40 protein-coding genes, 1 pseudogene and 1 other annotated feature are annotated in these 48,521 nt (G+C 36.1%); of the genes and pseudogenes, 30 read left to right on the top strand and 11 right to left on the bottom strand.

The genetic code is table 11. The features are described from left to right. Positions 1–85: 85 nt before the first annotated feature. A complete protein-coding gene (locus tag TS1_RS06565; RefSeq protein WP_068709038.1) occupies positions 86–538 on the bottom strand; it encodes a MarR family winged helix-turn-helix transcriptional regulator in 453 nt (150 codons plus the stop codon). Then, positions 523–1,014 carry a YbaK/EbsC family protein gene (locus TS1_RS06560; protein ID WP_068709036.1) on the bottom strand — a complete coding sequence of 164 codons (492 nt, stop codon included), beginning with the start codon at positions 1,012–1,014 and terminating at the stop codon, positions 523–525. Before TS1_RS06560 ends, TS1_RS06565 begins: the two co-directional genes overlap by 16 nt. A 102-nt stretch (positions 1,015–1,116) precedes the next feature. Here TS1_RS06560 and TS1_RS06555 point away from each other — a divergent pair, with 102 nt between their 5' ends. From TS1_RS06555 to TS1_RS06540, 4 genes are all read left to right on the top strand, one after another. Then, positions 1,117–1,821 carry a B3/B4 domain-containing protein gene (locus TS1_RS06555; RefSeq protein ID WP_068709034.1) on the top strand — a complete coding sequence of 235 codons (705 nt, stop codon included), beginning with the start codon at positions 1,117–1,119 and terminating at the stop codon, positions 1,819–1,821. Positions 1,822–1,846: 25 nt separating this feature from the next. Beyond that, positions 1,847–2,278, top strand: coding sequence for a GNAT family N-acetyltransferase (locus TS1_RS06550; protein ID WP_068709032.1), 432 nt, complete (start codon positions 1,847–1,849; stop codon positions 2,276–2,278). A gap of 97 nt (positions 2,279–2,375) precedes the next feature. Further along, positions 2,376–2,573 (top strand) — a binding site (T-box leader). 57 nt (positions 2,574–2,630) lie between these two features. Next, the gene (argS, locus tag TS1_RS06545; protein WP_068709030.1) at positions 2,631–4,322 is read left to right on the top strand and encodes an arginine--tRNA ligase; all 1,692 of its coding nucleotides are present in this window, start codon (positions 2,631–2,633) and stop codon (positions 4,320–4,322) included. Positions 4,323–4,568: 246 nt separating this feature from the next. Then, on the top strand, positions 4,569–5,432 hold the full coding sequence (locus TS1_RS06540) for a GRP family sugar transporter (RefSeq protein WP_068709028.1): 864 nt from the start codon (positions 4,569–4,571) through the stop codon (positions 5,430–5,432). A 62-nt stretch (positions 5,433–5,494) separates the two neighbouring features. Here TS1_RS06540 and TS1_RS06535 read toward each other — a convergent pair whose 3' ends face one another. Further along, the gene (locus TS1_RS06535) at positions 5,495–6,505 is read right to left on the bottom strand and encodes a helix-turn-helix domain-containing protein (RefSeq protein ID WP_068709026.1); all 1,011 of its coding nucleotides are present in this window, start codon (positions 6,503–6,505) and stop codon (positions 5,495–5,497) included. 444 nt (positions 6,506–6,949) lie between these two features. On the opposite strand from TS1_RS06535, the gene TS1_RS06530 reads away from it, so the two are divergent. The 8 genes and pseudogenes from TS1_RS06530 to TS1_RS06495 all read left to right on the top strand — a co-directional run bounded on the left by TS1_RS06530 (position 6,950) and on the right by TS1_RS06495 (position 15,827). Continuing rightward, a complete protein-coding gene (locus TS1_RS06530; RefSeq protein WP_068709024.1) occupies positions 6,950–7,732 on the top strand; it encodes a sulfite exporter TauE/SafE family protein in 783 nt (260 codons plus the stop codon). Positions 7,733–7,904: 172 nt separating this feature from the next. Next, positions 7,905–9,326 carry a cytochrome ubiquinol oxidase subunit I gene (locus TS1_RS06525; protein WP_068709022.1) on the top strand — a complete coding sequence of 474 codons (1,422 nt, stop codon included), beginning with the start codon at positions 7,905–7,907 and terminating at the stop codon, positions 9,324–9,326. Next, positions 9,319–10,338, top strand: a complete 1,020-nt coding sequence (cydB, locus tag TS1_RS06520) for a cytochrome d ubiquinol oxidase subunit II (RefSeq protein WP_068709020.1) — start codon at positions 9,319–9,321, stop codon at positions 10,336–10,338. The genes TS1_RS06525 and cydB overlap by 8 nt, the downstream gene beginning before the upstream one ends. Beyond that, positions 10,335–12,053 carry a thiol reductant ABC exporter subunit CydD gene (cydD, locus tag TS1_RS06515; protein WP_068709018.1) on the top strand — a complete coding sequence of 573 codons (1,719 nt, stop codon included), beginning with the start codon at positions 10,335–10,337 and terminating at the stop codon, positions 12,051–12,053. The genes cydB and cydD overlap by 4 nt, the downstream gene beginning before the upstream one ends. Beyond that, positions 12,046–13,791, top strand: coding sequence for a thiol reductant ABC exporter subunit CydC (gene cydC, locus TS1_RS06510; RefSeq protein WP_068709016.1), 1,746 nt, complete (start codon positions 12,046–12,048; stop codon positions 13,789–13,791). Before cydD ends, cydC begins: the two co-directional genes overlap by 8 nt. Positions 13,792–14,066: 275 nt before the next feature. Next, positions 14,067–14,180: a putative metal homeostasis protein gene (locus tag TS1_RS12590; RefSeq protein ID WP_169792362.1), complete on the top strand. Its 114-nt coding sequence runs from the start codon at positions 14,067–14,069 to the stop codon at positions 14,178–14,180. Between the two features lie 18 nt (positions 14,181–14,198). Then, positions 14,199–15,176: pseudogene (locus TS1_RS06500) on the top strand (metal ABC transporter substrate-binding protein); the annotation flags it as partial. Between the two features lie 264 nt (positions 15,177–15,440). Continuing rightward, positions 15,441–15,827 (top strand): NusG domain II-containing protein, encoded by a 387-nt coding sequence (locus tag TS1_RS06495; protein ID WP_068709042.1) that lies wholly within the window; start codon positions 15,441–15,443, stop codon positions 15,825–15,827. 234 nt (positions 15,828–16,061) lie between these two features. On the opposite strand, the gene TS1_RS06490 is transcribed toward TS1_RS06495, so the two are convergent. From TS1_RS06490 to TS1_RS06480, 3 genes are all read right to left on the bottom strand, one after another. After that, positions 16,062–17,705: a peptide ABC transporter substrate-binding protein gene (locus TS1_RS06490; RefSeq protein ID WP_068709010.1), complete on the bottom strand. Its 1,644-nt coding sequence runs from the start codon at positions 17,703–17,705 to the stop codon at positions 16,062–16,064. 34 nt (positions 17,706–17,739) lie between these two features. Further along, a complete protein-coding gene (locus TS1_RS06485) occupies positions 17,740–19,158 on the bottom strand; it encodes a transglutaminase-like domain-containing protein (RefSeq protein WP_068709008.1) in 1,419 nt (472 codons plus the stop codon). 366 nt (positions 19,159–19,524) lie between these two features. Next, positions 19,525–20,505, bottom strand: a complete 981-nt coding sequence (locus tag TS1_RS06480; protein ID WP_068709006.1) for a polyprenyl synthetase family protein — start codon at positions 20,503–20,505, stop codon at positions 19,525–19,527. A 102-nt stretch (positions 20,506–20,607) separates the two neighbouring features. Between TS1_RS06480 and TS1_RS06475 the strand changes: the two genes are divergently transcribed. Both TS1_RS06475 and TS1_RS06470 read left to right on the top strand, forming a co-directional pair. Then, on the top strand, positions 20,608–21,513 hold the full coding sequence (locus tag TS1_RS06475; RefSeq protein WP_068709004.1) for a prenyltransferase: 906 nt from the start codon (positions 20,608–20,610) through the stop codon (positions 21,511–21,513). Between the two features lie 24 nt (positions 21,514–21,537). Further along, positions 21,538–22,734, top strand: a complete 1,197-nt coding sequence (locus TS1_RS06470; RefSeq protein WP_068709002.1) for an NAD(P)/FAD-dependent oxidoreductase — start codon at positions 21,538–21,540, stop codon at positions 22,732–22,734. Between the two features lie 46 nt (positions 22,735–22,780). Here the strand turns inward: TS1_RS06470 and TS1_RS06465 are convergent, their stop codons facing one another. Next, entirely contained in the window at positions 22,781–23,002 is a 222-nt protein-coding gene (locus tag TS1_RS06465) for a hypothetical protein (protein WP_068709001.1), read from the bottom strand. Between the two features lie 116 nt (positions 23,003–23,118). Continuing rightward, complete coding sequence (locus TS1_RS06460; protein WP_068708999.1) at positions 23,119–23,607, bottom strand: MerR family transcriptional regulator; 489 nt, start codon at positions 23,605–23,607, stop codon at positions 23,119–23,121. 127 nt (positions 23,608–23,734) lie between these two features. On the opposite strand from TS1_RS06460, the gene TS1_RS06455 reads away from it, so the two are divergent. From TS1_RS06455 to TS1_RS06445, 3 genes are all read left to right on the top strand, one after another. After that, on the top strand, positions 23,735–25,198 hold the full coding sequence (locus TS1_RS06455; RefSeq protein ID WP_068708997.1) for an MDR family MFS transporter: 1,464 nt from the start codon (positions 23,735–23,737) through the stop codon (positions 25,196–25,198). Beyond that, a complete protein-coding gene (locus tag TS1_RS06450) occupies positions 25,195–25,698 on the top strand; it encodes a DUF4811 domain-containing protein (protein WP_068708995.1) in 504 nt (167 codons plus the stop codon). The genes TS1_RS06455 and TS1_RS06450 overlap by 4 nt, the downstream gene beginning before the upstream one ends. A gap of 494 nt (positions 25,699–26,192) precedes the next feature. Next, positions 26,193–27,614, top strand: coding sequence for an NAD-dependent succinate-semialdehyde dehydrogenase (locus tag TS1_RS06445; RefSeq protein ID WP_068708993.1), 1,422 nt, complete (start codon positions 26,193–26,195; stop codon positions 27,612–27,614). Between the two features lie 320 nt (positions 27,615–27,934). Here the strand turns inward: TS1_RS06445 and TS1_RS06440 are convergent, their stop codons facing one another. Further along, the gene (locus TS1_RS06440; protein ID WP_068708990.1) at positions 27,935–29,737 is read right to left on the bottom strand and encodes a M3 family oligoendopeptidase; all 1,803 of its coding nucleotides are present in this window, start codon (positions 29,735–29,737) and stop codon (positions 27,935–27,937) included. A 112-nt stretch (positions 29,738–29,849) separates the two neighbouring features. Between TS1_RS06440 and TS1_RS06435 the strand changes: the two genes are divergently transcribed. Further along, positions 29,850–30,356 carry a VanZ family protein gene (locus TS1_RS06435; protein WP_068708988.1) on the top strand — a complete coding sequence of 169 codons (507 nt, stop codon included), beginning with the start codon at positions 29,850–29,852 and terminating at the stop codon, positions 30,354–30,356. Between the two features lie 84 nt (positions 30,357–30,440). Then, on the top strand, positions 30,441–31,163 hold the full coding sequence (locus TS1_RS06430) for a YebC/PmpR family DNA-binding transcriptional regulator (protein WP_068708986.1): 723 nt from the start codon (positions 30,441–30,443) through the stop codon (positions 31,161–31,163). A 50-nt stretch (positions 31,164–31,213) separates the two neighbouring features. Here TS1_RS06430 and TS1_RS06425 read toward each other — a convergent pair whose 3' ends face one another. Together TS1_RS06425 and TS1_RS06420 are read right to left on the bottom strand one after the other, a co-directional pair. Next, entirely contained in the window at positions 31,214–32,611 is a 1,398-nt protein-coding gene (locus TS1_RS06425; RefSeq protein WP_068708984.1) for a L,D-transpeptidase family protein, read from the bottom strand. 165 nt (positions 32,612–32,776) lie between these two features. Continuing rightward, a complete protein-coding gene (locus TS1_RS06420; RefSeq protein WP_068708982.1) occupies positions 32,777–33,748 on the bottom strand; it encodes an L-lactate dehydrogenase in 972 nt (323 codons plus the stop codon). A gap of 332 nt (positions 33,749–34,080) precedes the next feature. On the opposite strand from TS1_RS06420, the gene pth reads away from it, so the two are divergent. The 11 genes from pth to lysS all read left to right on the top strand — a co-directional run bounded on the left by pth (position 34,081) and on the right by lysS (position 48,108). Next, the gene (pth, locus tag TS1_RS06415) at positions 34,081–34,641 is read left to right on the top strand and encodes an aminoacyl-tRNA hydrolase (RefSeq protein WP_068708980.1); all 561 of its coding nucleotides are present in this window, start codon (positions 34,081–34,083) and stop codon (positions 34,639–34,641) included. A 34-nt stretch (positions 34,642–34,675) separates the two neighbouring features. Next, positions 34,676–38,206 carry a transcription-repair coupling factor gene (mfd, locus tag TS1_RS06410; RefSeq protein WP_068708979.1) on the top strand — a complete coding sequence of 1,177 codons (3,531 nt, stop codon included), beginning with the start codon at positions 34,676–34,678 and terminating at the stop codon, positions 38,204–38,206. Between the two features lie 17 nt (positions 38,207–38,223). Next, on the top strand, positions 38,224–39,825 hold the full coding sequence (locus tag TS1_RS06405) for a putative polysaccharide biosynthesis protein (protein ID WP_068708977.1): 1,602 nt from the start codon (positions 38,224–38,226) through the stop codon (positions 39,823–39,825). Beyond that, positions 39,812–40,069 carry an RNA-binding S4 domain-containing protein gene (locus TS1_RS06400; RefSeq protein ID WP_068708975.1) on the top strand — a complete coding sequence of 86 codons (258 nt, stop codon included), beginning with the start codon at positions 39,812–39,814 and terminating at the stop codon, positions 40,067–40,069. The genes TS1_RS06405 and TS1_RS06400 overlap by 14 nt, the downstream gene beginning before the upstream one ends. Before the next feature lie 73 nt (positions 40,070–40,142). Beyond that, positions 40,143–40,562 carry an FtsB family cell division protein gene (locus TS1_RS06395; RefSeq protein WP_068708973.1) on the top strand — a complete coding sequence of 140 codons (420 nt, stop codon included), beginning with the start codon at positions 40,143–40,145 and terminating at the stop codon, positions 40,560–40,562. A 235-nt stretch (positions 40,563–40,797) separates the two neighbouring features. Continuing rightward, the gene (locus TS1_RS06390) at positions 40,798–41,241 is read left to right on the top strand and encodes a S1 domain-containing RNA-binding protein (protein WP_068708970.1); all 444 of its coding nucleotides are present in this window, start codon (positions 40,798–40,800) and stop codon (positions 41,239–41,241) included. A 97-nt stretch (positions 41,242–41,338) separates the two neighbouring features. Then, positions 41,339–42,763 (top strand): tRNA lysidine(34) synthetase TilS, encoded by a 1,425-nt coding sequence (gene tilS / locus TS1_RS06385; RefSeq protein ID WP_068708968.1) that lies wholly within the window; start codon positions 41,339–41,341, stop codon positions 42,761–42,763. Further along, a complete protein-coding gene (hpt, locus tag TS1_RS06380; RefSeq protein WP_068708966.1) occupies positions 42,744–43,292 on the top strand; it encodes a hypoxanthine phosphoribosyltransferase in 549 nt (182 codons plus the stop codon). The genes tilS and hpt overlap by 20 nt, the downstream gene beginning before the upstream one ends. A 68-nt stretch (positions 43,293–43,360) precedes the next feature. Further along, positions 43,361–45,442, top strand: a complete 2,082-nt coding sequence (ftsH, locus tag TS1_RS06375) for an ATP-dependent zinc metalloprotease FtsH (protein ID WP_068708964.1) — start codon at positions 43,361–43,363, stop codon at positions 45,440–45,442. 158 nt (positions 45,443–45,600) lie between these two features. After that, positions 45,601–46,488, top strand: coding sequence for an Hsp33 family molecular chaperone HslO (gene hslO / locus TS1_RS06370; RefSeq protein WP_068708962.1), 888 nt, complete (start codon positions 45,601–45,603; stop codon positions 46,486–46,488). Between the two features lie 126 nt (positions 46,489–46,614). Next, positions 46,615–48,108: a lysine--tRNA ligase gene (gene lysS / locus TS1_RS06365; RefSeq protein ID WP_174519331.1), complete on the top strand. Its 1,494-nt coding sequence runs from the start codon at positions 46,615–46,617 to the stop codon at positions 48,106–48,108. Positions 48,109–48,521: the final 413 nt, after the last annotated feature.

The raw sequence follows: 48,521 nt of genomic DNA, 5'->3' as shown, positions 1-48,521 counted from the left end.
AATATTTGCCCAGGGGACTTTTATCATTATCACAGAGCCTAAAATAAACTTTACCTAGGTATTACCATGTAAAATTACAATGAAATTAATAGATTCTTTTGTTCCCCTGACGCACAAAATCCCAATCTTGAGCAACATTAGTACTGACTTTTTTAAGCAAATACGCTAATTCTTTTTGTTCTTTTGTATTCAAACCGGCGAGAGCTTGTTCTTGGGAACGTTTTTCTTCTTGTTGCAGGTATTGGTATAATTTTTGCCCCTTTTGTGTGACAAATAAATGACGAATCTTTTTATTTGAAATAGCTGAACTTTTATATACAAGACCGTCTTGTTCAAGTCGTTTAACTGCTTTTGCAACGGCAGTACGATCGTTTTTTACCAATTTTGCTAAATCGTCGTTAATGATGCCCGGTGTTTCATAAATTCGGTTTAAATAAATATATTGACCTTTATTTAAATTTAGTTCTTTGAACTCAATATTACTAATATAATCTAAGGCACGTGCAATATTACCGATTTCTCTTAAAATTTCTGACATTCGTTTGACTCCTTAGGGTAAATATAGCTTTTATTTTTAAATAGATTTATAATAGCCGGGAGATCTTTTCCTAAAATGACCATTGTTTGATCGGGTCTTCCGGGGGCAAAAACCAGCTTTTCTTGGTCAAGTAATTCTTCATCAATAATGATAGCGACAGACGGGTCATAGCCAAATGGGGAAACAGCTCCGGGTTTTTGTCCAGTTAATTGTTCCATTTCTACAGAATCTACTATTTTGAGACGTTGACCAGTTAGGCGTTGTAATTTTTTAAAATCGGTTTGTTTGGTCATAAAAGTTAAGAAAATGAAATAATGTTGTTTTTTATTTTTTAAAAATAAACTTTTTGTTTCAGTCCCTGAAAAACCTTGTTCAGCTTTTACAACAAGGGCGTCTTCATTTGAAAAAATTTTTCTATGTTGGTATAACTCGTAATAAATATCTGCTTCTTTTAATGATAATGCCAGATTGAACATGTTCTTTTCCCCCTTTTATTATTCTTATTTTACAAATATATTGTTGAATATTCAACAATTATGTTGTACGATTAATTAAAATTAATAAAGGGGGAAGCTGCTGTGGAGCAAAAATTTATCGCTACTTCAGCTTTTTGGGAATTGTTTCCAGAAGCAGAGATTGCTGTTTTATTTGCTGATAATGTTAGTAATCAGAGCTATGGAAAGATACCAAAAGATCTTTTAAAACAAGCGAATGATCATGCTGTGAAATGGGTAGAAGAAGATCCCATTAGTGCTAATCCGGTAATCAAAGATTGGCGCCAAGCTTATCAAAAATTTAAAACGAAAAAAGGAGCCCGTTGTGCAGTTGAAAATCTGTTAAAACGAGCGAAGCAGCAAAAAGGAGTAGGAGCAATTAATCCCATTGTCGATATCTATAATTCCGTGTCGTTAGAGTGGGCTTTTCCTGTTGCAGGAGAAGATCGCGATTTTCTCCAAGGAAATCTAGAACTAACACTTGCAAAAGGCGGGGAAAAATTCGTTCCTATCAGCGAAGATAGCACGGAAGAAGCACTGGCTGGAGAAGTTGTATACAAAGATGCTAAATCGGTGATTAGTCGGTGTTGGGCATGGCGCGATAGCGCTCGGATACAAGTGACAGAAGAAACAAAAAATTTAATTTTCTATATGGAAAATATTAATCCTAAACGCAAAGCAGATCATAATCAGGCTGTTCAACTATTACAAAAACGATTGAAAGACTATTTAGGTATAGAAGCGTCGGCTGTTTTAATTACCAAGGAACGTCCAGAGATTAGTTTTTAGTATTATTTCAGGAAGGAAAAGCATTATGCAAACAAAAATTAAAAAATTTTCAGAATTAACGCTTTTAGAGTACCATCATTTGATGAAAGAACGGGTTGCAGTCTTTGTGGTAGAGCAGTCTTGCCCTTATCAAGAAATTGATGATATTGATTTAGAGTCTTTTCATTTTTGGTTAGAAAATGATAAAAAGGAAATTATTGCTTATGCTCGTATTTATCAAGATGAACAAGCTGTTCATTTTGGGCGAGTGCTTGTAAAAAAAGAAGCACGTAAACATGGATGGGGCAGACAGTTAGTTAAACAAGTGATAGAATGGATTGAACAAGAATTTCCAGGAAAAACGCTTCACATTGAAGCTCAGACTTATTTACAAAATTTTTATGCATCATTTGGTTTACGTATTGTTTCAGAAGAATATTTGGAAGATGGTATCCCCCATATCGATATGGAAAAATAAATGGATGTTGAGCTGATGAATTCATCTATATCAGCGAAATAGACTAGCCAATAGGTAAAAATTTTGTTATAATCAACGCATCTCATATATAATTCATAAAAATTTGAAGATCAAGAAAGTATCTTTTTGGTTGCTTTGAAAAGCGAATTCGGAGTTTGGTGGAAGCCGAAAAAGCATGAAAAGAGAAACGCACTTGTGAAAATTTGCTTAGCAAACGGTATCTGCCGTTATCAGATAAAGTTGGTTTGAAAAATCAAACAACAAGAGTGGTACCGCGGGTAATCTCGTCTCTAGCGTTTAAGATGCTGGAGGCTTTTTTTATGAAAAATAATAATAAAACTTGGAGGTTATGATGAAAAATAAAGAAGTTGTAGCAAAAGCAGTTTTTGATGTAGTAAAAGATGATTTAACCCTCGAACAAGTGGAACGTCTGTTAGAAAATCCCAAGTCAGCAGCACACGGCGATGTTGCTTTTCCAGCGTTTTCTTTAGCTAAAATTTATCGCAAAGCACCTCAACAAATTGCTAGTGAACTAGCTGAAAAAATAGATGATACTTCTTTTGAAAAAATTGAAGTAGTAGGTCCTTATCTAAACTTTTTTATGAATAAGAAGCAAGTTTCGCAAGAAGTATTATCCACAGTGATCGACCAAGGCGAACATTATGGCGATTTTAATCTTGGCAACGACAACAATGTACCTATTGATATGTCTTCCCCAAACATTGCTAAACCTATCTCTATGGGACATCTACGTTCAACAGTTATAGGAAATTCAATCGCTCTTATTTTACAAAAGGTTGGGTATCAACCTGTGAAAATTAACCATTTAGGAGATTGGGGAACGCAATTTGGGAAGTTAATTGTAGCTTATAAAAAATGGGGAACAGAAGAAGAAGTTCGCAATAACCCGATTGGAGAATTATTACGTTTATATGTTGAATTTCATGAAAAAGCTGAAGAAGATCCTTCATTGGAAGAAGAAGGACGAGCTGCTTTTAGACGTCTTGAAAATGGCGAAGAAGAAGCTGTGCGTTTGTGGCAGTGGTTCCGTGCAGAATCATTAAAAGAGTTTGATAAGATTTATAATATGCTGGGAATTACCTTTGACTCTTATAAAGGGGAAGCCTTTTATGAGGACAAAATGGATGAAATTGTTGAGTTACTGGAAGAAAAACATCTATTAAAAGAAGACCAAGGGGCAGAAATTGTTGATTTATCAGCCTACGATCTTAATCCTGCTTTAATTAAAAAACGTGACGGGGGTACGCTTTATATCACGCGTGATATGGCTGCGGCTTTGTATCGTAAACGTACGTATGATTTTGCTAAGTCTTTGTATGTGGTAGGAAATGAACAAAGTTATCATTTTAAACAATTAAAAGCTGTGTTGAAAGAAATGGGATTTGATTGGTCAGACGATATGCATCATATTCCCTTTGGCTTAATCACAAAAGATGGGAAAAAATTATCCACTCGTAAAGGGAAAGTGGTTCTTTTAGAAGAAGTTTTAAACGACGCCATTCAATCAGCACAAGACCAAATTGCTGAAAAAAATCCATCTTTGGAGAACAAAGAAGAAATAGCTAAACAAGTGGGTGTAGGAGCCGTTATTTTCCACGATTTAAAAAATGATCGCTTAAATACATTTGATTTTACTTTAGACGAAGTCGTGCGTTTTGAAGGAGAAACAGGCCCTTATGTACAATATACTTATGCTCGTGCAATGAGCATCTTAAGAAAAGCAAGTTTTATTCCAGATAAAAAGAAAAACTATGCGTTAGATGACGCAGATAGTTGGGAAATTGTCAAATTTATTCAAGGTTATCCTGAAATGGTCTTAGAAGCTGCGGAAAAATATGAACCATCTGTTGTAGCTAAACACGCGATTAGATTAGCTCAAGCTTTTAACAAATATTACGGAAATACTAGAATTTTAGCGGAAGATGATCAGCAAGAAGCTCGTCTAGCTTTAGTACACGTAGTAACTGTCTTGTTAAAAGAAGATTTACATTTATTGGGGTTGCAGGCTCCTGAAAGGATGTAACAACGTGAAGGATAATAAGAATTCGTTTTATATATTCAACTAATGGATTAGGTTATTTAAAAAAGAGTAGACTAAACTTCGTATAGTTATAATAATTGAGTAAAAAACATGGGAGTCGCAAACCACTCCTATGTTTTTTTATTTGGTTTCGAAATTTTTGTGATTTTATTTTATAAGCGTTATTATAACATTGTGAGAATTTTTTATTGCTAGCAATCTAATTATTATAACAAGGAGTCTTTTATTATGGGCAATATATTACTTGGACTTTTACCAGCTTTAATGTGGGGGATTCAGCCCTTAATCTTACAAACAATCGGCGGGAAAACATCAAATCAACAAATGGGTATGTCACTAGGAGCGCTTATCTTTTCAATTGGCGTTTTATTTTTTCACCAACCTGTTTGGTCTTGGCACTTAATTCTTGCATCACTGGTTTGTGGGTTTGCATGGGCTTTTGGTCAAATTACTCAGATTGAAAGTTTCCATATTATTGGCGTTTCAGCTGCAATGCCGATTTCAACCGGCATGCAACTTATCGGAGTAACGCTATTTGGAATTTTTTACTTCCATGAATGGACAAGTACTATGGATTATGTGTACGGAATCAGTGCTTTGATTGTGATTATTGTGGGCGTATTTTTCACTGCTTATAAAGAAGGTGACGATAGTTCCGCTAAGGGGGCAATGCAAAAGGGACTTTTTGTTCTCGTTTTATCAACGATTGGACAAGTGATGTACAATGTCATTCCGCGTATGGCTGATCTGAATGGTTGGGACGTGTTGTTCCCTCAAGGAATAGGTATGGCAATAGGTGCAATGGTCTTTAGTTTCTTCTTTGACAAAAAACCAGAATTATTTAGCAAAAAGTCATTCCAAAATATATTGGCAGGTGCCGCTTTTGCGATAGGAAATATAGGTATTTTACTTTCCAATAAAGCAAACGGCGTTGCGTTAGGTTTTACGTTATCTCAAATGAACGTTATTGTATCTACTATTGGCGGTATTGTATTCCTTAAAGAATCAAGGACTTCAAAAGAATTGAAATTAACGATCGGCGGTTTACTCTTGGTAGCTGCTGGTGGGATTTTAATTGGATTAACGAAATAACAAAAATATGATGTTATAGTAATAGACCAGCACATAAGCAAACTTGCTTACGTGCTGGCTTTTTAATCTTCTGAAATTATTTGTTCACTGTTTTTATTGTGAAGATCATGTTGTAATAGACTTTCATAGAAACAGGGGAGTTCTGGATGTTTTGCTAGTAATTGCTGGTAGTGTGGTAAAAGCTTTGTAAAGCTTTGAATTAATCGTTCAGAGTTTTTCATGATAAAAAATGGGTCGTATGCGACGAAGAGACTACCTGAATAAAAACTACATAAGCTATGTAGACGATGTAGTTTTTGCGCTAAAGTAATGATAGATAATTCACTTAAATTTGTATAAGCATGTAAAGCAAAATTTATAGACTCTGTTAACGAAGAATCTAACCAGATTGTTTCTAATCCGGAGAATTGCCGCCATAAAAATAGCAAACTAGTATCATCGATTTGAAAGGGGATAGGGTAATACGGATTCGTTATTGCTGGTTTTGTTTTTTTTAGTTTAAAACCTTGGCCGATACGATATTGCTGTGTTTCTTCATAGCGATCAAATAAAACTTGGCTATTCCATAAAAGCGGCGGATCATACAATAGAGAAATCAGCAAAGAAAAATAACGGAGTTGTATTTCACTCCCTGTCAGAATAGGCGCGGTTACAAAAGAAATGGATAAACCATAATGCTGTAATAGCGGTTTCATTTTTTGGATACGTCGTTGCATAGTCGCCTTTGAAAGATAGAATTTATTTTTTAAAGATTTAAATGTACAAAAAGGTTGCTCCAAAATTTTTACCAATAATTGGAAAGAAAAACTGCGGTTGAGTAGTACGCTTAAAAACAGTTGGGCACTTTCTTGAGAGTAAATTGCTCGGATCATCTGGTCCTTTATATAAAAAGAAATGCCAGTTGAAAAATTACTGCCCTCTTGCTGCCAAAGGGTAATATAGCGCTTTAATGATTTTGGCTTTAGGTTTAGCTGGTTAGCAGCTTTTTTTAATGAACAAGGATTGTTTTTTTGCAAATATTGAAATAAACGAAAAATAATTTTATCTTGCTTTTCTAATAATATATCAAACATTCGATCACCTCTGAGCGAACGTATCATAATTTTTTCACATGAAAAAATGACAAATTTGTAAAAAAATGTCGTTATTGACATAATTAAAGAGAAACAATAGAAACTTTGGGTGGAAAAATAACGTCACTTGAGGATAAATGGAGAGTTACTTCCTTCTATTGGCAATAGAAAAACAAAGTTATCCACTATTTTTATTAAAATTTTTAGTATGTTATTGCTTTTATTGTCTTATATTTGTCAGTTTATACATAAAACAACTTTTTTTAACAAAATAAGACGTGTTTGCTTAAGTATTTACTATTTTAGATCTGTTTTAACTTTTTTGAAATTTGCTGAATGAGTCAAGCTATATTTATTTTAATTTTTTACTAGAGAAAAGTTTTGCTTTTCTTCTTATCGGCGGTATCATAGGTTTGTAAGGTGAAAATTAGAAAGGAAGAGCTGATGGAAAAGGGAATTGTTTATTTTCTAGTTATTATCTTAGCTAATACTGTAGGAGCCATATCGGGTATGGGCGGTGGAGTAATTATTAAACCAGTACTGGATTTTATTGCAGCAGATTCGGTAGCCGTAGTGTCATTTTATTCTTCAGTGGCTGTATTTGTTATGTCGATTACTTCAACTATGCGACAAGTCAGAGGGGGCATGACGGTTCAAGGCAAGTTTTTGGCTTGGGTTGCTGGTGGTTCGATTTTTGGCGGTTTTTTGGGAAATCATACGTTTGAGTTTTTCTTAAACAATTTTTCCGATGAATGGTTAGTCCAAATGATTCAAATTGGATTGACGATTATTACTTTACTTTTTGCGTTATTTTATAACCATTTTCATTTACGTAAATTTCAACTGACTGGTATTTTTTGGTATTTTATTTGTGGAGGAATTTTAGGCTTTTTATCAAGCTTACTAGGTATCGGTGGTGGACCTATTAATGTTTCGCTTTTGATTTTTATGTTTGGTGTTCCAATCAAAAAAGCAACTGTTTATTCGATTTGTACCATCTTTTTTTCTCAGTTAGCTAAGCTTATGACAATAGCTTTTACTTCTGGTTTTGGTCGTTATGACTTGAGTATGCTTGTTTACGTTGTTTTAGCGGCGGTTATTGGCGGGTTTGTAGGGGCGAAAGTCAGCCAGGTAATTTCTCCTAAGCGAGTTTCTCAAATATTTGAAGCAGTCATTTTGTTAGTATTATTGATTAATTTATACAATGGGTTTTACCTTTTCTTTTAAGTTTGCTTTATTTGAAAATACAAGCCGAATAATTGCATTTCATAAAAAAAAGCATATGATGAAAATGAACAAATTGGTTGTAAGTAAGTGTAGAAACGAGTATACTATATAAGGTTTTTTGCATTTATTTTTTAATATATTAATGATTATCGAAGTATTGGAGGAGTAAAAAATGGATATTGTGACATTAGCTCGTTTCCAATTTGCAATGACAACGATTTTCCACTATTTTTTTGTACCATTTTCAATTGGTGTGGCATTACTTGTTGCAATTATGGAAACAATGTATGTGATAAAAAAAGATGACAGTTACCAAAAAATGGCAAAATTTTGGGGAAATATTTTCTTATTAAGTTTTGCAGTTGGCGTTGTAACGGGGATTATTCAAGAGTTTCAGTTTGGTATGAACTGGTCAGATTATTCGCGTTTTGTTGGAGATATTTTTGGCGCGCCTTTAGCTGTTGAGGCCCTATTGGCCTTTTTCTTAGAGTCAACCTTTTTAGGATTATGGATGTTTACCTGGAAAAGAGTTGGACCGAAATTACATGTTTCTTTCATGTGGCTGGTTACATTTGGGTCGATTCTTTCAGCTTTTTGGATTTTAGTAGCCAATAGTTTTATGCAACATCCCACAGGCTTTACCTTCCGTAACGGTAGAGCAGAAATGAATGACTTTGGTGCCTTGGTCAAAAATCCGCAAGTTTGGTACGAATTCTCGCATGTGATTATGGCCGCTTTCTTGATGGGTGGTATTCTGATAGCTGGAATGTCTGCTTTTCGTTTATTAAAAAAACATACGTTAAGCCAGTTGAGCAATAGTATTTATAAAAAGTCATTGCGTGTGGGGTTATGGGTCGCTTTATTTGGTTCTCTTGGAGTATTAATTGCTGGCGACATGCAAATGCAAGCTTTAGTTGAAGATCAGCCAATGAAATTTGCTGCTACAGAAGGTCTGTATGAAGATTCTGATGATCCGGCTTCATGGACAGTGGTTGCTTGGATGGATGAAGCAAAGCACGAGCGTGTTTTTGGTGTTCATGTGCCTTATGTTTTGAGTATTTTATCTTATCATAGCCTTTCTGGCGGTGTAGAAGGAATGAATTCAATCAATGAAAGCCTGACAACCGAATACGGTGAGGATAATTATTTTCCACCAGTTAACGCCATGTTTTGGAGCTTCCGAATTATGGCTGGATTTGGGATGTTAATGCTGCTAGTTGCTTTGTTAGGACTATTTTTTACTCGCAGGAAAAAACCAACGCTTTATGAAAAACCGTGGATGTTGTGGGTTGTTGGTTTAATGACATTTACTCCTTTTATTGCCAATACCTGTGGTTGGCTAGTGACAGAACTTGGCCGCTATCCTTGGACTGTTTATGGAATGTTTAAAATTCAAGATAGTGTTTCGCCAAACGTTACTCCTGCTTCGCTATTGTTTTCAAATATTGTTTACTTCTTATTATTTGGAGGACTGGCAGTTGTTATGATCTACCTGGTTGTCCGTGAGCTACGTAAAGGTCCTGATGCTCAAGAAGGACAAGAACAAGAAGAGCCTGCGACGGACCCTTTTGACGGAGGTGCTTTCAATGAGTAGTTTACAGTTATTTTGGTTTATTTTAATTGGTGTATTATTTGCTGGTTTTTTCTTTTTAGAAGGCTTTGATTTTGGTGTAGGAATGTCCGTGCAGACTTTAACGAAAAATGACCAAGAAAAAGATCAGGTTGTACAAACGATTGGTCCTGTTTGGGACGGCAATGAAGTTTGGTTAATTTCTGCAGGAGGAGCGATGTTTGCTTCTTTTCCGATGTGGTATGCTTCTTTGTTTAGTGGTTACTATCTGATTTTGTTTACCATTTTGTTTGGATTGATTATCCGTGGCGTTTCATTTGAATTTCGTAGTAATATGCCGGAAGAACGCAAATGGATTTGGAACTGGACTTTATCTATAGGTAGCTTCCTTGTGCCATTTTTCTTTGGTATTTTATTTACCAGTATGATTCAAGGAATGCCTATAGACAGTAATGGAGACATGACAGCTCGCTTCACAGATTATATTAATTTGTTTTCTTTAGTTGGCGGCGTTGCTTTGACGTTGCTCTGTTATCTTCATGGATTGAATTATATTTCCTTAAAAACAACAGGACCTATTCGTAGTCGAGCGAAAAATTACGCGCAAGCTTTGTATTGGGTATTATATGTCGGTCTAGTTGCATTTGCAGTGTTACTTTACTTACAAACAGACTTTTTTGCTTTACATCCAGTTTCTACAATCACTTTATTAGTTGTGATGGTTTTACTAACAGTCATAGCAAATTACTGTTCTTATACAAATAAAGAGTTAACGGCGTTTTTAACTAGTGGCTTTACTTTGATAGCTTTAGTTACGCTTTTATTTACTGGGTTATTTCCACGCGTGTTAATTAGTTCAACAAACGCGACAAACAACTTATTAATCGCTAATGCATCATCATCGCCTTATACACTGAAAATTATGAGCTATACTGCTATTGGGTTGTTACCGTTTATTTTAGCCTATATCGCTTGGACTTACTATATTTTTAGAAAACGGGTCAAACATACTGAGATTGCGGGGTATGGTGAATGATCGATAAAGCCATAATGGTTTTGCCGAATAGTAAAAAAAACATGGGGATGCTTGCAGGACTTGCCGTTTTGCAAGCTCTCTTTATCATCGGCCAAACATACATGCTGGCTGCTGTGATTACGCGCTTATGGAATGGGGAAAAAATCTCTGAACAGTTATTTGCAATTGTGGCTTTTTTTGTTATTTTTTCAGCTCGCCATGGCGTGACTTTTTTACGTGAGAAGTTACTAGATCATTATGCTGCTGAACAGGCTGCTTATTTACGCAAGCAGTTATTAGAAAAAGTCTTTCGAATCGGGCCAAAAATTGTGCAAACACAAGGTTCAGGAAATATGACAACGATGGCCTTAGATGGTATCGAACAAGTAGAAAATTATATTCATTTGATTTTTTCTAAAATGATAAATATGATGGTTATCCCTTGGTTAATTTTAGCGGTGATATTTTACTTAGATATTCAGTCCGGCGTTATATTACTCATCATTTTCCCTTTAATTATTATTTTTATGATTGTTTTAGGTTACGCTGCTCAAGCAAAAGCTGATAAGCAATATAAAGCGTTTCAACTTTTGTCCAATCATTTTATTGATTCCTTACGTGGTCTGGATACGTTGAAAATGTTTGGCTTGAGTAAGAAATATGGAAAGAGTATTTACAATACAAGTGAAAAGTTTCGTAAGTCAACAATGAGTACGTTAAAAATAGGCATTTTATCTACTTTTGCCTTAGACTTTTTTACCACATTGGCTGTAGCTATTGTGGCGGTAATGCTTGGATTGCGTTTAATTAATGGTTTAATTCCGCTTTTCCCAGCTTTATCAGTATTGATATTAGCACCCGAATATTTTCTGCCGGTCAGAGAGTTTTCTAGTGACTACCATGCTACATTAGATGGGAAAAACGCTTTAGGTGCGATCAACGAGGTGCTCAATGAACCAGAAATGAAAAAATCCTCCCTTGATTTGAGAACTTGGGATGAAAATTCTAAGATCACTTTACATGATGTGTCGGTCTCGTATGAAAACAAACCCGTGCTATCGGTTGATTTTTCTGTGCAGGGATTAAAAAAAATCGGCATTATCGGGATGAGTGGCTCTGGAAAATCAACGTTGATTAATACATTGAGTGGTTTTTTACAACCAACTGCGGGAGAAATCGAGTTAAATGGTCAAAAGGCCAACAATCTTGCCTTGGAAGGATGGCAAAAACAATTAACCTATATTCCTCAAGATCCTTATGTTTTTCAATTATCTTTAAAAGAAAATTTAGCATTTTATACACCAGAAGCTTCTGAAGCAGAGATTCTAGAAGCGGTAAGAGTTGCTGGTTTAAGCGAATTGGTGGCTGAATTACCTGAAGGATTAGATACGCAGCTAGGAAGCGGAGCACGTACATTAAGTGGTGGACAAGCGCAGCGAATTGCTTTAGCAAGAGCGTTTTTAGATAAAAAGCGTAAGATTTTAATGTTTGACGAACCAACCGCTCATCTAGACATTGAGACAGAAGTTGAATTAAAAGAAAGAATGTTGCCGTTAATGGAAGATCGTCTGGTTTTTTTCGCTACCCATCGATTGCACTGGATGAGACAGATGGATGAGATTATTGTAATCGATCAAGGTAAAATCGTTGAAACAGGGACTTTAGATGAGTTATTTGCTAAAAAAGGTTATTTTTATCGACTGGCACAACAAATGAGGGGGGAAGAAGATGCATAATATTCCTTTATTCAAGGCTCTAGAAAAAGACAGTTGGATCAGACCCTTTTTAAAACGTTATAAAAAAACGATGATTGCAGCTTTATTTTTGGGGTTTATGACGTTCTTTTGTGCGGGGGCCTTGATGTTTACCTCAGGTTTTTTGATTAGTCGTTCTGCTTCTATTCCAGAAAATATATTACTAGTTTATGTTCCGATTGTTTTAACCCGAGCTTTTGGTATTGGGCGTCCTGTTTTTCGCTATGTGGAACGTTTAGTCAGTCATAATTGGGTTTTGAAAATGACTTCGCAGCTACGTTTAAAATTATATAATACTTTAGAAAAAGACGCGGTCTTTTTTAAAAGACATTATTCTTTAGGCGATGTTTTGGGGTTACTGGCCGAAGATATTAATCATATACAAAATCTTTACTTGCGTACCATCTTTCCGACAATTATTGCTTGGATTTTGTATATTTTTGTGGTTATTGCACTGGGGATATTTTCTATTCCGTTTGCTTGTCTGATGGCTTTAATGCTTTTTAGTATTGCGGTGGTTTTGCCCTTGTGGTCAGTGGTTGTAAATGGTGCACGACAGGAAAAAGAAAAGCAATTAAAAAACGAATTATATTCGGAACTGACGGATAACGTAATTGGTGTTTCCGATTGGATTTTTAGTCAGCGTGGGCATGAATATGTTAACTGGCATGATCAATCAGAGAAAAGTTTGCAAGATACTCAAGCTCATTTACAAAAGTTTAACCGACGGCGTGACTTTTTGTTACAAGTGATTGTTTGTCTTATTGTGATAGCTTTATTATTTTGGACGAGCCAGCAATTTCCTGGAAATCATGGAGGGCCAGCCAATTGGATTGCGGCCTTTGTTTTAAGTGCTCTTCCTTTAGCGGATGCTTTCAGTGGCTTACCTGACGCAGCCCAGGAAACAAATATCTATAAAGATTCTATCAAGCGTTTAAATAACTTGCCGATAATAGAAGATTACTCAACGAAAAAAGTTTTACAAGAACCGTTAGATATTAAAATCGACCACCTTGTTTTTCGTTATGAAAAAAACAGTACAGAGGTATTAAATAACTTGAATCTAACGATTTCTCAAGGCGAAAAATTAGCGGTGCTGGGGCGCAGTGGTTCTGGGAAAAGCACCTTAGTTTCATTGATTCGTGGCGATCTGGTTCCAACTAGTGGAAGTGTTCAATTAGCAGGTGTGGCTACCGAACAGATAGGCGACCGTATTTCCGATTATATCGGTGTGATCCAGCAAGCCCCTTATTTATTTCACACGACGATTTTAAATAATTTACGTATCGGTAATGAACAAGCAGAAATTTCTGAAGTGTGGGAAGTGCTAAGAAGGGTTGGCTTGGAACAGCTGGTAAAAGAATTGCCAGAAGGACTAAACACGATGGTCGATGAAGCAGGCTTACGCTTTTCGGGCGGGGAACGTCACCGTATGGCACTAGCAAGAATTCTATTAAAAGACGTTCCTATTGTCTTGTTGGACGAACCTACTGTTGGTTTAGATCCTATTACAGAACAAGCGTTAATCGACACATTTTTTAAACAACTAAGTGAAAAGACAATCATTTGGGTTACCCATCATCTGCAAGGAATTGACAAGATGCAACGCGTGATATTTATCGAAGACGGTCAATTAGAGATGTCGGGAACTCCAGATGAACTTGCTAAATCTAATTCTCGTTATCGAAAATTAAAAGCCATTGATGAAGGTAACTTCTAAGAGAGATATTATTCCATTTAAGGCCAGAAAGGAGAAGAGCTTCTGGTCTTTTTGTTATTTATTTAAACAATTCTTTTCTAAAGACGGAAAACATAGGAATAGATAAAAACATGAAAAAAATTTCATGTTTTTTTATGTTGACAATCATTTTTCTTTTTGCTAGATTATTTAATATCAAATCGAAACAATTTCGTTTTGCGAGTTATAGCAAAAAGGTAAAATTTACAAATAAAGCTTTTCAATGGAAATATGGAGGCTATTTGTGGGAGGGAAAAATGGAAAAAGTAGACGTAAGTAGTGCTTATCGACGTATGAAAAGTCCAAATATCAAGACCAGGAAACGGGCGTTAAAAATTATTCATACACGTAAGTATAATAAAAACAAATAATTTTTATGAGGGGTTAAGATGAAAAAAAAAATTTGGTTGACATTATTTACTTTGCTGGCTGGAAGTACATTAGCTGCTTGTGGGAGTAATTCGAGAAATGAGTCTGAAGGAGCTGGAGAAAACAATGATGAGAAGCTTTCAATTATTACCACTTTTTACCCAATATACGATTTTACTCAAAACGTTGTAGGGGATGAAGGCGATGTTGAGCTATTGATTCCAGCGGGCACAGAGCCGCACGATTTTGAGCCTTCTGCCAAGCAAATTGCTCAGATACAAGATGCGGATGCTTTTGTTTATCATAATGAGAATATGGAAACTTGGGTGCCTGACACTGTTGAGGGCTGGGAAAAAGGCAAACCTAACATTATTAAAGGGACTGAAGGAATTAAGCTAACGGCAGCTAGTGATGAGCATGAATCTGAGGACGAACATCGTCATTCTCATGAATATGATCCTCATACATGGATAGATCCTAAGTTAGCAATCAAAGAAGTTGAAGCGATTAGCAAACAATTAAGCAAGGACTATCCTGAAAAACAAGAGGCTTTTGAAGAAAATGCAGAAAATTATGTAAAAGAACTGGAAGATCTGGATAAAGAATACGAAGAAAGTCTTTCCAATGCACCACAAAAAAGTTTTGTCACTCAGCATGCTGCTTTTGGTTATTTGGCAAATGAATATGATTTGAATCAGCTAGCTATTTCAGGATTGTCTCCAGATGAAGAACCTAGCCCAGAACGTTTGGCAGAATTAAAAGACTATGTGGAAGACAATAATATCCATTATATTTACTTTGAAAAAAATGCTTCTGATAAAATAGCAAAGACATTAGCAGATGAAGTAGGCGTGAAATTGGAAGTATTAAACCCATTAGAAAGTCTAACAGATGAACAAATAGATCATGGAGAAGATTATATTTCTGTAATGAAAGATAACTTAAAGGCTTTAGAAAAAACAACAGATACTAAAGGAAAGGAAATTCAGCCGGAAGAGTCAGAAGAATAAAAAACTTATTTTAATCAGAGAGTGTAAATGTCTATTTTTAAAACCTTCATTAAGTCAATATATGCTACAATTGATTTTGTACTTCATGGTAAGTATTATAAAGTTAAAACATCTTAGTTAACTAGTTTCCAGCTGTCCTTGTAATACCTATAGTCGCTGAAGCTTCTAATTTTGTTGATGTTTGGTCATTCAGGAGAGGTATATACATTGTCTAAAAAAGAAGGATTTAAAGATATTGCTCATAAAGCACATATGAAAATAGGAGATGTGATTATTATTGGTATTTTAGTGATTGCATCTTTTCTTCCAGCTGTTATTTTTTATTTTCAGCAAGACCAAGGTCAAGCAGAAGAGACAGCAGAAAAATATGCTGTTGTTCGTATTGATGGACAAGAAGTGGATCGTTTCTCTTTAGATAAAGAAAATTCGGTCAAAAAGACATATCATCCGGCCAAAGGCAAGTACAATATTGTTGAAGTCAAAGATGGAAGAGCACGCGTAAAAGAAGATAATAGTCCGGACCAAATTGCGGTCCGAACAGGTTGGATTTCTGAGCCCGGTCAAACAAGTATTTGTCTTCCACATAAGTTAGTGATAGAGATTTATCAAGAAGATGCTGAAGATAGCTATATTTATTAAATAAAATGAAAATAACCTTCTGGAGAAAAAGTCTCATTTTCTTCAGAAGGTTTTATATTTATAAGGATATATAAAAGAAATTAGTCCCTAAATCCTTTTGATAAACAAAATATCCGAACCCTATAGAGAGATTGCGGTCATTCGTTGTAAATACATGACCGCAAATCACAGCAAATATAGTTCGGATATTTTTGTTTAATTTATACTTACCTTACAATCCTTTTTGTGCTTGACTTACTTATAAGTAGCGTATTTGAAAATAGTAGAAGCACCGAAATTAGGATAATAAATCCCTTTTAGGTTATCTTTCACTAATAAGGAACGTGTTTGTTGATACAATGGAACAATGGCGGTATCGTCTTCGACTAATGTTTTTTCCGCTTCGATCATGGCTTTCCATCGTTTTTCAGGCTCATTACCATACTCGTTTGTAATCTTATCTAAAAGTTCATTATACTTATCACTTTCATAGTTTGTATTATTTGGAGAACGCAATGATTCTAAATACGTCATTGGGTCTTGGTAATCAGGTCCCCAACGTCCGATGGCAAGTTCATATTCACTGTTACGAGTTAATTCAATTGAATTATTCAAAGGAACAGATTTGACTTCAAACTTTAATCCAGGAAGAGCTTTTTGTAATTGATATTGAACGGTTTCTGCTACTTTTTTCTCATCATCTTCATCAGATGTTAACAGTTCAATAGTGATATTATCACCGATTTCTTCTTTAGCTTTTTCCCAATGTTCTTTAGCCTTTTCCTTATCCGTTTTCATCAAATCTCCGGCATCTTCACGAAAATCTGCATCTGTTTCCGGATTTTTTACAAAATCTTTTGGAATATAGCCATAGCTTGCTGTCGAACCATCTGCTAATACGTCATCAACGATGCCTTCTTTGTCAATAGCATAAGCCAGTGCTTTTCGAACGTCACTGTTAGCAAAAATAGTGTCTTTACCCTCTGATTTTTGGTTCATTTTAAAATAGAATACTTTAGAATCTGGCACTTTTTGCAAGTCAGGGTTATTTTCGTTTTGTTTTACATGTTCGCCAAAAATTTCCGCTTGGTCTAGTTCACCGCTTTGGAATAGATTAAACGCAGTTCCTGCTTCTTTGATTACATCTACATGGACGTTATCTAATTTTACTTTATCAGCATCATAATATTCTGGATTTTTTTCTAAGTCCCACTCCATGGAAGACTGATCCCAGTTTTTCATGTTAAAAGCGCCATTAGATAGAATCTTTTCGCTGTCATTTCCGTATTCTTTTCCATATTTTTCAACAAATTCTTCATTTTGTGGGAAAAACGGTGGAAAAGTCATCAAAGAAGTAAAATAAGGGACAGGTTTTTCCAACTGTACTTCTAATTCTTTATCATTCACTGCTTTTACCCCTAATTTTTTTGGATCCATTCCATCATTAATAATATCGGATCCATTTACAACTGTTCCATCGAGTAGAAACATATAATTTGCTTCATTTTCCGGAGTGGCTAATCGTTGCCAAGCATAAACAAAATCATCTGCGGTAACCGGATCTCCGTTACTCCAATTAGCATCATCACGTAATTGAATGGTATAGGTTTTGCCGTCTTCAGAAATTTTTGGCATCTCTTTTGCTACGGCTGGGACCACTTCGTTGTTTTCGTCGATTCTATATAAACCTTCAAAAACATGTACTTGTGTATTGATACTGCCTGTATCTTGTGTTACCAGCGTGTTCATAGAGGCGACTTCATTGGTTTCCATTAGATTGACAGCTTTTGTCTTGTTATCGGAATTATTAGCATCTTCTGAGCCTTGGCCAGTTGTACAACCAGCAAGGCTGATACCTACTATAAAACTTGCACAAACCAACATTATTTTCTTTTTCATTGAAGTTCCCCCTTTTCATTTGGTTAAGCTATTTTTATAAAAACTCAAACCCTAGTAAAGTAACATTCCAATCCAACTCATTAAAACGAAAACCACGTTGAGCTGTTTCAAATTCTCCTCTTTGATTATCAATCGGATCGGCTCGTAATTGCTTTTTAGTGATCGAAAAATCAGTTTGGATATCATCATTTGCTGGTAGACGGAATACATCAAGGTTGCCAAAATAATATTTCCAGCGCTCGGTGTTATTCCCTCGGTAAGCACTACCGCCAAATGAAGCATCGGCATAAACCCAACCAATGGTTGGTAAATAAAACTTAGCCCAATCATGCGGACCTTGAGTGTATTCGGAGATATATAAACCGGATTCCCATTTTGCAGGAATACCAGACATACGACATAATGTGATAAATAAAATTGCCTGCACCCCGCAATCCCCTTTTTGGTTAACAGCACAGTACTCACTGATGTTTGGAATTGTAAAGTATTCCCTCATGTAGGAGTAATTTACCTTTGTTGTTACAAATTCATAAATTCGATAAGCTTTTTCGACTAAATTCATTTTTTCGCTAGTAATTTCTGCTAAAAGTTTATATAAGAAATCTGTAAACAGGATATGTGGACTTTTTTCGCTTAATTCATTTTGAAATTCTTGCTTTTCTTTATTAGAAAGCTCTTTAGGAAAATCTTTTTGTGTTTCCATGGCTTTGAAAAGATCGTGATAAGTAGCTTCAATTTCGTATTCATGTTCTACTTCAAAAAATAAATCATCTTTATTGTCAGTTTGAAAAGCAATCGTACGCTGAATAGCTGTTACATCCGCAATATCTAGAACTTTCCCTTTCGTAGAAAGTACCTTTGCCTTATTTATATGGCTATTGGCACGCGGCAATGGCAAATGGGCAAGAAACGGACCTTCTTGAGCAGTTAGTTTATCCTTGGGAGTAATCGTTTGTTTTAAGGTGATTTTTGCTTTGCGATTACCAAGGTGTTTCATTTTTCTTACATTATCATCAAGCTCAGTTTGTCGTTCATTATCGATACTATTTTCTTCTTCGTAACGATAGCGCTCGTAATAATCATGCCTTGTTTTAACCAAATTTTCAATAAAGCGGCGATGAAAATAAGCTTGTCCCTTTTTGTAAGTCCATTCAACGTTATTGGTGCGAACAAGTTCCCAGATTTCATGAGGTTTTACCTCGGTAAACGCATCGTTTAATTTTTGTTGTGCTTGTTTTTCATCAAAAGGAAATTGGTCATCGTTTAAGGCGGATAAAACAGCTAACTCACCTTCCAAACGTTGTTTTAAGATTTGGCTCGTTTTAGAAAAATGAAGCTTTTCATAAATGAGTTCTTCAGCAAAAGCGAAGTCGCCATTTTCCTTTGCACGTGTTATGTCATCTGGCAAAGGAGTGGATAGATAGCTGATATCGTTTAATTCATAAGCTTTCAATTAACATTCCTCTCTTCTATAAGTGTTATATTTCAGTATTATAGCAACTTTTTTATATAATTTCCAGAAAATTCTATTAAATTTTTTAATTATTTTCTAATAAACTTCCTCAAACCTAAAATTTCTTATAAACGGGAGACTTAAAGGAATAGCACTATAAAAAATACTTCGTTAAAAACTTTATTAATAAATTATAATTATATTGTCTTTTGAAATTTGGTAATCAAATATTTTTGTGATGAAGAAATGTAAGCATGGTTTGTTATTTTAATGAGTGGTTATTAAAAAGATGTGGTGGATCAGATAGTTGCTGAAGTTATATAAATAAAAACTCTGACAAGATTATAATCTTACCAGAGTTTCAAACTAAAACGTACGTTGCAATAGCTGTTTAGTTAAGTGAGTGATTTCTTTTTTTGCCTGAGATTCAGGAAGCTTTTCAATATCTTGTAAGGCGTTTTGGGTATAATTTTGTGCAAATTTTTTAGCTTTTTGTACTCCACCATAAGTAACGACAAGTTCTGCGACTTTTTGTGCTTCTTCCAAGGAAAGCTCATTTTTTTTAGCTAAGTAGCTGGCAAAAATTTCTGGTTTTTCTTCCTTGGCAAAAATCAGGGGCAAAGTATACACTCCTTGAGCTAAATCTTCTAAGATGGGTTTTTGTAAATCATGCTGGTCAGCGGTATAATCTAAAATGTCGTCATAAACCTGAAAGGCTATGCCGACATTGCGGCCAATCTGTCCGGCTAAAGTTTCGATCTTTTTATCTGTTTTGCCAAAATGAGCACCTTGTATGCAGGCTAACCAAAATAATTCCGCCGTCTTGCCATTAATGCTGCGTAGGTAGTCTTCAACGGTTTCCTGTTGGTTAAAACGTGTATGCATTTGGTCTAATTCACCAAGTAAAAGACGTTTCATAGAAGCTGCGTTAATCCCTAGGTAATAAGAACCATTCATAGCTTGAGTGATTAGTTCAAAAAATTGAGTAAATAACAAGTCCCCAGCATATACTGCAATGTCTTTACCGTATTTTGACTGAACTGTGATTGTGCCTCGACGCAGTGGCGAATCATCGACGATATCATCATGAATTAAAGAAGCCATATGGAGGATTTCAATGGAAGCAGCAACTTTAAATAATTGTTTTTGATTCTGCTTAGTTGTATCTCCCAGTTCAGCAAATAAAAGAAAGTATGCTGGGCGCAGGTATTTGCCGCCTGATTTGGCAAAGTCAATGAGCGTTTCTTGTATATCTTTATTTCGCACTTGTAATTGTTCTTCAATTAGTGAGCAAACGATTTGGAGTTTATTTTGAATAGTGGGATAATCATTCCAGTAAGATAGCATTTTGTACGTTCCTTTCAACGTTTGATAATAACAGAACTATTCTAACTTATTATTAGACAAAAAGGCTACTTTTATGCTGTAAAAATAAGAAAGGATAAGAAAATGTCGTTAGCAGTATTTTTAGAATTGGTAGAAATGAAAGCTAAGACAGCGAGTGTCTTGCCGTTTCTAATTGGGCTTTGTTATAGCTGGTATCATTATGGCACAATTCACCTTGGTTATGTAGTCATTTATTTTATAGCTATGTTTATTTTTAATATGGCTGTAGATATTTTAGATAACTATAATGACTATCGCCATGCAAAACAAGGACATGATTATAAGGAAAAAACCAATATTATTGGTCGAGAAAATCTTTCCTTACGTTTCGTATTTTGGATAATGGTCGCAATGATTATTATTTCTGCCCTTATCGGTATTGCGTTAGCTTTTGTGGTTGGTTGGCCTCTTTTATGGATGGGCTTATTTTGTTATTTGGTTGGTATTTTTTATTCTTCTGGTCCACGCCCTTTATCGAGTTTACCAGTGGGTGAAATTTTTTCTGGTATTACGATGGGGTTTATGATTTCATTAATTTGTGTGTATATCAACACATTTGAAGCATTTCAGTGGAATTTTTCAGAAATTTTCGGTATTGTAATTATTGCACTGCCAAATACCATGTGGATTGCCAACTTAATGTTAGCGAATAATACTTGTGATAAAGAAGAAGATGAAAAAAATGAGCGATACACGTTAGTTCATTACATAGGAAAACCAAACGCCTTACGCTTATTTGCTGGGATGAATATTGTTGCTTTTATGGCCATTCTACTTTCATTTATTTTGGGACTAGCCCCTTGGACCGTATTGCTATCATTTTTAGCGGTACCGTTTGTTTATAGACAGACAAAGCTATTTTTGCAAGAACAAGTCAAAAGCCGAACATTTCGCTGCGCAGTCAAGATTCTCGCTGTAGGATCAATGGTACAAGTCGTTACCTATGCGATAGGCATATTTATATCATAAAGAATAGAAAGAAGTGGGGATATTATGAAGGAAGTCGCGATTTTAGGTGCAGGTTATGCAGGGTTAAGAGCATTACGTGAATTACAAAAGCAAAGTGAAATGCATATTACTTTAGTGGATCGTAACGACTATCATTATGAGGCAACTGATTTACATGAAGTTGCTTCAGGTAATCAACCGAAGGAAAAAATCATTTATCCAATTAAAGACGTGGTAGATACAAAAGTGACAACATTTGTGCAAGACGAAGTCAAAAAAATTGATCCAGATCAACAAGTGGTTGAATTAAAGCAAAACCAACCACTACATTATGATTATTTAGTCGTTGCTTTAGGCTTTGAATCAGAAACGTTTGGCATTTCTGGTGCGAAGGAAAATGCTTTGGAAATGGTAGATGTAGAAACCGCTGAAAAAGTGTACGACCATATTAAAGCCATGATGGAAAAGTATAAAGAAACTAAAGACAAAAAATATTTACGCTTAGTTGTTTGTGGCGCTGGTTTTACTGGTATTGAACTGGTTGGAGCCTTACAAGAAGGGAAAACTCGTTATGCCAAAATAGCTAATGTTGATCCGGCAGAAATTGAGATTTACTGTATTGAGGCAGTGGCAAACATACTTCCAATGTTTAACGATTCGCTGACACAATATTGCTTGGACTATTTAAATAAATGGAATGTTCATTTATTAACTTCTAGTCCTATCAAAGCGATTAAACCTGAGCGAGTTATTTATAGTAATGACGACCAAGATAAAGAACTGGAAGCTGCAACAATTATCTGGACTACCGGGGTAAGCGGAAGTCATGTTATTGGTGAGTCCGGCTTTAGTGAAAAAAGAGGACGTGTCATGGTTAACGATGATTTAACCGATCCAGATCATGAGAATATTTATATTATTGGTGACGTTTCTGCTGTGATGGATAAAGAAAGTAATCGGCCTTATCCAACAACTGGACAAATTTCTTTACAAATGGGAGAACACGCAGCTAAAAATATTGAACGACAAGTAAAAGGCGAGCCTAAGCAAGACTTTACCTTCAAGAACTTAGGTTCAGTAGCTTCTATTGGAAATACACATGCTTTTGGATATGTGGGAAGTACTGGGGTTAAGGGTTACCCAGCTTCATTTATGAAGAAAATGATTATGAACCGTTCCCTGTTAAAAACTGGCGGCTTAAAAGAAGTAATGTCCAAAGGTCGCTTTGATTTATATCATTAAAATAGAAATAAAAGCTTATAAACAAGGGTCTGTGACATAAGTACCTTTAATAATAAAATATCCGAACTATAAGAGAGATTGCTCCTGCGGTTACTCGTCGCACGAATTGCATTGCTCCTGCGGTTACTCGTCGCACGAATTGCATTGCTCCTGCGATTACTCGTCGCACGAATTGCATTGCTCCTGCGATTACTCGTCGCACGAATTGCATTGCTCCTGCGATTACTCGTCGCACGAATTGCATTGCTCCTGCGATTACTCGTCGCACGAAAAACATTGCTCCTGCGGTCCAGTAGGTCCTCGTCGCAAATTCACGACGATTAGGGAATCTTATCAAATATAGTTCGGGTATTTTTGTCTTGTCTTTACTTATGTCACAGTCACTTAGTTGTGAGTCGTCATTTTTTCTATCAGCTGTTGGTAGTCAATTGATGTTTGCTCGTCAAAAAGTTGATAAGATAATTTTTCTGTTAGATCATCATAAATAATTGCCATAAGTTCATTGTTTGGTTCAAATACTCCAATGGTAAAAATGGTATAACGGTCATTAAGGACTGCTAAATCGCGAATATTTTTAGCAAAGACATTTCTAATATGGGCTACTTTTTTAAGATGTTTATCGGCTTTTTCGTTGGCTTTTTGTAAAGAGAAACCTTCCATTAAAAAGTGTTGTATGAGTTCTACTTTTATGACAGTTAACAGACGATAATTGCGAGGGGCTGAATTTTCAGTACTTTTAGAAACTGAGGTAATGAAGCCCTTTTTTTCCCAATAACGTAGTTGACGTGGAGAGGTTCCACTCATTTTGCTTAATTCGCTGATTCCTACTAATAAGTCATCACTGATTAATAAATCTTTTAAAGAATTTAACATAAAGTACCTTCTTTTGTATTGTTGTTACTTGAATTATAGTTCACATTCTATAGATGTCAACCTAGTTGACAAAGTTCGAAAAAAAGAATAAAGTAGTTAAGTTGAAAAAATAGAAGGGAAGAGAACTATGGGAAACGAACAACCACTTGATATTTATGGAAAACCATATAACCGTGCTATGATTGTAGCGATTTTAATGGTTGGCAGTTTTTGTACAGTGTTAAATCAAACATTGTTAAATACTGCTTTTCCAACTTTAATGCGTACCTTTAATATTACAGCTTCTGATGTACAGTGGCTAACCACTGGCTTTTTATTAGTAAATGGGATTATGATTCCAATTACAGCTTGGATGATTAATAAATTTAGCTCAAAAAAATTATACTTATTTGCTATGGCTGTTTTTTTGATTGGCACGATTACTTGTTTTATAGCACCAACCTTTTCGATATTATTGATTGGTCGTCTTGTGCAGGCTGCAGGTGTAGGTATTTCTATGCCGCTGTTACAAAATATTATGTACACTATTTATCCCCCAGAACGGCGTGGCGCTGCTATGGGAATGGTAGGTATTGTTATTGCTTTAGCCCCAGCTTTAGGTCCCACCTTATCCGGTTGGGTCATTGATCATTATTCTTGGCGCCAATTGTTTGGCATTGTTATTCCGATTGTCCTTTTGGTAATAATCTTGTCCTTTTTCTTAATGCGCAGTGTGATTCCACTATCAAATCCTAAAATCGACTTTTTGTCAGTTATATTATCTACGATAGGGTTTGGCTCTTTATTGTATGGCTTTTCGAGTGTAGGAAATAAAGGCTGGAGCAGTTTTGAGGTGATTGGCTTTATCCTTGTTGGAGCTGTTGTGTTAGCCTTTTTTGTTTGGCGTCAATTACATATTGAAAATCCGTTATTGGAATTACGTGTATTTAAATCATCTACCTTTACCTTGGCTGCTATTTTGGCTGGTGTTACAAATATGGCGATGATTGGTGTTTCAATGGTAGTTCCCATGTATATTCAAAATATTCATGGGGCATCTGCTTTTCAGTCTGGCTTAATGTTGCTTCCTGGAGCTCTTGTTATTGGGGTTATGAATCCAATTACGGGTTCAATTTTTGATAAATATGGCGCAAAGCGTTTAGCTATTATTGGGATGTTTATTTTAAGTTGTTCAACGGCGCCTTTTGCCTTTTTAACGGAGAACACGCCTTCTGCTTATATCATCGTCCTATATATGGTACGGATGTTTGGGATTTCGATGGTAATGATGCCAGTAACAACATCAGGGATGAATTCATTGCCAGCTAAATTAATTAGTCACGGTACTGCTGTTAATAATACCTTTCGCCAAGTAGCTAGCTCTATTGGAACAGCGATCTTAATCAGCGTATTAACAAATATAACAAATAATAATCTACCAAAAGAAAGTATGATGGAAAAAACACCGTTAGCTTATGCCAGACAAGCTATAAATGCTACCTTGTCAGGATACCAAGCAGCTTTTTCGGTAGCTATTTTATTTTGTATTGTTGGCTTTATATTAACCTTTTTCATTAAAAAAACGTCAAAAAGTAAGGAGGCACATGTATGATTTTTGTAATTCTTATTTTAAGCGTAGTAGCAATGGCCTTTTTATTTATTTTGTCGCAAAAAAGATGGCAAAGAAATCTTTCTTTTGTATTTGCTGTGTTCTTTGTTGTCAGCCTTGGCTTAATCGTGGCTAATTTTAATCAACACTTGGGGATGGAGACAGCTAATAAGAGCCAAACGGTTAACTTAGAATCGTCACTAAAAGATCAAAAGGCAAAAGCCTTATTATATAAGCCTTTAGGCGATGGCAGTGAGAAAGTCTATTTATATGAAACAAAAGACTCCGAAAAGCTCCAATCCACTGGGAAAGATCAAGTAATAAATCATATTGATCACCACGCTGATCAAGCTCAACTTCATATTGAGAAAACAGAATGGGTCTATAAGAGTGGATTCTACCGACTTTTGTTTGGTATTTCTGGAAATGAGCATGAATTTATTCAACAAGAAAACCAATTCGAATTACCCTCTGATTGGAAAATTTTAAGTACAGAGCAGTGATAAGTGGGTATTTAAAAGATCATAGGTGAAAAACATAAGTTTTAAATGTTGTTTTTTATAAAAAAATTTATAGGATTTTTTTGATAAACAGGGCTTTAAAATTCAAAGATTAAAGCTCTGTTTATTTTATTTTTAAGAAAAGTAATATGTTATTTTACAGAAATAAGCATGCTATTTTTTTCAAAATGAGCATTTTTTATGTTATGTTTAAAATGGTGGAAATGATAAAAAGGTCTAGTTAAGATGTTTTTATTATTTTAGCTAATATAAGCTATATGATAATAGTTCCTTGTTTGTTCCTTTTTAAAAATAAAAAAAGGTCTAATTGTCATAGCATTATATTGGACGGTTGTTATTTGGTAGTTTGTAGAGGCAGGAAAATTGTAAACGCTTATTTTGCTGAAAGCATTCGGTAAGTTGGTTTGACAAACAGTTGTTAGGAGAAATAGGCATATTGTAGGAATGGTTTGTAAAAATATCAAGGAGGTATTGGATTGGCATATCAAACAGTAAATCCGTATACAAATGAATTAGTAAAAGAATTTTCTAATACGACCGATCAGCAATTAGAGGAAGCATTACAAACAGGACAAGAATTATACGAAAAATTTAAATCACAACCGGTTAAAGAGAGAGGAAAGATTTTACACAACATAGCTGCCAAGATTCGCGAACAAGCAGATGAATTAGCTCGTACGTGTACTATTGAAATGGGTAAGTTGTTGACTGAATCACAAGGCGAAGTGGAGTTATGTGCAGTTATTGCCGATTGGTTTGCAGATCATGCAGAAGAAATGCTGAAACCAGAAGAAATTGAAACGATTGCAAATGGTAAAGCAGAAATTCATCATCATGCCACAGGTGTTTTGATGATGGTTGAACCATGGAACTTTCCTTACTATCAAATCATGCGGGTATTTGCTCCAAACTTTATGGTGGGCAACCCTATGATTTTAAAGCATGCTTCAAATACACCGTCATCTGCCCAAATGATGGCTGATGTTATTATTGAAGCAGGGGCGCCTGAAGGTTCCATCGCCAATTTATTCTTATCTTATAAACAAGTCACTAAGGCAATTGAAGACCCTCGTGTTCAAGGTGCTGCTTTGACAGGGTCCGAACGTGGTGGAGAAGCTGTAGCTGGTGCTGCAGGTAAGAATCTGAAAAAAACGACCATGGAATTAGGAGGGATGGATCCATTTATTGTCTTAGGGGACGCCAATATGGAGGATGTCAACGAAATTGCTTGGCGCTCACGTTTATATAACGCTGGACAAGAGTGTACCTCTTCAAAACGTTTTATTGTGATGGAAAACGTGTATGACGAATTTGTGGAGCATTTGAAAGAAAACTTTAGCAAAGTAAAACCAGGAGACCCGCTAGATTCAAAAACAACCTTGGCGCCAATGAACACTAAAAAGGCAAAAGAAGATTTACAAGAACAGGTCGATGAAGCCGTGAAAGCAGGCGCTAAAGTGGTTTACGGTAATGAACCGATTGACTTACCAGGGCAATTCTTTATGCCGACTATTTTAACCGACGTTGATCGCGACAACCCGGCGCATACTACTGAAATGTTTGGTCCAGTGGGTGTGGTTTATAAAGTTTCAAGTGAGAAAGAAGCCATTGAGCTAGCTAATGATTCTTCTTATGGGTTGGGTGGCGTCGTATTTGCCGGTGACAGCGAGCATGGTGCTGAAGTTGCTGCTAAAATCGAAACAGGGATGGTATTTGTGAATAACTTTAGATACTCTTTACCTGAATTACCATTTGGCGGTGTGAAACGTTCTGGCTATGGTAGAGAAATGAGTCAAATTGGGCAAATGGCTTTTGTGAATGAAAAATTGATCTTAAAAGCTGACAAACCTGATTTAGATAATCTGGCCGGAGGTTTAGTTGCTACTGATCCTGAATAAGGTATAAATTATAGCTGCTACTATTGGAGTAATTTCAATAGTAGCAGCTTTTTTTCTGCCTTTTTAAGATATAAAGAAAAATTGTACAAAATTTTATTGGCACAGATGACGGATAATGTTCTCTTCTCTCAATTTTAATCATTATGAAGGGACAATCGGCAGGCATCCCTTCATTTGTACAATTATAAAGGGGCAATCGTTCGATATCCCTTCATTTCCTCAATTATGAGGGGACAATCGCTAGACATCCCTTCATTTCTATAATTATAAAAGGACAATCGGGAGACTTTCCTTCATTTTTAAGATAGACATTTTTTTGTTTAAATATAATCTTTTGTTAGTAACATAAACTCGTTTACATCTTCTAATACTTTATCAATGCCGGCTTGCCAAAAATCTGCTTGTGTTAAGTCGACGCCTAGATGTTTTTTGGCTAGTTCTTCTGTAGTCATCGAAGCAGTGTCTTGTAATAAAGCGATGTACTCATTTTCAAAGCTGGTTCCTTGTTCATTTGCAAGTGCATAAATTCCCATGCTGAAAAGGTAGCCAAAAGTGTAGGGAAAATTATAAAAAGGAACGTCATCAATAAAAAAGTGTAATTTGGATGCCCAAAAATGAGGGTGATAATTATCTAGGCTATCTAAATAACTTTCTTTTTGAGCATTGACCATCATTTCAGAAATTTGCTCTGCTGAAACTAAGCCTTTTTTACGCGCTTGGTAAAATTTATTTTCAAAAAGGTAACGTGTATGAATATTCATAAACATCGCAATGGCATTTTGCATTTTAACGTCTAGCAAATTAATTTTTTCTGCTTTTGTTTGGGCCTTCTTTAAAGTCGCATCAGCAACGATTAATTCTGCGAAGGTACTAGCAGTTTCGGCAACATTCATCGCATATTCTTGGTTTAATCTTGGTAAATCCCACATGACCTCGCTGTGAAAAGCGTGTCCTAATTCATGAGCCACTGTAGCGACTTCGTTGATTGATTGGCTATAAGTCATAAAAATGCGCGATTCTCGTGACTCAGGAAAACTAGTACAATAACCGCCGGGTCGTTTTCCCGGTCGGTCTTCTGCTTCAATCCATGATTTTTCAAAGGCGCTTTGTGCAAAAGCAGCCATTTTAGGGCTAAATTCTTGAAAGTTTTCAATGATAAAAGAAGCAGCTTCGTCAAATGTAAAGGTACGTTCTTGCATATTTTCTAAAATGATGGGAGCCTCTTGGTCTTGCCATTTCATTTTCTTAGTACCAAACAATTGGGCTTTACGTTTCAAATAATCGACAAAAGGTTGTTTGTTTTTTTGGATAGTTGCCCACATTGTTTCCAGTGTTTCCTGTTTTAATCGGTTATATTCTAATGGTTCTTGTAAATAATTATCGATACCATGTAATTTTTGAGTGGATAAACGGAACCCATCCAGATGATTTAAAGTGTCGCTAAATAAATCCGCTTTTTGGCTCCAAACTTGTTCCCATTTTTCAAAAATTTCGGCACGAATGTTAGCATCGGGATCACCGGTCATTTTATTAAACGCTTGGCCTGCAGAAAGTTCTACTTTAGTACCGTCAGCTTTGGTAAAGGGAATGGAAATATTTGCGACAATAGTATCATAATGTTGGCTCCAAGCATTTAAGCCATCTAAAGAAAGAGTATTGAAAATATTTTCTTCTGCTTCTGATAATAATTTGCTTCCGTCACGACGAATTTCGCTTAAACGAAAAGCCAAATTTTCTAATTCCGGTTCTGTTAACCATTGTTTCCAATTCTCCTCTTCAATTTGAGCTAATTTTTTTGCGAAAGAGGTTGTTGCTAATTGGTATTCAGGCATCTTTTTAAATAATTCTCCTGATAGTAATTTTGCTTTTGTATCATAAACGTCAGCAGATAATAGAGCTTCGATAAAACTGCTACATTCTTCAAAAACATTTGAAACTTTTGTGTTCCATTTTAAAATAGAAAGTAATTCGGTACTTTTCTTTTTTTCGGGTTGAAAATCTTTCACCTCTTGATGAAAAGCCGCAATCTGTTCATCTAATTGCGCCATTCGTTGTTGTAGTTTGTGTGAATGGCTTCCACCTGGAAAAATGGTATCTAAATCCCAGTTCATTGAGTAATGCATAAAAACGCTCCCTTATATTCATTTTTATCTTTTAGTATAACATAAGAAATTGTAAAAAAACGTTTTTTAATTTCTCAAAAAGGTGCTATGATAAGTCATTGAGGTGGAGTAGATGCTAAAAAAGTCTAGGAAAAACGGGAATTTGTATTTCGTACTTGGATTGTTAATCATGGCGATCTTATTTTATAGTTCATCACAAACTTATGAAACACAATCACAAATCAGTTTGTTAGAAAGCGTATTGAAAAATGAGCCCTTTAAGGAGTCTTTGAATCACGTTTCATTTAAGTATGCTGATGATATTGTAAGTATTAAAGAAAAAGGTTATTTTTCTTTTGCGGAATTTTTTATTCGTAAATTTGCTCATTTTGGGACTTACTTTCTTTTAGGTGGCAGCTTTTTTTTAAGCTTACTGCCTAAATTAAAAACAACTGGCTTTGCCCTGTTTTTTAGTTGGCTTTCGGCCACAGGTTATGCAGGAATGGATGAATTTCATCAAATGTTAACGCAAGATCGCACGCCACTATTTCAAGATGTCATGTTAGATTCTTTTGGTGCACTAACTGCAATTTTATTATGCTGGTTGGTCCTAGCGATGAAAAAGAAGCGAGTCTTGTAAAAGCAGGGGGGGAACGGGTATAATAAGTAAGGATACAAAGGTTAGCTTGTATACTTGCGGCTAATTTTTTAAGGAGGAGATTTTTTGTCAGGACATAGTAAATGGAATAACATTCAAGGAAGAAAAAATGCGCAGGATGCTAAAAAAGGGAAGATCTTTCAAAAAATATCTCGTGAAATATATATGGCGGCTAAAAATGGCGGCCCTGATCCAGATACGAATTCTGCTTTACGTTTAGTAATGGATAAAGCGAAATCTGCTAATATGCCTAACGATAATGTAGAACGTGCAATTAAAAAGGCCACCAGTAATGCAGATGGTGCCAATTATGAAGAAGTCACTTATGAAGGATATGGTCCTGGCGGAGTAGCGGTTTTGGTCGAAGCTTTAACCGATAACCGTAACCGTACAGCGACTGACGTGCGTGTCGCCTTTGACCGTAACGGCGGTAGTTTAGGTGAAAATGGATCAGTGAGTTATATGTTTGATCGCAAAGGCTATATTGCTATTGAGCGAGAAAATCTAAATTTAAGTGAAGATGAAATGTTGGAAAAAGTCTTAGAAGCCGGTGGAGAAGACCTACTAACCTCTCCTGAGGTATTTGAAATATATACGGCACCGGAAGATTTTACTGAAGCACGTGATTTTTTGGAAAAGGAATTTACTTTGGCGCAAGCTGAATTAACGATGGTACCTCAAACAACAGTTTCATTAGAAGGTAAGAAAAAAGAACAATTTGATCGTCTGTTAGATAAATTGGAAGAAGACGACGATGTTTCTGAAGTATATACTTCAATTGAGGCATAAAAAAAGCGAGAGAAATCTCGCTTTTTTTATACTAATTTTTTTATTAAAAGTTAAATAACTACCACAGGTGTGCCCACTTCAATATCGTTAAACAGTTTTTTCATGACATCAGGCGGAGTATTAACACAGCCATGAGAACCGCCGACTTTCCAACGATCACCGCCAAAAGTTGGCTGCCAGTCTGCATCATGTATGCCCACACCTGTCCAGTCAATCGGTAACCAGTAATCAACAGGAGATTCATAATCTTCACCTGTTAAAGTAGCATCTCTTTCCTTATTCCAAACATAAAATACGCCAGTCGGTGTTTTAGTTTTTGGCTTACCTGAAACAATGTCAGTATCTAAAAAGACGTCGCCATTTTTGTAATACCACATGTGTTGATTTTTTAAATCAACTTCTACGTAAGTATCATCAATTAACGGCTCACTTGGGTCAGCGCTACCTTGAACAATAGGTGCTCGCTTGAAGTCTTCACCTGCTAAGATATTTTTGCTTAACTCTTCTGTTTCCTGGTCAGTAGCGATTGTCCAACTAAAAGTTCCTGGTTCAACGGATACTTCTTTTTGTTTTGTGCTATCAAATGTCGTATTATTTTTGCTAGTGTTATATTTATCACCCAGCTCTTTGACATATTGTTTGATCTGGTCTTTATCTAAAGTGACTTTGTCATTTTTATAAACAACCCAGTCCATAATTTTTTCTTGCGGAATCTCCACATTTTCTCCGTTGATTTGATAGGTTCCCTTTGTTTTAGCTACACTATTTAATTGATCAAGTTCTTTATTTAAATCTTTATCATCAGCTGTAATCGCCGGCTCCTTTTTATAACTATCCAAGTCAAATTCATTTTTGCCATCGATTAAGCTCTGTTTTAAATCTTTCGTAGCTTGTTTAGTATCAAGCTCGTCTCCTTGTTGTTCAGGTTTGATGATAAATTCATTTTCGTCTTGTTCAATTTTAGCATTCTCAGTTTTGCTTTTATCGTCATTTAATGATAGTAGCTCTTCATCAAGCGCTTTGGTTTGTTGGTTAAGCGTTTGCTTGTCAAAGGCTGCTGTGTTGAGATCCAGCTTTTGGTTGGCAGGAAATAAAGAAGCAACTCCCCAGCGCCAACTATTTTGTTGGTCGATCATATTTTCTAACTCATCTGAAAAATCCGTTTCTAACCCAAAGTCGGCTTTTTTAATTGTTTTCCACTCTTTGCCATCTTGTTTAATAGTAAATTCTTCTGCGTCATAGCGTTCATGCAATAAATCATTGGCTTGCTGGGCTGTTAAACCACTTACTTTTGTATCGTTAATAAAAGTATCTGGTAAAAAATGATCTGCATAGTGTGTACTACGAAAAGCATAACCCCCAAGTGCTACAATAAGCAGTATGGCTAGGCCAATAAGAATATTGCGTGTCGTCTTACTCATTTTTGAACGTTTGTCTAAACGGGACATGCAACTTGTCAGCTCCTTAAACTAAATAAATTCTTTTACTTACCATAGCATATTTATTAAAAAAAACGAACCAAATGTTTTCAAACCTAATGATATTTTAATACTTAAAAAAAGAGCGACTTGTTATTAAGCCGCTCTCAATAAAAATTGAAGTAATGGAAGCAATTAATTTTCGAATTGTTCAAAAGCTTTGTCTAAAATACTTTTTAGCTGTTTAGCAGAAGCTTTCATACGGTCTTTTTCCCCATCAGTTAAAGGAACTTCGATTACTTGTTTCACACCTTCTGAATTGACGACAGCAGGAGAACCAATGTAGATTCCTTCTAAACCGTATTCGCCGTTCATTTGTACAGATAGTGGTAAAACAGCATTTTCATTATATAAGATTGCTCGTGTGATACGTGCTAGGGCTGCAGCAACACCATAAAATGTTGCTCCTTTTTTCTCAATAATTGTATAAGCTGCATCGCGTACGCTAAAGAATAAGTTTACCATCGCTTCTTCATCAACTTCGGGGTTATTTTTTATCCATTCGTAAATTTGTAAGCCTGCAACATTTGCATGGGACCATACAGGAAATTCGGAGTCGCCATGTTCACCTAAAATATAAGCATGAACGTTTCTAGCATCCACACCGATTAATTGAGCTAAAGCTTGACGGAAACGAGCAGAATCAAGAGAAGTTCCCGTACCAAATACTTTTTCTTTAGGGAAGCCGGAAAATTTCCAAGTGGCATAGGTTAAAATGTCTACCGGATTGGCGGCGACTAAAAAGATTCCATTAAAGCCAGAGTCTACGATTTGGGTGACCACATCATGATTAATTTTCAAGTTTTTATTGACTAAATCTAGACGTGTTTCTCCTTGTTTTTGCGGTGCACCAGCTGTGATGACAACTAAGTCAGCGTCATGGGCATCTTCATAGGAAGCTGAATAGATTTTTTTAGGTGAGTTAAAGGCTAAAGCGTCTGAAAGATCAATTGCATCTCCTTCAGTACGGTTCTTGTCAATATCAACAATGCCAACTTCTTGGGCGATATTTTGGGTAACTAGGGCAAATGCATAGCTTGAACCTACAGCACCATCTCCAACAAGGATAACTTTTTGATGATCTTTTTTACTTATTTGTGCATTCATAGGTGTATCATTCCTTCCACAATTTTGTTGTACAAATTTTTACTACACGTCCATGCTAACATTTTATATGAATTTTGTCATGTGATTTTTTCAACAATATAACAGTTTCTTTTATCTGTACTAATTTCGGTATTCGCTTTCATTGGTCAGGTGACAATCCTGACAATTTCATTATGTTATATCTTTTTTAAAAAGAAAACAAAAAAGGTTGATTTTGAGCGAGATGTTTTCGTTTATGTTATAATTCAATTAATAACTCGGAAACTGGACAATGAAATATTTGTCCAGCATTTTGTTGTCTTAAAAAATCTTTTAGTAATGGAGTTTCATCAATGAAAATGATTGTAGGCTTGGGAAATCCAGGAAAAAAATATGAAAAAACAAAACATAATGTTGGATTTATGACAGTAGAAAAATTAGCTAAAGAACATGGAACTGTCTTTAAGAAAAATCCGTTTGAAGCTGAAGTGGCTGACTTTTTTGTTAATGGCGAAAAAGTACTACTTGTTAAGCCACAGACTTATATGAATGATTCAGGTCGCGCAGTGGGACCGTTAATGACTTATTTTGGTATTTATAAAGAAGAATTACTTGTTGTTTGCGACGATTTAGACTTAGTTACAGGAAAAATCCGTTTGCGACAGAAAGGCAGCGCTGGTGGACATAATGGGCTCAAAAGTATTATTTCTCATTTAAGGTCTAATGAGTTTGCCCGTTTAAAAATAGGAATCGGTCACCCGCAAGAACACACTACAGTTGTTCAGCATGTTTTACAGCCGTTTAATAAGCAAGACCAAGCTATTATGGCTGATAGTCTTAAAAGAGCAAGAGAAGCAATTGATTATTTTATTGAAACAAATAATTTTGTTCAGACGATGAATCGCTTCAATTAAATGAGTATTAAAAGTAAAAAGGAGCAAAAAACTTATGGATTTAATTGAATTAATGTCCAAAGTGTCATTAGTTAAACAATGGCATCAATCAATCGAAGAGCGGTATCAGCGTCAGTTGATTACAGGTCTTGCGAGTTCAGCAAAAACGTTAGCGATTGCTAGTGCTTACCAAAGATTTCATCAACAAATCATCGTCGCTTCACCTAATCTATATTATGCCAATCAGATGGCAGAAGATTTGTCGCAAATAATAGATGACGTGTATATTTTCCCCGTTGATGAAGTTCTTTCAGCTGAAATGGCATTTTCATCACCTGAAGCAAGAGCGCAACGTGTTGTTGCGTTAGATGCACTTGCGGCTAACAAGCCAGGCGTTTATATTTTACCTGCAGCTGCTTTACGGAAATACTTGCCCACTTTTGAGCTATGGAAAAGCAAAAGGTTTTATTGGCAAATTGGAACAGAAGTTGATTGGCAACAACTGGCTCAGCAGCTTGTACTCATGGGATATCAACGTGAATCAATGATCGCAAAACCTGGAGAGTTTAGTATCCGAGGAAGTATTTTAGATATTTATCCTTTGACGACTACATATCCAGTAAGAATCGAATTATTTGATGTTGAAATTGATTCAATTCGTTATTTTGATGCGGCAACTCAGCGTTCCATCGAAAATTTGGAAGAAGTTACTATCTTACCTACGACGGATCTTATTTTTTCTAAAAAAGATTTAGAAAACGGAAGTATGCAGCTGCAAGAGTTGTTGGATAAGCGTTTATCCATTACCACAGAACAAACAGATAAAGATTTTTTGAATGACTACTTTGGACAACTGATTGCTTCTTGGAAACAAGGCGTTCCGGGAGATACTGCTGGAATGTATACTGATATGTTATATCCGGAAAAGACTAGTATATTATCTTATTTTCAAAACAACGCCTTATTTTTTGTGGATGATTATGCACGTATTTTAGAAACAAACCGACAGATTGAACAAGAAGAAGCCGAATGGCAAACACAAAAAATCGAAGAACTACGTGTGTTCCCTGAGCAAACATTTGGACAAGATCTTCACCCTATTTTTCAGCAGTCAACATTTGCTATGACGTTTTTTTCTTTATTTCAAAAAGGAATGGGAAATCTTCGTTTTGAAGCGATCCATAATTTTCAATATCGACCAATGCAGCAGTTTTTCGGTCAAATGGGATTGTTAAAAGTGGAAATGGATCGTTGGGAAAAGCAAGGGCAAACGGTAGTATTTCTAGTTAGTGATGAACAGCGTGCACAAAAACTAGCACAAGACTTTCGTGATTATGAAATTTACGCAGTAGAAACACAGCCAGATCAGTTATTTACACAGCGCTCACAAATTATACAGGCAAGCTTACAAAACGGTTTTGAACTCCCACAAGATCAGCTTGTAGTGATTACGGAAAAAGAAATTTTCCAAAAAGTAAAGAAAAAACGAGCTAAGAAACAAACTTTGTCTAACGCTGAACGATTAAAAAGTTATAATGAGCTAAACCCTGGGGATTACGTTGTTCATGCCAATCACGGAATTGGAAAGTATTTAGGAATTGAAACATTAGAAACCGATGGTGTACACCAAGATTACATGACGATTTTGTACCAAAATGATGATAAGCTATTTATCCCGGTAACACAGCTAAATTTAATTCAAAAATACGTTGCTTCAGAAAATAAAACACCTAAGATCAATAAATTAGGGGGGACTGCTTGGACTAAAACGAAACAAAAAGTTTCTCTTCAAATTGAAGATATCGCAGACGATCTTATTCAGCTATATGCGCAAAGAGAAGCTGAAAAAGGACATGCTTTTGCGCCAGATGATGCTTATCAAAAAGAGTTTGAAGATGCATTTGCTTACACAGAAACGGACGATCAATTGCGTAGTGCTGAGGAAATTAAACGTGACATGGAAAAAGAAAAACCAATGGATCGTTTGTTGGTAGGAGATGTTGGCTTTGGTAAGACAGAAGTCGCTTTACGTGCCGCGTTTAAAGCCATTAAAGAAAGCAAACAAGTGGCCATTTTGGTTCCTACGACGATTTTAGCACAACAACATTACGAGACGATGATTGACCGTTTCGCAGGTTTTCCAGTAAATGTTGGTATGCTAAGTCGTTTCCGTACAAAAAAACAACAAGAGGAAACGATTGAACAGTTAAACACCGGGCAGATTGATATTGTTGTAGGCACACATCGCCTTTTATCTAAAGATGTTCGTTTTAGCGACTTGGGGCTATTGGTCATTGATGAAGAACAACGTTTTGGTGTAAAACATAAAGAACGTCTAAAACAATTAAGAGCGCAAGTGGATGTATTGACCCTTACAGCAACGCCTATTCCTAGGACATTACATATGTCCATGTTAGGTGTTCGCGATCTTTCAGTTATCGAAACACCTCCGGAAAATCGTTACCCGATTCAAACTTATGTAATGGAAGCAAATCCGGGTGCGATAAGAGAAGCAATTCAACGAGAAATTACTCGCGGAGGTCAGGTTTTTTATTTATATAATCGGGTAGAAAGTATTGAAAAAAAAGTAAATGAAATTCAAGATCTTGTGCCAGAAGCCAGAATAGGCTATGCTCATGGTCAGATGACAGAAATTCAACTGGAAAATACGCTGTTTGATTTTATCAACGGACAATATGATGTGTTAATCACTACAACCATTATTGAAACAGGAGTAGACATCCCTAATGCCAATACCTTATTTGTTGAAAATGCCGATTATATGGGACTTTCGACGCTTTATCAGTTAAGAGGACGTGTAGGTCGTACAAATCGGGTTGCTTTTGCTTATTTCATGTACGAACCACAAAAAATACTCAATGAAGTTAGTGAAAAAAGACTACAAGCGATTAAAGATTTTACGGAGCTTGGTTCAGGCTTTAAAATTGCTATGCGTGATTTGTCCATCCGCGGCGCAGGGAATTTATTAGGCGCTCAACAACATGGTTTTATTAACTCGGTTGGGTTTGATATGTATACGCAAATGTTAGAAGAAGCTGTGAGCCGAAAACAAGGGAAAAATACCCAAATGCAAAAAACATCTGCGGAAATCGAGTTGTCTATCGATGCTTATATTCCAGCCGATTATATTGCCGATGAAAGACAAAAAATCGAAATTTATAAGCGCGTACGTGAATTGGATAGCACAGATAGCCTCGATGAATTACAAGATGATCTATTAGATCGTTTTGGTGAATTTCCTGATGAGGTTGCTCATTTGTTATCGGTGGGTGAAATGAAGATGAATGCCGACCGTGCTTTAATTGAAAAAATCAATAAAGAGGATCAGACGTTAGTTGTTTCTTTAAGTAAAGTTGGAACGAATAAATTTTCTGTAGAACAACTATTTTCAGCACTTTCTGCTACTAAGCTAAAAGCGACTATGGGGGTAGAAAAAGAAAAAATGCAGATTAAACTATCCATCCCTAAAGGAATGCAAGAAATGGTTTGGCTACAAGAGCTGCAATCATTTGTAAAATCTTTACGAGAAGAAAGATATCAAAGTCAGTTACAAACCCAACAATAAGCAAGAGGAGGTAGCCTGTGGCTTATAATCAGATGAAAACAACCATGCAAGGGGCCGTGGTGTTAACGATTGCTTCTTTTGTTGCAAAATTATTGAGTGCAATTTACCGAGTTCCTTTTCAAAACATTGTGGGAGATGAGGGATTTTATGTGTATCAGCAAGTTTATCCCATCTACGGTATTGCTATGACATTTGCACTCACGGGCTTGCCTCAATTTTTATCAAAATTAGCGGCTGAGCAAGTAGATCTTCAAAAGAAACAGCAAATTTTAAACGCTAGCTATTCACTCTTGTGCTGGAGCGCGCTTTTGCTATGGGGTGTTACCTTCTTTTTCAGCCGAGTTTTAGCTGGTTTAATGGGAGATATATCACTGACAATGGTGGTGCGAGTCGCCTCTTTTACTTTTTTACTTATGCCTGTTTTATCTTTATACCGTGGGTTGTTTCAAGGTGATTTGTTGATGATTCCAACAGCAGTGTCTCAAGTGGTAGAACAATTGTTAAGGGTAGGTATTATTTTGCTATCAGCGGGCGGATTTGTCTATCTGTCTTTGACGATTTATCAAACTGGTGCATTTGCTATGTCGGGAGCGGTCATTGGCGGCTTGGCAGCTTTGTTTGTCTTATTGTATTATGACCGTAAAATTTATGGCATTGATTTACGTGCTGGTTTATTACTTCCTCATTTTCCTAAAGAGCGTTGGCTGATGAAACGTTTTTTTGTAGAAGGCGGTTTGGTTTGCATTTATAGCGGTATGCTGATTTTATTCCAACTTATCGACTCTTTTTTGGTTGTGAATTCATTAACCCATAGCGGTTTAATGGAGCAAAGCGCTAAAGTTGCTAAAGGTATCTATGATCGCGGACAACCGCTTGTTCAATTAGGGTTGGTGGTCGCCACTGCCTTAAGTGCTACTTTTTTACCAACTTTAACGAAACTAGTTGTGCAAAAAAAACAAAAGAAGTTTATCACTTCAGCAAGAATGTATTTGCGATTTACTACAGCTATTGCTGCAGCTGCTTCTTGTGGATTAGCGGTGTTAATGCCATATTTAAATTTTGCTTTGTTTAAAGATGCTTCAGGAAACGCCACTTTAACAGCTTTTGTCTTTGCTGTAGGGTTTATGGCAGAAATTCAAGCATATCAAAGTATTCGTCAAAGCCAAGGTGTCTTTTTACCGGCATTGAAGGCAGCGGGGATAGGCCTTGGGGTAAAGTTTTTAGTTACGGGAGTTATGACATTTTATTTAGGTACCTTTGGTGCTAGTTTATCCACTCTTTTAGGACTGATTGTGATTTTATTATTTTTGGTCAAAACAGAGGGTGCCTCTATCAATTGTTTTTGGAACCAAAGACACTTCGGCTGGAAGCTTTTGGGTGTTCTTTTTATGATGATAGTTGTTTTATTAGTGCTTTTTAGTAGTTTTACTTTCATTTTTGGTGAGGTAGAATCGCGTAAGCTTGCTTTTATTTTAAGCTTAGTCGGCGTTTTGTTAGGAGCAAGTGTATTTGTAAAAGCAGCGTTAATTTTTCGTTTGTTTACTATTCGTGAATGGTTGTTGTTGCCTATGGGAAAAAAGATATTACATATCGGAGGAAAATCGAATGAGAATAGATAAATTTTTAAAAATTTCAAGGTTAATCAAACGCCGATCAGTGGCTAAAGAGGTAGCTGATAAAGGGCGCATTCAAATCAATGGAAACTTAGCAAAATCAAGCAGTACCGTCCAAATCGGGGATATTGTAAAAATCCAGTTCGGGAATCGCACGGTTGAAATTAAAGTAAATGAACTGCATGAATCGACTAAAAAAGAAGATGCTCAGAAAATGTATGAGATTGTTTCTGACGAAAGAAAAATTTAACTAATTTACGTTAGACAAGCATAATGGATGTTGGTATAATAAAGGTCAACTAAGGAAGACTGGAGCGGTTTGTGTGGACAATAAAGAAAAAACAAATGTAAAAGTCCTAGACAATGAATATGCCAAAAAACAATATGCAAAATATGCAAAAGAACAACGTCAAATTATTTTTAGAAGACGACGCTTGTTGGCGATTTTTGTCGTCGCTGCCATTATTTTCTTAAGTGTCGGCATCTCTTTGTTTAATGATTATTTGCGGTTACAAAAATTAGAAACTTTCAAAGAAGAAACAGTAGCTGAGCAAAAAGATGTCTCTAAACAGACTGAGGGTTTGCAAAAAGACGTTTCTTTGTTAAAAGATAAAGATTATGTTGCTAAAATGGCTAGAAGCCGTTTTCTCTATTCTGATGATGACGAGATCGTTTTTCCATTGCCGGAAAATGAAACCGACGGTATCAGTGAAAATGAGAAAACAACTAATCAGTCTGACTAACATGTTGCTAACTTATTCAAAGGATGTAGAAGACAAAAAAGTATTAATGACAAAAGATATATGCTAAAATAAATTTAGTGCGAACTTGGGTTTGCCTACCTGAGGCATAAAAACAGTAAATTTGAAGCAGACAAGTAGATAGGTTTGTAAAAATGAAAAACTTGCGTATCTCCTTAGCTTGAGATAGGCTGTAAAGATTTTAGAAATGGTAAATTTTAGGAGGAACATTTTTTTTATGTCAATCGAAGTTGGAGAAAAATTAAAAGGAAAAGTGTCGGGGATCACAAATTTTGGTGCATTTATTGATTTAGGAGATAAAAAAACAGGACTTGTCCATATCAGTGAAATTTCAAATGGCTTTGTTAAAGATATTCATGATGTGCTTTCTGTGGGAGACGAAGTTACCGTGCTTGTGACCTCAGTTGGAGACGACGGGAAAATCGGGTTATCCATACGTAAAACTGAAGACAAACCAAAAGAAAATAAGCGTGAACCAAAAGCGCCTTCGAATCGTTCAACTCAAAAAAAATCACAAACACATAAACAAAACACAGGAAGTGACAAGCAAGACTTCGATGCATTAATGAATTCGTTCTTAAAAGAAAGTGACGATCGCTTATCTTCACTACGAAGAAATACAGAAGGAAAACGCGGAGGCCGTGGCGGTCGCAGAAATTAAATAACGTAACAGACTAAAAACTCGCTGAAAGTAAAGGCGTGTTTTTTGTCTGTTTTCTTTTTAAGGAAGTTTAGACAGGCAAAAACGAGGTGAAAACGTGCTTTTGACGCAAGTGGAGTCATTTATAAAGGAAAAGCAGCTCTTAGCTAATAAGGATCGAGTTCTTGTCGCTGTTTCAACAGGGGTAGATTCGATGGTGTTGTTACATATTCTAGAAATATTACAAAAAAAGAGAGGTTTTGATTTAGGCGTGGTCCATGTGAATCATAAGCTACGTGCAGCCTCTGACCAGGAAGAAATTTTTTTGCGAAATTACTGTGAAAAACGAAACTTGCCTTTTTATGTCACTCGTTGGAAATACCCACCTACTAGAGGTATAGAAGAAAAAGCACGCGTATTTCGCTATAGCTTTTTTGAAGAAACGATGCGAACTTATGACTATCAAGTGCTTGCCACTGCACATCATAGTGATGATCAGATAGAAACAATGATGATGAAAATGATACGTGATGGTAATTTATTTTCGGCTAAGGGCATATTGGCTAGTCAACCGTTTGAGAAAAAATATACCTTGATTAGACCTTTATTAGAGCTTTCAAAAGAAGATATCCTACATTATAGTCAAGAAGAAAAACTAGACTATTTTGAAGATCAGACAAATGTTTTGCTTGATGCACAAAGAAATCGAATTCGACATCGAATAGTTCCGCTGTTAAAAAAAGAAAATAAGCAAGTATTACAACATTTTCAGCAGTTGTCCCAACAATTAAGTGCAGCCCAAGAGGTTATTACCCAACAACAAGAAAAATGGTACCGGACAATTACTATAGAACAGCCCAAGGTTTTTGAGATCGATGTTTATGGTTATTTAGCTTTGTCTAAAGCGCAACGACTTTTTTATTTACAAGAACTTGCAAAAAAAGCACGTCAGTATTATGATTTAACACTTAGTGCTAAACAAATAGAACAAGTTACAAAACTTTTAGAAAAAGAAAAAGCGCATTGGCAAGTTGATATTACGTCAACTTGGCAGTTTCAAAAAAGCTACGGGCAATTATTTTTACGACAGAATATTCCTAACACTGATAAGAACGAAGCTTATACTCTTCATGTTGGAGAATCTTTATTTTTATCAGAGAATGAATGGCTAGGCTTTTTTCCTATAGACAAAATAAAAATTCCCAAAAAAGTCAAATTTTGGTTAGAATATCGCCAAGAGTTAACGTTAGAATTTCCTTCTACGGTTCAATTACGTAGGTGGCGTGCAGGCGATCGTATTCAACTGAGTGAACAACTGAATAAAAAAATTTCGCGCTTTTTTATCGATAAAAAGATCCCTCAAACTTTACGTAACCAAACTTGGGTAATAACCGACCATAAAGATAACGTTTTAGGCTTATTACCTTATGTATTTTCTTATTTGTGTATTACAAAAGAAACTGCTAAAATACACTACGTACTTCTTTATAAGTATCGAAAGCCAAAGCTGGAAGGAGAAACAAATGCTGGGAAAAGATATTGAGAAAATCTTGATTACTCAAGAGGATATTCACAAGCGTTGTGAAGAACTAGGCAAAGAGCTTACTGCTGTGTACAAGAATAAACAACCGCTTGTGGTTGGCGTGCTAAAAGGTGCAGTACCATTTATGGCTGACATTGTGCGTCAAATGGATACATATATAGAACTTGATTTTATGGATGTATCAAGTTATGGAAATGCTACGGTTTCATCAGGCGAGGTAAAAATCGTAAAAGACCTAGATACAAACGTAAAAGGACGCGACATGTTAATCGTAGAAGATATTATCGACAGCGGTCGAACGCTTAATTACTTGGTAGATTTGTTTAAATATCGTCAAGCAAATTCTGTTGCCATTGTCACGCTTTTAGATAAACCTCAAGGACGCGTTGTGGATATCGAAGCTGACTATATTGGTTTTGACGTTCCTAATGAATTTGTGGTTGGCTATGGTTTAGATTTTGCAGAGCAATATCGCAATCTACCTTATGTAGGAGTGCTAAAACCAAGTATATATGAAACAAAAGTTTGACCAAAACAAAGAAAGATATGATACAATATAAAAGGTCAAAATAAGACAAACTGGCAAGGAGGGGCCGCATGAACAAAAATAACAGAGGAACAGCAAGGAACACCTTGTACTATGTGCTGATCATTTTGGCCATGGTAATGGTTGTTTATTTCTTTCTAGGCGATGGTAATGATGATACGCCAGAAATACAGTATTCTACCTTTTCTGAACAATTAGAAGCTGGAGATATCAAATCATTCAATGTTCAGCCGACAAACGGCGTTTACCAAATTACAGGTGAATATGAAGAAGAAAAAAAAGTAAATAATAATAATGGGCTAGCAGTTTTAGGCTCAACCGAATCTACTACGAAACGATTTTCCACGGTAGTCTTGCCTAATGATTCAACATTAAGCGAAATAACTGAATTAGCTAATGAAAATAATGTAACCACATCTGTGGAAGAAGAGTCAAACAGCGGTGTCTGGATGTCACTTCTATTTAGTTTCTTACCTATAATAGCTATTTTTGGGTTATTTTATTTGATGATGGGACAACAAGGCGGCGGAGGTGGCGGTAGCGGCCGTATGATGAACTTTGGTAAATCCAAAGCTAAAGAAGCCGATAAAACTGCCAATAAAATCCGTTTTTCCGATGTAGCAGGTGCTGAAGAAGAAAAGCAAGAATTAGTTGAAGTGGTCGAATTCCTAAAAGATCCAAGACGTTTTTCTGACCTAGGTGCCCGGATTCCAGCAGGGGTACTTTTAGAAGGCCCTCCAGGAACAGGGAAAACCCTCTTGGCTAAAGCAGTAGCTGGAGAGGCTGGAGTTCCTTTTTATTCAATTTCAGGTTCAGACTTTGTTGAAATGTTTGTAGGTGTCGGAGCTAGCCGTGTGCGTGATTTATTTGAAACAGCTAAGAAAAATGCACCCGCAATTATCTTTATCGATGAAATTGATGCAGTAGGACGTCAACGTGGAGCCGGCATGGGCGGCGGCCATGATGAAAGAGAACAAACACTAAATCAATTGTTAGTTGAAATGGATGGTTTTGAAGGAAATGAAGGGGTTATTGTCATTTCTGCAACAAACCGTTCCGACGTGTTGGATCCTGCTTTGTTACGTCCTGGACGTTTTGACCGCCAAATTTTAGTTGGTCGTCCTGATGTTAAAGGCCGTGAAGCTATTTTGCGTGTACATGCTCGTAACAAACCGTTAACAAAAGACGTGGATCTAAAAGTTGTTGCTCAACAGACTCCAGGTTTTGCTGGGGCGGATTTGGAAAACGTATTGAACGAAGCAGCGTTAGTTGCAGCAAGACGCGGGAAAAAGAAAATCGATGCTTCAGATATTGATGAAGCAGAAGATCGTGTAATTGCAGGACCAGCGAAAAAAGACAATGTCATCAATAAGCACGAACGCGAAATGGTGGCATTCCACGAAGCAGGTCATACGATTGTCGGATTAGTATTGAGCCGGGCGCGCATAGTTCACAAAGTAACAATTATTCCACGTGGCCGTGCAGGTGGCTACATGATTGCTTTGCCTAAAGAAGATCAAAATCTTATGACTAAAGATGATTTAACTGAACAAATTGCTGGGTTACTAGGTGGCCGTGCTGCTGAAGAAATTGTTTTTGGCTCTCAATCAACAGGAGCTTCTAATGACTTTGAACAAGCAACGAATATTGCCCGTAGTATGGTTACTCAATACGGAATGAGTGAAAAACTCGGCCCCGTACAGTATGAAGGAAATAACCAAGTATTTGTAGGTCGTGATTATGGACAAACTAAAAGCTATTCTGAACAAGTTGCTTTTGAAATTGACGACGAAGTGCGTAATTTTGTAAATAGTGCGCATGAAAAGGCTCGTGAAATCATCGAAGAACATCGGGAACAACACAAATTAATTGCTGAAAAATTATTGGAGTATGAAACACTCGATGCTAAAGCAATTAAATCGTTGTTTGAAACAGGTGAGATGCCAAAATCTTATGACGAAAATGAATACCCAAGTGAAAATGGTCAATCTTACGAAGAAGCCAAACGTGCCTTAGAAAAGAAAGAAGAACAAAGTCGGGCGAATGATAATGAAGATGATTCTATAGAACCAAAGGAAAATTCTAAAGAAGATTCAGAAGATCAAAATTCCTCGGACACAAAAGATGAGTAACTGAGCCAAACGGGTGTGTGTAGTAAAAGCTGTGACGAAAACGTCACAGCTTTTCCCTTGTACAAACAGAAAAATTAAAACTTATAGCGTTTGTTAGTAAGATTCATGGAAAAGAAATATATTTTGCCATTTTGGATGTTTTTAAGGAGTATAAGATAATGAATGATTATTTAGTAAAAGCGATGGCTTATGGCGGTTTTGTGCGTGTCTATGCAGTCAATGCTACGGATACTGTTAGCCAAGCTCAAAAAAGACATGATACATGGAATACTGCTTCAGCTGCCTTAGGGCGTAGTTTAATCGGTGGTTTATTACTGGGAAGCACCGTAAAAGGGGAGGATACCATTACCGTCCGTGTTGAAGGTGATGGTCCTGGTGGTACAATTATTGTAACTAGTAATGGCCGCGGCGAAGTGAAAGGTTACATCCAAAACCCTTATGTTAGTTTACCTTTAAATGAACAAGGAAAGATTGATGTTCGAGGAGCTGTAGGGACAAAGGGAATGCTTTCAGTAACTAAAGATCTTGGGTTAAAAGAGCCTTTTTCTGGACAGGTGCCCATTGTATCCGGCGAATTAGGGGCTGACTTTACTTATTACCTTGCTGTGTCTGAGCAAGTACCTTCTTCTGTTGGTGTTAGTGTTTTAGTTGATACTGACGATTCGATTAAAACAGCCGGTGGATTTATGCTGCAGATGATGCCTGGGGCTAGTGAAGAAGTAGCGACCGCTCTAGAAGAACGTTTACAGTACTTACCGAATATTTCTACTATGTTAGACGAAGGGAAAACTCCCGAAGAGATCTTAGATTTTATTTTTGCAGATGAATCTGTGGTTGTTTTAGACAAAATACCTGTGCAATTTAAATGTGATTGTTCTAAAGAACGTTTTGCTGCTGGTTTAATCTCATTAGGCGCTCAAGAAATTCAGAATATTATTGATGAAGATCATGGAGCAGAAGCTGTTTGCTCATTTTGCGGAAATAAATACTATTTTACTGACAAAGAACTAGCAGAACTTAAGCAAGAAGCAACAGAGACCAATTAATCAAAAAAGACTTAGATAAATAAAATTTTATGAAAAAATTCAAGCCGCAATCCTTTTTCGGCTTGCTTTTTTTTCGTAACATTGGCATTATAAAAAGGAAGCCTATCAGAGAATGGAGGAAAACTTGTGGCAGGAGAACATGAAAATCAAGAAGAATTAAATGATCAAATGCTGGTTCGCCGGCAAAAAATGGAAGCATTACAAGAAAAAGGAATCGATCCATTCGGCCAACGTTTTGATCGTACACATAATTCCAGTGAGTTACATGAAGTATTTGATGGTCGGACAAAAGAAGAACTAAATGAGATGGGGCTTACATCTAGTGTTGCTGGCCGGATGGTCTCAAAAAGAGGAAAAGGAAAAGTCGGCTTTGCACATTTGCAAGATAGAGAAGGCCAAATTCAGATTTATGTACGTAAAGACGAAGTTGGTGAAGAAAATTACGATATTTTCAAAAAAGCAGATTTGGGCGACTTCTATGGAGTTACTGGTAAAATAATGAAAACTAATACTGGTGAGGTTTCAATTAAAGCGGAAAAAGTTACGCTTTTGTCAAAAGCACTACGTCCTCTACCAGAAAAATATCATGGGTTAACAAACGTTGAACAGCGTTATCGTCAACGATCTTTGGATTTAATCAGTAACCGTGATAGCTTTGAACGCTTTAAAAAACGCAGTCAAATTATTAGTGAGATTAGACGTTATCTAGACCAACTTGGTTACTTAGAAGTTGAAACACCAGTGCTGCACAATCAAGCAGGTGGTGCTGCAGCACGTCCATTTATTACACACCATAATGCTTTAGACATAGACTTGTACCTGCGTATTGCTTTAGAGTTGCATTTGAAACGTTTGATTGTAGGCGGAATGGAAAAAGTTTATGAAATTGGCCGGGTTTTCCGTAATGAAGGAATTGACACAACCCATAATCCTGAATTTACTATGCTGGAATGTTATACTGCATACGCCAACTTCGGTGATGTTATGGACCTGACAGAAGGAATCATCCGAGACGTTACTGAGAATGTTTTGGGAACAAATAAAATTACCTATGATGGGCAGACTGTGGATTTAGGAAAAGATTTCGCACGTCTTCATATGGTAGATGCAATTAAAGAGTATACCGGAGTGGATTTTTGGCAAGAACTATCACTAGAACAAGCCAGAACACTAGCTGAAAAACATCAAGTAGCTATTACAGATGCAATGAGCGTTGGTCATATTATCAATGAGTTCTTTGAAACATTTGTTGAGGATAAATTACAACAGCCAACCTTTGTGTATGGGCATCCAGTAGAAGTTTCGCCATTAGCTAAGAAAAATCCGGATGATCCACGCTTTACCGATCGGTTTGAGCTGTTTATTGTAGGCCATGAATTTGCTAATGCATTTACTGAGTTGAATGATCCTGTTGATCAACGGCAACGTTTTGAAGAACAAGAAAAGGAACGAGTTGCTGGCAACGAGGAAGCTCATGGCGTAGATGAAGACTTCTTAGAAGCGTTGGAATATGGAATGCCCCCTACAGGTGGATTGGGTATAGGTATTGATCGGTTAATTATGCTATTAACAGATGCACAGTCAATTCGCGATGTACTACTTTTTCCAACGATGCGTTAATCGTTTATACCTATAACAGGATATAGACAATTGAATGTAACTTCCTTGAGTTAGGAAAGGGTCATTCGATTTGTCTTTTTTAATTGAAAATGAGGATAAAGTTTTATGGAATATAGGTGCTTTAGTTTTTCACGTAATTAATTTATATTTATTGCTATAAATATGCAACTTTCTTTGATTAAAAACGAATGATATAAAAAGTTATTTTTATATTGATCGGGATTTATTTTTTGGTAAAATATGTGTTTAGAATGATTGACCTAAGGGCATTTTATTGGTATATTATTATTTGGTTGTGGCAGTAAAAAACTTTTTATTTTTTCAATAAAAATGATTGACGTCTGTTTATGGTTTTGGTAAGATTATCAAGTCGCCATAAATGAGAAAAGTTTTTGTTTGTTTCATAAAAAAAA

The organism is Tetragenococcus solitarius NBRC 100494 (assembly GCF_001544195.1).
Taxonomy (GTDB): domain Bacteria; phylum Bacillota; class Bacilli; order Lactobacillales; family Enterococcaceae; genus Tetragenococcus; species Tetragenococcus solitarius.
Note: the sequence above shows the minus strand (reverse complement) of the source record. Positions and strands in the feature narration are given on the sequence as shown.

Bases quoted from the DNA above. Each gene is read 5' to 3' on its own strand.
- TS1_RS06550 (WP_068709032.1), top strand. From the start codon at position 1,847: ATGCAAACAAAAATTAAAAAATTTTCAGAATTAACGCTTTTAGAGTAC.
- TS1_RS06450 (WP_068708995.1), top strand. From the start codon at position 25,195: ATGATTTTTGTAATTCTTATTTTAAGCGTAGTAGCAATGGCCTTTTTA.
- TS1_RS06540 (WP_068709028.1), top strand. From the start codon at position 4,569: ATGGGCAATATATTACTTGGACTTTTACCAGCTTTAATGTGGGGGATT.
- cydD (WP_068709018.1), top strand. From the start codon at position 10,335: ATGATCGATAAAGCCATAATGGTTTTGCCGAATAGTAAAAAAAACATG.
- hpt (WP_068708966.1), top strand. From the start codon at position 42,744: ATGCTGGGAAAAGATATTGAGAAAATCTTGATTACTCAAGAGGATATT.
- mfd (WP_068708979.1), top strand. From the start codon at position 34,676: ATGGATTTAATTGAATTAATGTCCAAAGTGTCATTAGTTAAACAATGG.
- TS1_RS06455 (WP_068708997.1), top strand. From the start codon at position 23,735: ATGGGAAACGAACAACCACTTGATATTTATGGAAAACCATATAACCGT.
- TS1_RS06420 (WP_068708982.1), bottom strand. From the start codon at position 33,748: ATGAATGCACAAATAAGTAAAAAAGATCATCAAAAAGTTATCCTTGTT.
- TS1_RS06480 (WP_068709006.1), bottom strand. From the start codon at position 20,505: ATGCTATCTTACTGGAATGATTATCCCACTATTCAAAATAAACTCCAA.
- argS (WP_068709030.1), top strand. From the start codon at position 2,631: ATGAAAAATAAAGAAGTTGTAGCAAAAGCAGTTTTTGATGTAGTAAAA.
- TS1_RS06565 (WP_068709038.1), bottom strand. From the start codon at position 538: ATGTCAGAAATTTTAAGAGAAATCGGTAATATTGCACGTGCCTTAGAT.
- hslO (WP_068708962.1), top strand. From the start codon at position 45,601: ATGAATGATTATTTAGTAAAAGCGATGGCTTATGGCGGTTTTGTGCGT.
- pth (WP_068708980.1), top strand. From the start codon at position 34,081: ATGAAAATGATTGTAGGCTTGGGAAATCCAGGAAAAAAATATGAAAAA.
- TS1_RS06490 (WP_068709010.1), bottom strand. From the start codon at position 17,705: ATGAAAAAGAAAATAATGTTGGTTTGTGCAAGTTTTATAGTAGGTATC.
- cydB (WP_068709020.1), top strand. From the start codon at position 9,319: ATGAGTAGTTTACAGTTATTTTGGTTTATTTTAATTGGTGTATTATTT.
- TS1_RS06470 (WP_068709002.1), top strand. From the start codon at position 21,538: ATGAAGGAAGTCGCGATTTTAGGTGCAGGTTATGCAGGGTTAAGAGCA.
- TS1_RS06495 (WP_068709042.1), top strand. From the start codon at position 15,441: ATGAAAATAGGAGATGTGATTATTATTGGTATTTTAGTGATTGCATCT.
- TS1_RS06460 (WP_068708999.1), bottom strand. From the start codon at position 23,607: ATGTTAAATTCTTTAAAAGATTTATTAATCAGTGATGACTTATTAGTA.
- TS1_RS06525 (WP_068709022.1), top strand. From the start codon at position 7,905: ATGGATATTGTGACATTAGCTCGTTTCCAATTTGCAATGACAACGATT.
- TS1_RS06400 (WP_068708975.1), top strand. From the start codon at position 39,812: ATGAGAATAGATAAATTTTTAAAAATTTCAAGGTTAATCAAACGCCGA.
- TS1_RS06535 (WP_068709026.1), bottom strand. From the start codon at position 6,505: ATGTTTGATATATTATTAGAAAAGCAAGATAAAATTATTTTTCGTTTA.
- TS1_RS12590 (WP_169792362.1), top strand. From the start codon at position 14,067: ATGGAAAAAGTAGACGTAAGTAGTGCTTATCGACGTATGAAAAGTCCA.
- TS1_RS06530 (WP_068709024.1), top strand. From the start codon at position 6,950: ATGGAAAAGGGAATTGTTTATTTTCTAGTTATTATCTTAGCTAATACT.
- TS1_RS06560 (WP_068709036.1), bottom strand. From the start codon at position 1,014: ATGTTCAATCTGGCATTATCATTAAAAGAAGCAGATATTTATTACGAG.
- cydC (WP_068709016.1), top strand. From the start codon at position 12,046: ATGCATAATATTCCTTTATTCAAGGCTCTAGAAAAAGACAGTTGGATC.
- TS1_RS06425 (WP_068708984.1), bottom strand. From the start codon at position 32,611: ATGTCCCGTTTAGACAAACGTTCAAAAATGAGTAAGACGACACGCAAT.
- ftsH (WP_068708964.1), top strand. From the start codon at position 43,361: ATGAACAAAAATAACAGAGGAACAGCAAGGAACACCTTGTACTATGTG.
- TS1_RS06440 (WP_068708990.1), bottom strand. From the start codon at position 29,737: ATGCATTACTCAATGAACTGGGATTTAGATACCATTTTTCCAGGTGGA.
- TS1_RS06475 (WP_068709004.1), top strand. From the start codon at position 20,608: ATGTCGTTAGCAGTATTTTTAGAATTGGTAGAAATGAAAGCTAAGACA.
- TS1_RS06435 (WP_068708988.1), top strand. From the start codon at position 29,850: ATGCTAAAAAAGTCTAGGAAAAACGGGAATTTGTATTTCGTACTTGGA.
- TS1_RS06390 (WP_068708970.1), top strand. From the start codon at position 40,798: ATGTCAATCGAAGTTGGAGAAAAATTAAAAGGAAAAGTGTCGGGGATC.